50 protein-coding genes, 1 tRNA gene and 2 pseudogenes (2 of these 53 cut by a window edge) are annotated in these 56,695 nt (G+C 59.9%); 27 read left to right on the top strand and 26 right to left on the bottom strand.

The features are described 5' to 3' along the window. A protein-coding gene (locus tag CVE41_RS01665) for a DUF488 domain-containing protein (protein WP_198507692.1) crosses the window boundary here: on the top strand, window positions 1-529 show its 3' portion. It extends 137 nt beyond the left edge of the window; the window shows 529 of its 666 coding nt (coding positions 138-666); its start codon lies off the left edge, out of view; it ends in the stop codon at window positions 527-529. 241 nt (window positions 530-770) lie between these two features. On the opposite strand, the gene CVE41_RS01660 is transcribed toward CVE41_RS01665, so the two are convergent. The 4 genes from CVE41_RS01660 to CVE41_RS01645 form a co-directional block, all read right to left on the bottom strand. After that, window positions 771-1,172: a hypothetical protein gene (locus CVE41_RS01660; protein WP_100261317.1), complete on the bottom strand. Its 402-nt coding sequence runs from the start codon at window positions 1,170-1,172 to the stop codon at window positions 771-773. Between the two features lie 59 nt (window positions 1,173-1,231). After that, a complete protein-coding gene (locus CVE41_RS01655) occupies window positions 1,232-1,966 on the bottom strand; it encodes a uroporphyrinogen-III synthase (RefSeq protein ID WP_157799354.1) in 735 nt (244 codons plus the stop codon). Further along, window positions 1,959-2,900: a DMT family transporter gene (locus CVE41_RS01650; protein WP_100259110.1), complete on the bottom strand. Its 942-nt coding sequence runs from the start codon at window positions 2,898-2,900 to the stop codon at window positions 1,959-1,961. Before CVE41_RS01650 ends, CVE41_RS01655 begins: the two co-directional genes overlap by 8 nt. Window positions 2,901-2,962: 62 nt before the next feature. Continuing rightward, window positions 2,963-3,967: a rod shape-determining protein gene (locus CVE41_RS01645; protein WP_269800177.1), complete on the bottom strand. Its 1,005-nt coding sequence runs from the start codon at window positions 3,965-3,967 to the stop codon at window positions 2,963-2,965. A 272-nt stretch (window positions 3,968-4,239) separates the two neighbouring features. Between CVE41_RS01645 and rnk the strand changes: the two genes are divergently transcribed. Together rnk and CVE41_RS01635 are read left to right on the top strand one after the other, a co-directional pair. After that, entirely contained in the window at window positions 4,240-4,662 is a 423-nt protein-coding gene (gene rnk / locus CVE41_RS01640) for a nucleoside diphosphate kinase regulator (RefSeq protein ID WP_100259108.1), read from the top strand. Window positions 4,663-4,709: 47 nt separating this feature from the next. After that, entirely contained in the window at window positions 4,710-5,483 is a 774-nt protein-coding gene (locus CVE41_RS01635) for a Crp/Fnr family transcriptional regulator (protein WP_100259107.1), read from the top strand. A 52-nt stretch (window positions 5,484-5,535) separates the two neighbouring features. Here the strand turns inward: CVE41_RS01635 and CVE41_RS15000 are convergent, their stop codons facing one another. From CVE41_RS15000 to CVE41_RS01620, 3 genes are read right to left on the bottom strand one after another with little or no spacing between them, the layout of a single operon-like run. Next, window positions 5,536-5,766: a DUF1971 domain-containing protein gene (locus CVE41_RS15000; protein WP_408633966.1), complete on the bottom strand. Its 231-nt coding sequence runs from the start codon at window positions 5,764-5,766 to the stop codon at window positions 5,536-5,538. A 50-nt stretch (window positions 5,767-5,816) separates the two neighbouring features. Continuing rightward, window positions 5,817-6,275, bottom strand: coding sequence for a hypothetical protein (locus CVE41_RS01625; protein WP_100259105.1), 459 nt, complete (start codon window positions 6,273-6,275; stop codon window positions 5,817-5,819). Then, on the bottom strand, window positions 6,268-6,747 hold the full coding sequence (locus CVE41_RS01620) for a group III truncated hemoglobin (RefSeq protein ID WP_100259104.1): 480 nt from the start codon (window positions 6,745-6,747) through the stop codon (window positions 6,268-6,270). The genes CVE41_RS01625 and CVE41_RS01620 overlap by 8 nt, the downstream gene beginning before the upstream one ends. An 81-nt stretch (window positions 6,748-6,828) precedes the next feature. Here CVE41_RS01620 and CVE41_RS01615 point away from each other — a divergent pair, with 81 nt between their 5' ends. Then, on the top strand, window positions 6,829-7,257 hold the full coding sequence (locus CVE41_RS01615; RefSeq protein ID WP_100259103.1) for an RrF2 family transcriptional regulator: 429 nt from the start codon (window positions 6,829-6,831) through the stop codon (window positions 7,255-7,257). On the opposite strand, the gene CVE41_RS01610 is transcribed toward CVE41_RS01615, so the two are convergent. Both CVE41_RS01610 and CVE41_RS01605 read right to left on the bottom strand, forming a co-directional pair. After that, window positions 7,254-7,730 (bottom strand): GNAT family N-acetyltransferase, encoded by a 477-nt coding sequence (locus CVE41_RS01610; protein ID WP_157799353.1) that lies wholly within the window; start codon window positions 7,728-7,730, stop codon window positions 7,254-7,256. The two genes, CVE41_RS01615 and CVE41_RS01610, sit on opposite strands and share 4 nt — an antisense overlap. A gap of 110 nt (window positions 7,731-7,840) precedes the next feature. Continuing rightward, window positions 7,841-8,443, bottom strand: a pseudogene (locus CVE41_RS01605) (helix-turn-helix domain-containing protein); the annotation flags it as partial. Between the two features lie 161 nt (window positions 8,444-8,604). Between CVE41_RS01605 and CVE41_RS01600 the strand changes: the two are divergent. The 3 genes and pseudogenes from CVE41_RS01600 (at window position 8,605) to CVE41_RS14925 (ending at window position 9,785) form a co-directional block, all read left to right on the top strand. Next, a complete protein-coding gene (locus CVE41_RS01600) occupies window positions 8,605-8,988 on the top strand; it encodes a nitroreductase (RefSeq protein WP_100259100.1) in 384 nt (127 codons plus the stop codon). A 1-nt stretch (window position 8,989) separates the two neighbouring features. Then, window positions 8,990-9,430 (top strand): annotated as a pseudogene (locus CVE41_RS14995) (enoyl-CoA hydratase-related protein); the annotation flags it as partial. A gap of 118 nt (window positions 9,431-9,548) precedes the next feature. After that, window positions 9,549-9,785, top strand: a complete 237-nt coding sequence (locus CVE41_RS14925) for an enoyl-CoA hydratase-related protein (protein WP_198507691.1) — start codon at window positions 9,549-9,551, stop codon at window positions 9,783-9,785. Between the two features lie 28 nt (window positions 9,786-9,813). Here CVE41_RS14925 and CVE41_RS01590 read toward each other — a convergent pair whose 3' ends face one another. Together CVE41_RS01590 and CVE41_RS01585 are read right to left on the bottom strand one after the other, a co-directional pair. Beyond that, window positions 9,814-10,239: a DUF2384 domain-containing protein gene (locus CVE41_RS01590; protein ID WP_100259098.1), complete on the bottom strand. Its 426-nt coding sequence runs from the start codon at window positions 10,237-10,239 to the stop codon at window positions 9,814-9,816. Continuing rightward, window positions 10,239-10,406 (bottom strand): MbcA/ParS/Xre antitoxin family protein, encoded by a 168-nt coding sequence (locus tag CVE41_RS01585; RefSeq protein WP_100259097.1) that lies wholly within the window; start codon window positions 10,404-10,406, stop codon window positions 10,239-10,241. The genes CVE41_RS01590 and CVE41_RS01585 overlap by 1 nt, the downstream gene beginning before the upstream one ends. A 1,313-nt stretch (window positions 10,407-11,719) precedes the next feature. On the opposite strand from CVE41_RS01585, the gene CVE41_RS01580 reads away from it, so the two are divergent. From CVE41_RS01580 to CVE41_RS01560, 5 genes are all read left to right on the top strand, one after another. Then, window positions 11,720-12,640 (top strand): hypothetical protein, encoded by a 921-nt coding sequence (locus CVE41_RS01580; protein WP_232725744.1) that lies wholly within the window; start codon window positions 11,720-11,722, stop codon window positions 12,638-12,640. 83 nt (window positions 12,641-12,723) lie between these two features. Then, on the top strand, window positions 12,724-13,170 hold the full coding sequence (locus CVE41_RS01575) for a hypothetical protein (protein ID WP_232725743.1): 447 nt from the start codon (window positions 12,724-12,726) through the stop codon (window positions 13,168-13,170). A 70-nt stretch (window positions 13,171-13,240) separates the two neighbouring features. Beyond that, a complete protein-coding gene (locus tag CVE41_RS01570; protein ID WP_100259094.1) occupies window positions 13,241-14,347 on the top strand; it encodes a DUF11 domain-containing protein in 1,107 nt (368 codons plus the stop codon). Between the two features lie 46 nt (window positions 14,348-14,393). Further along, window positions 14,394-19,577 (top strand): DUF11 domain-containing protein, encoded by a 5,184-nt coding sequence (locus CVE41_RS01565; protein WP_100259093.1) that lies wholly within the window; start codon window positions 14,394-14,396, stop codon window positions 19,575-19,577. Next, a complete protein-coding gene (locus CVE41_RS01560; RefSeq protein WP_232725742.1) occupies window positions 19,574-21,814 on the top strand; it encodes a DUF11 domain-containing protein in 2,241 nt (746 codons plus the stop codon). The genes CVE41_RS01565 and CVE41_RS01560 overlap by 4 nt, the downstream gene beginning before the upstream one ends. 302 nt (window positions 21,815-22,116) lie before the next feature. On the opposite strand, the gene CVE41_RS01555 is transcribed toward CVE41_RS01560, so the two are convergent. Continuing rightward, window positions 22,117-22,554, bottom strand: a complete 438-nt coding sequence (locus tag CVE41_RS01555) for a hypothetical protein (RefSeq protein WP_100259092.1) — start codon at window positions 22,552-22,554, stop codon at window positions 22,117-22,119. 123 nt (window positions 22,555-22,677) lie between these two features. On the opposite strand from CVE41_RS01555, the gene CVE41_RS01550 reads away from it, so the two are divergent. Then, complete coding sequence (locus tag CVE41_RS01550) at window positions 22,678-23,895, top strand: PQQ-dependent sugar dehydrogenase (RefSeq protein WP_198507690.1); 1,218 nt, start codon at window positions 22,678-22,680, stop codon at window positions 23,893-23,895. Between the two features lie 294 nt (window positions 23,896-24,189). Next, complete coding sequence (locus CVE41_RS01545) at window positions 24,190-24,591, top strand: hypothetical protein (protein WP_100259090.1); 402 nt, start codon at window positions 24,190-24,192, stop codon at window positions 24,589-24,591. Between the two features lie 56 nt (window positions 24,592-24,647). Here the strand turns inward: CVE41_RS01545 and CVE41_RS01540 are convergent, their stop codons facing one another. Beyond that, window positions 24,648-25,247 (bottom strand): SDR family oxidoreductase, encoded by a 600-nt coding sequence (locus CVE41_RS01540; RefSeq protein WP_100259089.1) that lies wholly within the window; start codon window positions 25,245-25,247, stop codon window positions 24,648-24,650. A 220-nt stretch (window positions 25,248-25,467) separates the two neighbouring features. On the opposite strand from CVE41_RS01540, the gene CVE41_RS01535 reads away from it, so the two are divergent. Next, window positions 25,468-26,850, top strand: coding sequence for an NAD-dependent succinate-semialdehyde dehydrogenase (locus CVE41_RS01535; RefSeq protein WP_100259088.1), 1,383 nt, complete (start codon window positions 25,468-25,470; stop codon window positions 26,848-26,850). A 29-nt stretch (window positions 26,851-26,879) separates the two neighbouring features. On the opposite strand, the gene CVE41_RS01530 is transcribed toward CVE41_RS01535, so the two are convergent. From CVE41_RS01530 to yghU, 7 genes are all read right to left on the bottom strand, one after another. Continuing rightward, window positions 26,880-28,394 carry a tryptophan halogenase family protein gene (locus tag CVE41_RS01530; RefSeq protein ID WP_100259087.1) on the bottom strand — a complete coding sequence of 505 codons (1,515 nt, stop codon included), beginning with the start codon at window positions 28,392-28,394 and terminating at the stop codon, window positions 26,880-26,882. Between the two features lie 16 nt (window positions 28,395-28,410). Beyond that, window positions 28,411-30,204, bottom strand: a complete 1,794-nt coding sequence (locus tag CVE41_RS01525) for a tetratricopeptide repeat-containing sulfotransferase family protein (RefSeq protein WP_100259086.1) — start codon at window positions 30,202-30,204, stop codon at window positions 28,411-28,413. After that, the gene (locus CVE41_RS01520; RefSeq protein ID WP_100259085.1) at window positions 30,201-30,989 is read right to left on the bottom strand and encodes a hypothetical protein; all 789 of its coding nucleotides are present in this window, start codon (window positions 30,987-30,989) and stop codon (window positions 30,201-30,203) included. Before CVE41_RS01520 ends, CVE41_RS01525 begins: the two co-directional genes overlap by 4 nt. 117 nt (window positions 30,990-31,106) lie before the next feature. Further along, a complete protein-coding gene (locus CVE41_RS01515) occupies window positions 31,107-34,166 on the bottom strand; it encodes a TonB-dependent receptor domain-containing protein (RefSeq protein ID WP_198507689.1) in 3,060 nt (1,019 codons plus the stop codon). Window positions 34,167-34,455: 289 nt separating this feature from the next. Next, window positions 34,456-35,241 carry an enoyl-CoA hydratase-related protein gene (locus CVE41_RS01510; protein WP_100259083.1) on the bottom strand — a complete coding sequence of 262 codons (786 nt, stop codon included), beginning with the start codon at window positions 35,239-35,241 and terminating at the stop codon, window positions 34,456-34,458. A 117-nt stretch (window positions 35,242-35,358) separates the two neighbouring features. Next, window positions 35,359-35,433: transfer RNA gene (locus tag CVE41_RS01505), tRNA-Gln, on the bottom strand. A 48-nt stretch (window positions 35,434-35,481) separates the two neighbouring features. Next, complete coding sequence (gene yghU, locus CVE41_RS01500; protein WP_100259082.1) at window positions 35,482-36,333, bottom strand: glutathione-dependent disulfide-bond oxidoreductase; 852 nt, start codon at window positions 36,331-36,333, stop codon at window positions 35,482-35,484. A 91-nt stretch (window positions 36,334-36,424) separates the two neighbouring features. Between yghU and CVE41_RS01495 the strand changes: the two genes are divergently transcribed. The 3 genes from CVE41_RS01495 (at window position 36,425) to CVE41_RS01485 (ending at window position 41,211) form a co-directional block, all read left to right on the top strand. Next, window positions 36,425-37,429 carry a DNA topoisomerase IB gene (locus tag CVE41_RS01495; protein WP_100261315.1) on the top strand — a complete coding sequence of 335 codons (1,005 nt, stop codon included), beginning with the start codon at window positions 36,425-36,427 and terminating at the stop codon, window positions 37,427-37,429. A gap of 269 nt (window positions 37,430-37,698) precedes the next feature. Further along, entirely contained in the window at window positions 37,699-39,759 is a 2,061-nt protein-coding gene (locus CVE41_RS01490) for an NAD(+) synthase (protein WP_100261314.1), read from the top strand. A gap of 108 nt (window positions 39,760-39,867) precedes the next feature. Then, complete coding sequence (locus CVE41_RS01485; RefSeq protein WP_100259081.1) at window positions 39,868-41,211, top strand: MFS transporter; 1,344 nt, start codon at window positions 39,868-39,870, stop codon at window positions 41,209-41,211. Here CVE41_RS01485 and CVE41_RS01480 read toward each other — a convergent pair whose 3' ends face one another. Next, entirely contained in the window at window positions 41,212-41,805 is a 594-nt protein-coding gene (locus tag CVE41_RS01480) for an FMN-dependent NADH-azoreductase (RefSeq protein WP_100259080.1), read from the bottom strand. A 15-nt stretch (window positions 41,806-41,820) separates the two neighbouring features. After that, window positions 41,821-42,522: a pirin family protein gene (locus tag CVE41_RS01475; protein WP_100259079.1), complete on the bottom strand. Its 702-nt coding sequence runs from the start codon at window positions 42,520-42,522 to the stop codon at window positions 41,821-41,823. Between the two features lie 121 nt (window positions 42,523-42,643). Between CVE41_RS01475 and CVE41_RS01470 the strand changes: the two genes are divergently transcribed. Beyond that, window positions 42,644-43,546: a LysR family transcriptional regulator gene (locus CVE41_RS01470; RefSeq protein WP_100259078.1), complete on the top strand. Its 903-nt coding sequence runs from the start codon at window positions 42,644-42,646 to the stop codon at window positions 43,544-43,546. A 2-nt stretch (window positions 43,547-43,548) separates the two neighbouring features. Here CVE41_RS01470 and CVE41_RS01465 read toward each other — a convergent pair whose 3' ends face one another. The 4 genes from CVE41_RS01465 to CVE41_RS01450 all read right to left on the bottom strand — a co-directional run bounded on the left by CVE41_RS01465 (window position 43,549) and on the right by CVE41_RS01450 (window position 47,552). Beyond that, the gene (locus tag CVE41_RS01465) at window positions 43,549-44,541 is read right to left on the bottom strand and encodes a serine hydrolase domain-containing protein (RefSeq protein WP_232725741.1); all 993 of its coding nucleotides are present in this window, start codon (window positions 44,539-44,541) and stop codon (window positions 43,549-43,551) included. A gap of 133 nt (window positions 44,542-44,674) precedes the next feature. Then, entirely contained in the window at window positions 44,675-45,319 is a 645-nt protein-coding gene (locus tag CVE41_RS01460; protein ID WP_198507688.1) for a helix-turn-helix domain-containing protein, read from the bottom strand. A gap of 164 nt (window positions 45,320-45,483) precedes the next feature. After that, a complete protein-coding gene (locus CVE41_RS01455; RefSeq protein ID WP_100259076.1) occupies window positions 45,484-46,563 on the bottom strand; it encodes a branched-chain amino acid aminotransferase in 1,080 nt (359 codons plus the stop codon). 431 nt (window positions 46,564-46,994) lie between these two features. After that, window positions 46,995-47,552 (bottom strand): hypothetical protein, encoded by a 558-nt coding sequence (locus tag CVE41_RS01450; protein ID WP_100259075.1) that lies wholly within the window; start codon window positions 47,550-47,552, stop codon window positions 46,995-46,997. Between the two features lie 71 nt (window positions 47,553-47,623). Between CVE41_RS01450 and CVE41_RS01445 the strand changes: the two genes are divergently transcribed. The 8 genes from CVE41_RS01445 to CVE41_RS01410 all read left to right on the top strand — a co-directional run. After that, window positions 47,624-48,340 carry a TlyA family RNA methyltransferase gene (locus tag CVE41_RS01445; protein WP_100261312.1) on the top strand — a complete coding sequence of 239 codons (717 nt, stop codon included), beginning with the start codon at window positions 47,624-47,626 and terminating at the stop codon, window positions 48,338-48,340. Window positions 48,341-48,401: 61 nt separating this feature from the next. Then, on the top strand, window positions 48,402-49,934 hold the full coding sequence (locus tag CVE41_RS01440; RefSeq protein ID WP_100259074.1) for an acyl-CoA carboxylase subunit beta: 1,533 nt from the start codon (window positions 48,402-48,404) through the stop codon (window positions 49,932-49,934). Then, a complete protein-coding gene (locus CVE41_RS01435; RefSeq protein ID WP_157799351.1) occupies window positions 49,915-50,292 on the top strand; it encodes a hypothetical protein in 378 nt (125 codons plus the stop codon). Before CVE41_RS01440 ends, CVE41_RS01435 begins: the two co-directional genes overlap by 20 nt. A gap of 152 nt (window positions 50,293-50,444) precedes the next feature. After that, entirely contained in the window at window positions 50,445-52,484 is a 2,040-nt protein-coding gene (locus CVE41_RS01430; protein ID WP_100259072.1) for a S9 family peptidase, read from the top strand. A gap of 79 nt (window positions 52,485-52,563) precedes the next feature. Further along, a complete protein-coding gene (gene mce / locus CVE41_RS01425; protein WP_100259071.1) occupies window positions 52,564-53,013 on the top strand; it encodes a methylmalonyl-CoA epimerase in 450 nt (149 codons plus the stop codon). 23 nt (window positions 53,014-53,036) lie between these two features. Beyond that, a complete protein-coding gene (locus CVE41_RS01420; RefSeq protein ID WP_100259070.1) occupies window positions 53,037-53,648 on the top strand; it encodes a glutathione S-transferase family protein in 612 nt (203 codons plus the stop codon). An 8-nt stretch (window positions 53,649-53,656) separates the two neighbouring features. Beyond that, on the top strand, window positions 53,657-55,813 hold the full coding sequence (gene scpA, locus CVE41_RS01415) for a methylmalonyl-CoA mutase (RefSeq protein ID WP_100259069.1): 2,157 nt from the start codon (window positions 53,657-53,659) through the stop codon (window positions 55,811-55,813). A 342-nt stretch (window positions 55,814-56,155) separates the two neighbouring features. After that, window positions 56,156-56,695, top strand: the 5' portion of a protein-coding gene (locus tag CVE41_RS01410; RefSeq protein ID WP_100259068.1) for a hypothetical protein. 63 nt of this gene lie beyond the right edge of the window; the window shows 540 of its 603 coding nt (coding positions 1-540); its start codon is at window positions 56,156-56,158; the stop codon falls past the right edge of the window.

Raw genomic sequence — 56,695 nt, 5'->3', positions numbered from 1 at the left:
CGATTCCTTCCCCGCGCTGCTCGATGAGCACGACATCGCCTATAGGCACTTCGATAAACTTGGCGGCAGAAGGAAACGGCAAGATGATGTGAATCCGGCGCTGAACGGATACTGGCGCGTCCAGAGCTTCCATAACTACGCCGACTATGCGTTGAGCGGCGAATTCCAGTCGGCGATCGAGAACATCGTTAACTTAGCGGATGACTGTCGGGTGGCGCTGATGTGTTCCGAGGCCGTCTGGTGGCGATGCCATAGGCGTATCATTGCCGATCATCTCATGGCTCGCGGTCATGAAGTTATCCATCTCATGACGCCGAAGCGCAGGGATGAGGCCGAGATGACGGAGGGGGCCATCATTCGCCAATCTGATGAGGTTGTCTATCCAAGCTCGGGTTACATGAGTGAGCTGATCGAGCCCATTCCGCTATGCCGATACGAAAGACTAGCGATCCGCGAAAATGAACTTCGTGCGCTTCGCGCGGATCAGGCTAGTCGTTCGAGCAGCTCTCCAGACGAAACAACCTCGTAAAGATTTCGGTCTATCTGTCGGATCGCGTCACCATCGGAAGTCCTCCATCTGATGGCGCCCAGACTGCGACGCTCGCCACGCTTGGATTGCGAAATGGCGATGTGACGATACTGGATGACTTCGACCGATCTGTCCGCACTACCGAGACAGGAGATATGGGCCATTGTTTCTTCGATGAAGTCGGCTTCGGCGGGTGTTGAAGCAGTTGGGAGCTGACTTGCCGGCTTGCTTCGCTCGATCGTCACTGAACCTGCGCATCCGGAAGTGAGTCGATATCTTCCATCGTCATCCCCGATGAAAGATCGGTGTCATTGCCGCGGGTCCTCGCGGTCAGACCGTCGATCGGTATTGTGACGTATCGATCCGGATTGCTATCCTCGATTTCGATGAGGAGTGCCGTCGCATTGCCTTCGGCATCTTTCGTTACAGCTTCCACGTCACCCAATTCGGTTCCGTCGGCGGCCAGGATTTCGGCAACGAGCAATTGCCGCTCAGTCAGGCCGAGTGCCACGGGTGTATCGCCAGACTCTCTTGCGCTCTGTTCGGCCTGTTCCTCGATACGGTCTTCGACCTGATCCTCTTGGCTGTCGCAGGCGGAAAGGGCGAGGGAGGATCCGATTAGAAGGGGGGCGAACTTGATCATGTCGATCTCCAAGACTGTCTATCAATCCTGCGAACGAACGCGGCTGCTCCTCCGTTCCATCACGTGTTGCCAATCAGATTGAGCATTGCAGCTTCGTCAGGCCTTGCTGCGACGCGGATATCGATCCCTTCCATTCCCAGGAAGTGAGCAGCAGCTGCATCGGAGATGCAATAGACGACGCCATCAAACCGCCTTGGAAACCGATCAAGGCAGCACCTCACGACGCGACCCGCGCGTGGCGAGTGGATCATAATTCCGCTAATCCGCTCCAGACCTGGGAGGTATGCGAGGAGATCCGCAACAGTGTTTTCACGCGTCTCGTAGACTGCCATCCGTATGGCGCGATACTCCCTTCGATCCAGATTACCTGTCAGGTCCCCAGCCGGTCGTCGTGCTGAAAGATGCAGAAGTCGGCTACCCGGGGGAAGAGACTGAACAATCAGCCGCTCCAAATCGGAGACGTCGCCATCCGCAGAAACGACTCTAGTATATCCTGCCAGCGCGGCACTCTGCGCTGTTCTGTTGCCAACAGCGAAAACCGGAATATCGAGAAGTGCCGGGCAGATAGAATGATGGCGCACACCATTTACCGATGTGAACACGATCGCATCGGGCTGCTCGTCCAATGTTTTCGCTGGGAGACCGTCGGCGCGCAGAGCGGGCAAAGCCAGCGCATCGAACCCTAACTGCCGCAGGGCACCCGCAGTCTTTTCGTTGTCCGGCGACGTGCGGGTGACCCAAATCCTCGGCCGGAACGCGGGATCCTTCGTGTTTGTCGGGGAACGATCACTCACTTTCATCTCGTCGTTCGATATTGTCTGTCTTCGAAGAAACGACAGCTCCCGCCAGCGGCTTGCTACCCCTGCCAGCGAGAAGAATGCCGCCAACAATCAGCGCCATTCCGATCGCATGGAAGCTTCGCAGATGTTCGCCCAGGAAGACGATTGCAAGACCTGCGCCCATGATCGGCATTATGTTCATATACATGCCGGTTCCTGCCGACCCGATGAGTTCCACGCCCCTGTTGAAGAAGAGGTAGGCAAGGATAGACGGAAAAATCGAAACATATCCGATCGCCAGCAGGCTTTCCTTCTGCAAAACGATATATCGGTCGGAACTGAGTTCCAGCGCATAGAACGGCGCGATCCCGACTATGCCGACGACCAAGGTCACTGCGAAAAGGCTAAGAGGATGGATTGCCGGGCGATGACGTAGCATTACTGCGTAGATCGCCCACAGGCACAGTGCGAGACCGATGACGAGGTCGCCTTCGTTGAAATTCAGGGTGCCCAGAATACCAAGGTTTCCGCGAGCGATGATCCAGAGCACACCGGCCAGCGCGATGGCGGCGCCGACGATCTGGCGCAGCGCCGTGCTGTCCCCCATGAAGATCGCGCCAAGAAACAGAATGAGGGCAGGCTGGCCCGACTGCAGCAACATGGCGTTGAGCGCGGTGGTCTCCTGCAATCCGGTGTAAAGCAGCGTGTTGAAGGCACCAATGCCGAGAGCGCCAAGCACAAGCAGCATTTTCCAGTTCGCCCGAAAGACAGGAGCATCCCGCCGCAAATGGCCCCATGCGAATGGCAGAATGATAGCCAGGGCAATCGTCCATCTCCAGAACGCCAGGGCGACGGGAGGGACTAGTTCGCGCGCCGCACGCGCAACGATTGCGTTACCAGCCCAGAACAGAGCGGTGAAGGTAAGGAGCACGTAGGCGCGCGACCACATGCTTCCAAAAAAGCGAGAACTGTTCTGCAAGAGTAACCCAGTCGAAACACTGCCGCCGAGAGTTAGGCAGCGCGCTCCTCCAATAACTGCATCAGGCCGCGCGAAACACAACCGGAAGGATCGTTGGCGATGGTGACCGGAACACCGCACTCCGCGGTGATCGCTTCAGCCAGGAACTCTGCGCAGATCCCGCCGCCCGTGGCGACAACGCGCTCGCTCAGCAGGTCGGCGGCAAGATCGGGAGATATCTCACCCACCACCAGCCGGGCGGCATCAGCGAAACGACCGAAGTGTCGCTTCAACACGGGATGGAACTCGGAAACCGGCAAGGTCAACGTTCCTGGAAGACCATTGTGCAGTGATCGGCCTCTGATTTCCACTTCCGCGTCCTCGGCACAATCTTGAGCGAGATGCTTCTTCAACGTCTCGGCGGTGATTTTGCCTATGAGAAAGTGATGCCTCAGATGAAGGTGTTCGGTAATCGCCTCGTCGAGGCCGAGACCGCCCAAACGCACGGAGCGCGAACGGCATTGTCCGTCGATCGAGAAGACCGCAACCTCGGTCGTTCCGGCGCCGCATTCGACGACCATGGACGCGCGCGCTTCGCGGACGGGAAGTTCTGCCCCGATAGCCGCTGCAAAAGGCTCGCGCACCAGTTCGATCCTCCCGAAGCCGGCATCGTCCGCGGCAGCGAGCAATGCATTTGCTTCCGCCTTCGTGGCATCCGCCGGAATACCGATCATGGCTGGAAGACGTCCCCTGCGCTTCTTGCCAACCACAGAAGATAATCCATGCGCAAGCAATGCGGCGGCGGCTTCCATATCCTGCAGCACACCGCGAGCAAGAGGACGGCGGACCACATGGGTTCCGGGAACCCGATCGACCATCGCCAAAACATCCCGACCCGCTGCAATCAGTTTCATCTGACCGGCCGTCTTCTCGTAATAGCACAGGGATGGTTCGTCGAAGACCACGCCTTCGCCTCGCACCATGATACGCATGTTGGCGGTGCCGAGATCGATAGCGAGATCCGGTCCGCGCCTGAATCCGAAAGAATGAAAGTTCATCATTTCCTTTCGATAGGCCTTCCGGAGTCGAAAGTCTCGAAATAGTCGATGAGGCGATTGGTCTTATGTCATTTGACTAAACCGAAACTCGCGCCCACATGTATCTCATGGTCTTCTCGCAGCACTTCGACCGACATTTCGTGCACGCAGGTCAGCTGCCCGCACGGGCGCTCGCCTCGTCTCGACGGCCGTGATCCGGTCCGGGACGAGGCTCCCGGACGATCGACAGCCCTGCCGCGATCCTCTTGCGGCTCTCTAGCGAGTTACGAAAAATGACCATCACTCAAAACGGCGAAAAGCCGATGATTCATGTTATCGATTCCGAAGCCGACGCGCTCTACGAACTGGCGATGTCCATCGAGGAGCGCAGTCCCGATGTAGCGGGAAAGCTCTGCGAGGAACTGGACCGCGCTGATGTGGTGGCAGCCGAAGACTTGCCTCCAGACGTTGTGACCATGGATTCGGAGGTCGAATTCGTCGATGAGCGATCAGGCGGCCGGCGCAAGGTTCAACTGGTATGGCCGCGCGATGCGAACATGGACGAGAACCGTCTCTCCGTGCTGACCCTCGTGGGCGCCGGTCTCATCGGAATGCGAGCAGGGTCAGCGATCGACTGGCCCGATCGTTCTGGTAGAGAACGCTGCCTGCGAATCGTCGATGTGCGACAGCCGCTCACGACTTATCGGGTGGCTTAGGTCCGCCCCGCGCGTTGCGGATATCTCAATTGCAGAGTGATCACAGTATGGCGAATATCTCGGAAAGATCACCGGACGAAGCCGTATTGGTTCTGCCAGAAACCGCAGAGCAGCGAAAGGACCTTAATTTCTGTCAGGCCTGTTCCGTTCGGAACCGGGCGATCTGTGCCGACCTTGATGATCATGAGGTTGAGCTTCTTAACGGGATCGGGCGCAGAAGGCACCTAGACCCGGGCGAAACGCTTCTATGGGAAGGCGAAGAGGCAATATTTGTCGCAAACGTCGTTTCAGGCGTAATGAAACTTTCGACCCAGACGAGCGATGGTCGCGAACAGATTCTCGGATTGGCCTATCCGTCGGATTTTATCGGTCGGCCGTTCACTGAGACCTCTCCATACAGCGTGGAGGCCCTTGGGGAAGCCGTCGTCTGCATCTTCCGGCGGCTGGACTTCGAGCGCTTTGTGCACGAACATGCTCGCCTTGAGCACAAGTTGCTAGAACGCACTTTAAGCGAACTCGATAAAACCAGACGCTGGATGCTGCTTCTCGGACGCTTTAACGCGGAAGAAAGACTCGCGACATTACTCCTTGAGGTGGCCTCTAGAAACACTTTGCCTATCGACGGTAATGCAGGCCAATTCGATGACGAACAGTTTGAACTACCCATGTCCCGCCAGCAGATTGCGGATGTTCTAGGCCTCACTATCGAGACGGTCAGCCGACAATTTACCAAATTCCGCGACGAAGGCGTGATCATGATATCGGGTCGCAGAACAATAACCATTTTGCGCCGAGATGTGCTCGAAGCTCTCGCGACGTAATTTATCGGTTCATGCTTCCTATGGGCGAAAGACTGAAACCCTCGAAGCCTTTTTAATGATAAAAGGTCACTTTGAATTGCGCATCGGCCGATAGTCGAACGAAGTGCGATAACGCCGGTTCGATAATCAAGCTTTCTCCGGCTCTGACGGCGGTTGTCGATGAGGCTGGTCCGGTAGTGTGAAACTCGACCAAGCCCTTGCCAACGCAAAGTCGGCCCCAGACGCCTGACTTTAGTCTGTGTTCGGAGGTCAGTTTGTCCGGAACAGTTTCTGCTGAAAACATCGGACTTTCGGCGTATTTGACCACATTCGGTGGGAGCTCGACTGGCTGTGTCACGCGCCGGGTCCAACCGCTAGGACGATGATCAAAATGCCGATCCCGAACAGAGAGACTGTTGCCGGTACAACGAGAACCTGCGCAAACACCGCCTTGCGATCCATCGGGCCGGTCCAGGTTGGAAGCTTTCCACCGCAATCGAGGGGTGAAGTCTGTTCACGCCCCGCTTGACGCGCACCCAGGCGTGCGACCCCGAAATATAATGCCGTGTACAGGACGGAAATCACGATCGCGAAGCGCGCCGCCGTACTGCCTCCCGTCGCCAAGAATATCGCGAAGAAGAATATGCCGTAGCATGAGAGCATGATCTGCCAGACCCGGGCTGGGAGCTGAAAGCCCGCATTCGCGGGAGCTACTGGTGCAACCGAGAGCGGCTGCAGAATGCCGTCGAGAGCCTCGACTTCGTTTGCCGGATGGACCTCGCGCTCCGCGAGTAAGGTGTGCTGTTCAAACATGGGGGAGGTTCCTTCCTGCAGTTGACCCCGAGATTCCGGACTTTCCGATCGTAATGCCTGTCAGGAGACTGTCAGCAATTGCGCGGGCTCGGTCGGCAACCAGTCTGATCGGCTCTGGCTTGCTCGAGAGCGTGCGGAGCGTTGCGTAGAAGAGGTCTAGCCAACGGCTGAAATGGTGCTCTTCCAGACCAGTAATCTCGATGTGCTTGCGCATGGGATTGCCTGCGAACTCACCGCTGTTGAACAACACGGAGCGCCAGAAGGACTTCATGCGCTCAAGATGCGTGGGCCACTCCGAAATACGGTCCGCGAAAATGGGGCCAAGCAGGTCGTCCTCGCGAATGCGTCCGTAGAACTCGTCCACCAGTTGCGACACGAACTGCTCGGTGACGCCGAGCAATTCAGCGTGAGCGCGCTTCGCTGCTCGTGCATCGAGCACATCTGCGCGAGAAACATTGACGTTTGCGGTCATCTCGTGAACCTTAAAACAGGTATATAATATACCTCTTATATCCCGTGTTGTGGGAAAAGCAATATCTGATATACCGCTTTTATGCAGTTGAACCTTCGAACCGACTATGCGCTGCGGATGCTTATGGCGCTTGCCGCCAAAGACGATGTGGTCTCGATCGACTGGATCGCTGAGCACTATGGGATATCGCGCAACCACCTGGCCAAGGTGGCACAGGACCTTGCAGCCGCAGGATTCGTAGAAACCTTGCGGGGCAGGAGCGGTGGCCTGCGGCTCGCCCGGCAGGCTTCGCAAATCAATGTAGGCGAGGTTGTCCGGTCATTGGAAAATACGAACGGTTTTGTCGCCTGTATGGGAGGCAAGGAAGGCTGCGCCATCGATGGCGTATGTGGACTCAAGCCCGCCTTGGCGGGCGCGCTGGAGGCCTTTCTTTCACACCTCGATCAGTTTCATCTGGGACAGATTACAGGATCAAAGTCGCAAATCATGCAGAGGCTCGCTCCAGTCTAGGTGAGATCGCAGACCATATAGCTACTGGCTCCACCATATCCGACCAGCGCTTTGCCGATGTCCTCGTCGGCTATAATCATAAACTCATGCTTTGCCCAAAAATCCTGAGAGCGATTGACCGCCACCAGTGTAACCCGGTCATAATCGTGCTTGCGGGCAAGCCGCTTCGCGTGATCAACCGCCTCACTTGCAAGGCCTTGACCGCGCATACCCAAGTCTATCGAGATATCATGAATGTAGAGCACATCCGCATTGTCAGGCAGTGCGCCTAGCAGTGTGTCCAGTGGCACCGGGTGGCCGAAAGTAGCGGGGTGACAAATGATGTATCCAACGGTCTCCCCGTCTTGCTCGAGAACACAGCATCCTCCTGCGAAAAGTTCGAGCCGCTCTCGAAACACCGCCTCGTCTTCAGGATGATCGGGATGGCACTTGTCCGCGATGGCAAGCACGCGCGGGAGATCGTCCGCAACCATCTCTCGCCATCTGTGGGCTGTGCTGGCTGTATGCATTTTGGTTTATTCGCTCTCTATCTTTTGCGATCGCTCTTCGCCCATCGCTCTCATCCGTTTCGCCAGATCAGCATCTAGCCGCTTTGCCGCATCGAATAGGTAACAACGCCCCTTTCGAACAGATCGACTTCGATCTGCTGGTCGCTGGGAGGATATGCGCGTTGGTCGCAGCCTGTTCGCGGGCAGATCCTGCAGGATGCCCCAATCTCGGTGGCTACTCCAGCTGAGATCAGGTCGATATTGTCGGCGTATATGAACTCACTGGCATGCTCGACCTCGCAACCGAGCGCGACAGCATAACGGCGCGGATTCCGATCAAATCCTCCGGACGCCTTATTCAGCCCCTTTGCCATGGAAACATAACGGACACCATCGGGCGTCTCGGCCAGCTGGACCTGCACTCGATCGGGAATGGCCACGGCTTCATGGACGATCCATAGCGGGCAGGCACCGCCAAATCGCGCAAACTGCAGTCTGGTGGCGCTCTGACGCTTGGTGATGTTACCCGCCATATCAACGCGGCAGAAGAATACAGGCACGCCTCGGGAGCCCTCGCGCTGCAATGTCGAAAGGCGATGACAAACCTGCTCGAAACTCGCCCGATAGAGCAGCGTCAATCTGTCCACGTCGTGGCGTTCGGCGCGGGCTGCCTGCCTGAAATGCTCGTATGGCAACACCCAGCCGTGGCGTGTCCATGTCCTGACCGGGAAGACGAAAGCTGATCTTACGAAGGCGGTATCCGCACGCGCCGCCGAGTCTCCCATGGGCGAGGAGTCCGACGTGCCGATCTATCCCAAGTGAACCCTGGCGCACCCGGCGGTTCGAATGCGGAGAGCGCATGTACGAAGCGCTCGGAATATCGCGTGAAGACAAGCACGCGAGGATGATGCAGAGTGCGAAGAACCTGTCGTTCTTCGACGCCCCTGTGGGACTGATCGTGACTCTGGATCGCAGCCTGGGGAAGTTGCAAATCCTTGATTGCGGCATTTTCGTGCAGACCCTTATGCTGCTGGCACAGGAGCGCGGGCTGGCCACATGTCCCCAGGCGGCCTGGTCGATGTGGTCGGGCACGATCCGCAAGGTGCTCGATCTACCCGAAACGGAGATGGTGCTGATGGGCATGGCTCTCGGCTACCCCGATACCTCCGAGGTCGCGGCCGATATTCCCATGCCGCGTATTGCACCGGAAGAATTTGCGACCTTCCACGGCTTCGAGAACTGACGTGGGCTTTCACGATATCGAAACAGCGCGCGATGGCCGGATCTTCACTGTCACGATAAATCGGCCGGAGAAGCACAACGCGGTGTCACCGCGAACCAACGCGGAGATGGCCGAAGCGTTCGACGAGTTCGCAAATGACGATAGTTTGTGGGTCGCGATCCTCACCGGGGCGGGCGACAAGGCCTTCTGTTCGGAAGGCGATATCGGGGTAATGGTCGATTCCGAGACCGAAGCCGACTACCCGGTCCCTGCATCGGGCTACGGCGGCCTGACCAACCGTCATGACTGTTTCATACCGATCATCGCTGCTGTGAACGGTTTTGCCTTCGGAGGCGGCTTCGAAATGGTTCTGGCTGCTGACCTCGCAATCGCAGCCGAGGGCACGAAGTTCGGACTTCCGGAACCCAAGATCGGGACCGCGGCAGTCGCGGGCGGTATGCATCGCCTGGTAAGGCAATTGGGTTGGAAGCCGGCCATGAAATCCTGCTTACCTGCGACCCGATCGACGCTGAGAAGGCGCTGTCTCTTGGTCTCCTCAACAGCATCGTTCCCGATCGGAAGTGCTCACCGAAGCGCGCAGGCTTGCCGACAAGATAGTGGCGTGCGCACCTCTCGCGATCCAGGGGAGGAAGCAGTCGGCAATGCTTGGGCTTCAGCATCGCGGCATCGCGGCTGCGATGCAGGCTCAGACCGATGGCGAGTACGATATCCTCGAAGCCATGTTCAGAAGGAGTGATATCAAGGAGGGTCTGCGGGCATTCCTCGAGAAACGAAATCCAAACTTCGAAGGACGCTAAGCAGGCTGCTCCTCCATTTCGCTTCGATCTACCGGCCGTAAAGGAAAGGGTTATCTAATCTGTAGCGTTCGCTCAGCAAGTCCCGAACGACATCTTCCAGATCCTTCCGATTTCCGCTCGCCATCAGCGACATCGCGGACCTGCCTCGAAATAGCGGAGCTCGATTTGGCGCCCGCACCCAACATTTCGATTGATCATGGTTGAGCAGGATCACCAGCGAGGCGTATATTGAGAGGACACAGCAGATGCCTTCCAGCACGTCTTCAGGTAGCGAAACGTCATCGTCGGCTCGAGCACGTTCCATCCAATCCTGCAGGACATTTTCGTCGTCGACTCCAAGAAGCAAGCATTGCTCCGGAACGGTCATGTCCCAATCCGCTGCGATATTGCCGAAAGCATGAAGGCAAGCGCTATCTCGGTTCGAACATTCCGACCGAACGGTGCGCTTGCCCATCAGATGTGAACCCCGGCCTCAATCGCTCCGATCATATCGATCACGTACGCAAGGCCTTCGTCCGATTGCTCGGCACGTTCGAGAGGTGTTTGGCCCTCCAGCCACGGATGGATCTTGTGCATGAAGAGGATGGTGCTCAAAAGGTCGTCGGCGCATACGCGCGCCATATTGTGCGCAGGAGCGGGACACTTCGCTGCCGCACATATCACCCTAACGCCAGTGTGCACTGTTGGACGCACTTCTGATGCTGCCAGTGAAATCGCCCTCAAATGGAATGATGTTACTGATCGTCAGGGGGAAATCGTACCAGACTACGGTTTCCAACAAGGGGAGCGCGAGGTTGCCAGTACAGGCAGTGAGGTCGGTGAATTCACGGTAGCTCATTAGGTGTGAGGGCTACGGAACAGTATACCTCACACCCGCTTTCCGATCCGGCCCTCTCTCCTAGTTATGGGTATCTATCAGATTTCCCGCCGACCTGGTTCATCACTAGTAATTAGGACCTGGCGCGAAGCGGTACAGCCAACTTTGGTCAGGATTTGGTTAAGCAGAGATTCTACGCTCTTTCTTATGCATTCTGGGCCTACATGCCTAAAATTCGTAAGACCGAAGAGGCCAACTCGATGATGGCTGTATTTTTGGCCAGTTAGCTGACGAGATCGGCGCGCCCAAGATAGGCTTACGGGGAGCGTTGTTCGCCCATCATCATCGACGAATGACGTAAAGCTGGCAGACCAATCCCAAAACCTGCCGTTCCGCAAACGGCCCAATCCTTGCCGTTGCAGGGGAGGGTGCGAGCATTCACCGGCTGCACCGAAGAACGGTTCGGCGCTCCAGATTAACGATTCAACGAAAATGCCAGAGGATGGGGGTACCAATGGGGGTATTTCTTAGGCGTTCGCCAGAATTAATAAATAGAAACAAGCGGATAAGTGTTCACTATATGTTCCTCCTCCGCTACCAGATTAGTGAGCGCATGGGTTAACATGTGCCCCGGTGCTCGGCATGAAGCACTTATCCCGAAAAGTTGCTGGCTCGAAAGCCCATTTGGTAGTGTCAGCGCGTGGGCTTGAAGTCTAAAAGATCGGCCGGTTGCGTTTTTCACGAAAACGTTGCTTTCTCGTTTCGTGCGAGAACTTCCCAAAATGGAAAAAAACAGGCAATATTGCGAGGTTAGTCTCGACCGTTCCAGAACCCAGTCGCTGCAAAAAACACGCTCTCGACTGCATCATTCATTTTCGGTTTCTACTAAGATCACGGTGAAACCTCATTTCGTGCCTTAGCGCTGTTTGCATACGCTAAAAGCGCGCTTGCATTAACCATTTCCGGACCCGCAACACTATCAGCTATCCGCAGAAATCAGCGATTTCCGGCAATTCGCTTACACCTTGGTAACCTTTACCGCCTAATCGCGGTAAGTATGAACACGCATACAATCATTAGGAATCTCGCTACCGGTTCAGCGGTCGCGCTTTGTGCATTGGCTTCCCCAGCTCTCGCCGCGGGGGTCGATGCCGGTACGCTGATCGAGAACACGGCTACCGCGACATTCGACGCAGGCGACGGGCCCCAAACCATCGAGTCGAACACGGTGGTCGTGCGCGTCGACGAACTGCTCGACGTCACCGTCACCTCGCTGGATGCAGGTGCGGTCGGCGCGACGCCCGGCGAGGTTGTGCTCACGTTCGAGGTGACCAACACCGGTAATGGGCCCGAAGCGTTCACGCTAACCCCGAACACCGCCGTTGCCGGAAACGACTTCGAGGTGCTCGTCGAAAGCATCGCCGTGGATACCAATGGAAACGGAGTCTACGATCCGGGTGTCGACGAAATTCTGACAGCGCCTCAAACTGTTGACGCGCTTGCCGCTGACGAGGCCGTCACGGTATTCGTGATCGTCACGGTACCGGACAGCGTTACGGACGGCCAGCAGACCAATGTGGAGCTGGCTGCAGAAGCCGTAACTGGCACTGGCGCGCCGGGCGACACCTTCGCAGGCCAGGGTGTCGATGGCGGCGACGCCATAGTCGGTACGACCGGGGCAACTGCAAAAGCCACAGGAACTATCCAGGTAGGCCTGACTGCCGTCGACCTGACGAAATCCGCTACCATCGTCGATCCTTTCGGCGGGGAGAGCGCGGTTCCCGGATCCATCGTGACCTTCACGATTGTTGCCGAGGTTTCCGGTAGCGGCTCGGTCAACGATCTGGTTGTCGCGGACATCATCCCGGCCGGCACCACCTATGTCACGGGAACGCTTGCCCTTGATGGCACCCCGCTCACCGATGCCGCGGGCGACGATGCGGGGGAGGCTTCGGACACCGATGGAATTTCAGTCGATCTCGGATCGGTCACTGCCCCTGCCACGCAGTCCATCTCTTTCAATGTTTCCATAGATTAATTCTAGGATTGGAATATAAGAACATGAATACGCTAATAAAAATGGTCGCAAGCGTATCCATTCTTGCTTTTGCTCCTACCCAGGTGTTGGCGCAAGAAGATACGCTTACGGAAGCGCCTTCTCCGACGGGCTCGGTCAAGCTCTCCGGCGATGTGATGGCCGTGAAGGTCATCGCCGACGACACCGGGGCGGAACGCACAGAGCTCGTCAAGCCGGACCTCATCGTGCCTGGCGACAGGCTCGTCTTCGGTACGGATTACGCGAACGAGGGCTCCGAAGCGGTGTCCGACTTCGTCGTAACCAATCCGCTTCCCTCGGCAGTCCGCCTTGCTTCGGATGCCGACGCAGGACTGACGGTTTCCGTGGACGATGGCACTAGTTGGGGCACGCTCTCCAGTCTGAGCGTCACCGAGGACGACGGCTCTGTCCGTTCCGCTACCCACGCCGATGTAACGCATGTCCGCTGGACAATCGCGTCGATCGCGCCGGGCGCCAGCGGTCGGCTCGAATATCCCGCCATCATCCGCTGAGAAGCGAAGGATAGCCGCCAAGTCTCGCGGGCGGTGTGATTAGCGCGGGACAAACGCAGAGGAACCTTCAATGAAACCAACATCCCAGTTGCTGGGTGCGGTGAGCTCGGCTGCGCTCATCGCACTTTCCAGCGCTCCGGCAATGGCCCAAGGGACCACCGCCGGAAGTTCGATCACCAACAATGTGACGGTCGATTACCGGGTCGGCGGGGTCGACCAAGTGGCCGTGACCGATAGCGATACGTTCACAGTCGACCGCAAGATCGACGTGAACGTCAATTTCACCGGCGCGACGCCCGTTTCCGTGTCGCCTGGCGAAGAAAACGTCGCTCTGGCATTCGACGTCACCAATCTGTCGAACGCCACCGTCGACCTCGATCTGACGGCTGTCCTGACTGCAGGCACCGGCGCCAACATCGAGAACTTCGAAATCTACCTCGATGACAACGGCAACGGTGTACTCGATGCCGATGAACTTGCCGCAGGTCCGATCAATTACCTCGACGAAGTTCTCGCAGACGATGGAACCGGGGACGAAACGATCGCAGTTCTGGTCGTCGCCGATATCACGCTTGATGCCGTCAATACCGACACATTCGACGTCGCCCTTGTGGCGGATGCGCATGAAAGCGGGACTATTGGTAGCCTGGGTGCGAATATCGACGCGACCGCCGGCGCGAATACCGCGGGCATCGACACCGTACTGGCCGACGGTAACGGTGGTACCGGCGAGGAAATCGACAATGACGGCGCGTTTTCCGACGAAGGCACCTTTGCGGTGTCCGGTGCGAATGTCACTGTCGTCAAGTCGAGCAGCATCATCAGCGACCCGGTAAACGGTACGACCAATCCGAAAGCCATCCCGGGCGCGACAATCCAGTACTGCATCGCCGTCTCCAACGCGACGGGCAGCGCCACCGCGACCAATATCGCCGTGACCGACGATCTGCCCTTCGATGTGACCTACCTGTCGGCCTTCGGCATCTTCGTCGACGGGACGGCAACGGTCGACAGCTCGGGCGCAGAACCGGTAGCGACCTGCAACGCCGATGGATCGGCGGGTGGGACCTACGGCGCGGGGACCGGCGATGCTGGTGAAAACCAGGTGCTCGGCAATCTGAGCGACATCGCAGCAGGCGCGACGCGTTCGCTCTACTTCCGCGTGACAATCAACTAACCACGCCGGAAGCAAACCTTTGCGTTTCACCCCCTCCTTTGGGCAGATGGCAGCAGTACTCCTCGCGGTACTGCTGCCTTTGGTCCTGCTCGCGGAGGGGGTATTCGCACAGGTCGTGGCAGAACCTGCCCGGACCATTTCCAACACCGCAACCGCAAGCTGGCAATTCGCTGGCCGGGAACGGGAAACGACGTCCAACACCGTGACGTTCGACGTTGCTGCACCGGCTCCCGAGATCCGGACTTTCCGTCCCGTTCCAGGGGGAAGCTTCGATCTCGATTTCCAGGTGCCTGTCTGCGCCGCTTCGAGCGAACAGAGGCCGTTTTCCGGGAATTCGGTTACGAGCGGCGGAAGGGATAACAGAGACCAATTGGAGGCCGACGAAACGAGTATCATACGCGTCGGCCAGCCGCTGCTATTCGATGTCGTCGCGCGATCGGCGAACCGCGATCCTGCAGCGATCGATATCCTCGATGTCGTCATAACCTCGTCCAGCGGCGATCGCGAAGAGCTGACCATTTACGAGACGGGGCCGGATACCGGTGTATTTGTCGGGCGGATCGGCACGGTTCGTATTGCACCCGCACCAACTCGCGACGATTGCCGCCTCAGCCTTGCGGACGGCAGCACCATCGAAATCACCGCTTTCACGCCCGGCGGTGACGCAACGCTCGCCAGCACCACCGTTGACGTGCTGGCCGATCCGTTCGGCGTGGTTTTCGACAGTGAAACAGGCGAGCCCGTCGATGGTGCTCGCGTGACGCTGATCGACGATGTCACCGGACTTCCGGCAACGGTATTTGCCGAAGATGGCGTGACCCCGTGGCCCTCCACGGTCATATCCGGCCAGCCGGTAACCGATGGCGCCGGCAATGTCGTTGAGCTGGGGCCGGGCCAGTACTGGTTCCCGCTGACCTTCCTCGGACGCTATCGCATCGAGATCGTGCCGCCCGAGCCCTATTCCGCTCCTTCGGCTGTATCGCCCGAAGATCTCGCACGCCTTACGCGTCCCGACGGCGGCAACTTCCTTATCAGCGGTTCTTCGTATGGTGCGCCTTTCGCACTCGATACTCCCGTACCGGTACAGGTCGACATCCCTCTCGACAGGCCCAGCCTCGAGATCGGTTTGACCAAGACCGCGTCGCGTCAGCGCGTGGTGCCCGGCGATGTCGTGTTCTACACGGTTACGGCTCGCAATGCCGACCCGAGCCGCGTGAAGCGCGCTGTCGTCCTGACCGACACGCCTTCGCCGGAGCTGAGGCTTCGCCCTGACACGATCCGCATCGACGGCGATGAGGCTGCCGACCGAGCCACCATCGCGCCCGATGGCAGCAAGCTGACGATCGCGTTGGGCGATATTGCCGGTGGTGCAACCCGCCGGGTCACCTATGCCATGACCGTGCGCCCCGATGCAGCACCGGGCCGTGCGCTGAACGATGCGCTCGCGATCGATTCGCTCGGCCGCGCTGCGCGGGCAAGCGCCGCAATCGACATCGAACGCGAAACCATCGCCGACCGCCTGACCATCATCGGGCGCATCACGGCCGGTCCATGTACCCGGCTCGAAGATCTGGACGATCCCCGCCCGGGTATCCCCGGCGTGCGCGTCATGATGGAAGACGGCAGCTATGCGATAACCGATGCCGACGGCCGCTATCATTTCGAAGGTGTCGTGCCGGGCACGCACGTCGTGCAGGTGTCGCAGATGACGCTGCCCAAAGGCGCGGAGCTCGTCGACTGCCATAGTGACACTCGCAATGCCGGGAGCGCGAATTCTCGCTTCGTCATTGGGCAGGGCGGCAGTCTCCAGGTCGCAGATTTCCACGCGATCGTCCCCGAAGGTGCCTTGGAGGACGTCGCCAAATTCGCGGAAACACGACCGGAAGGCGCAGGCGCGCGCGCGAGCGAGGCCATCGCATCCGATACGGTATTGGAAACGGACGCCGACGAACTGGTACAGCAGGGTGTCCTCCTGCCGGTCGCGAATGCAACCAGCGCGCCGAAAAGGCTCGCACCCAACACCGATTGGATCGCCCTGGGTGACGGAGAAGACGGTTTTCTGACGCCGGCTGTCGATGCCAATCCGCGCGCTCCCGCTATTCGCGTTGCCGTGCGACACCGCCGTGGACAGACGATCAATCTCAAGATTGACGGCGAACCGGTAAATCCCCTCGCCTTCGACGGCACGCTTACTCCCGAGAGGGGCGGTTTCGCCGTCAGTACCTGGCGCGGCGTCCCGCTTCTCAATGAGAAATCCGTCCTGACCGCTGAGGTGGTCAATTCGTTCGGCGAGCCGACGAAAGCGTTCACCCGCGAAGTCTTCTTCACCACCACGCCGACCCGGGTCGAGCTGGTTCCCGAGCTTTCCAATCTGGTTGCCGATGGACGCACTCGGCCGGTGGTCGCCATTCGCGTTCTCGACCGCAACGACAAGCCCCTGCGCGAGGGGGTTTCCGGCAATTTCCAGTTGAGCGCTCCGTACGAAAGCGCCGAACAGCTCGATCGCCAGCAGCTCAACCAGCTCACCGGCCTTGCGCCCAGTTCTGCGCGCTGGACCGTCACCGGCACCGACGGCATCGCTCTCATCGAACTCGCTCCGACAATGGTGAGCGGGTCGCTGCAACTCGATTTCGTTTTCGACGACGGCGAGATCGCGCGTCGCCAGGAAGTGGAAGCATGGATCGAACCCGGCGATATCGAATGGACGGTGATCGGCTTGGTAGAAGGTACGGTCGGGGCGCGTTCCGTCGCCGATAACATGGAACGCACCGGTCGCTTCGACAGCGACCTCGGCGACGATGCCCGCGTTGCGCTTTATGCCAAGGGCCGGGTGCTCGGAAAATATCTTGTCACTCTGGCTTACGACAGTGCCAAGCAGCGCGAAGACCAGCGCGTGTTGGGGACTATCGATCCGCAGGCCTATTACACCGTTTTCGCCGACGGTTCGCTCCGCCGGTTCGATGCCGCCAGCCGCGAAAAGCTCTATGTCCGCATCGAGACTTCGACTTTTTACGCGCTCTACGGTGATTTCGAGACCGGTTTCGATCAAACCAGGCTGGCACGCTACAATCGCACCGCCACCGGCGTGAAGGGCGAGGCGCGTTTTGGGCAGGTCAAGGCGCAGGGCTTTGCCGCAGAGATTTCCAGTCGCCTGCAGCGCGAGGAAATTCAAGGGCAGGGCATCTCCGGACCGTACCAGCTCGGTAGCCGCAAGATCCTCGCCAACAGCGAGCGGGTGACCATCGAAACGCGCGACCGTTTCCGTTCCGAGCTGATCGTGTCGTCGCAAACGCTGACGCGCTTTATCGATTACGACATCGACCTGCTGTCCGGGACGATCAGTTTCGCGCGACCCGTTTTGAGCCGCGACGAAAACCTCAATCCGCAATTCATTGTCGTCGAATACGAGACGGATGGCCTGGGCGAGGCGGAACTCAATGCAGGTGTCCGCGCCGATTGGAGCACCGATGACGGCGATGTCCGCTTCGGCGCGACAGTCATCAGCGACAAGGGCGACGGAGCCCGCACCGAGATCGGGGCTGTCGATCTGCGCGCACGGATCGGGAACTCCACCGAAGTTCGCGGCGAGATCGCCGTAAGCCGCAGCGAAGGAAACACCGCCACCGGTTGGCTCGTCGAGGCCCAGCACCAGACCAAGAATATCGATCTGCTCGCTTACGCCCGCCAGCTCGACGCCGACTACGGCATAGGCCAGCAGAACGGGGCCGAGCTTGGCCGCCGCAAGGTCGGCGTGGATGGGCGCGTGCTGCTGGCCGAACACCTCAGCATTCTCGGAAGCGTCTGGCAGGACAACAGCCTCACCGACGACACTCGCCGCCGGGCCGCCCAGACCCAGCTCAATCTGACTCGCCAGAACACGGACTTCCGCCTGGGCCTTTCGCACTTCAACGACCGGCTCGGTGATGGTTCGACCAACAGCTCGACGCTGCTGGAAGGCGGTGTCACCCAGCGGCTGCTGAACAACAAGCTCGAACTGAGCGCCGCCAGCGCAATCGCGCTCGACGATGCGGAAAGCGTCGACTTGCCCGCGCGCCACCGCCTCGGTGTGCGTTATGCGATCACGCCGGATGTCCGCTTGGTGGGGACTTACGAGAATGCCGATGGCGATAACGTCAGCGCCCGCCAGCTGCGCGGCGGCATCGAATTTACGCCGTGGCGGGGTGGCCAGATCGTGACGACGCTGGGCCAGGAAACCATCAACGAGTTCGGCAATCGCACCTTCGCCGCCTACGGGCTTTCCCAAAGTTTGCAGATCAGCAAGGAATTGACGCTCGATGCGACGATCGACGGTAATCGCACTCTCGGCGGTTCGCCCGATACTGCCGATGTCATCAATTCGGCACAACCTGTCGCCAGTGGCGGCCAGCTGACCGGCAACGCCTTGTTCGAAGACTTTACGGCGCTGACAGTGGGTGCTGCCTGGCGCAAGGATCGCTGGAGCGTCACCGCTCGCGGCGAGTACCGGGATGGTGAAGAAGCAGACCGCGCCGGAGCCACTTTCGGGGCAATCCGCCAGTTGGGTGAAGGCAGCATCGTCGGCTCGGGCGCCACGTGGACACGCGCCGAGACCGCAGGCGGCGCCACGACCGAGGTCGTCGACGCGGGCATCGCGTTTGCGCATCGCCCTGCCGCCTCGGAAGTGGCGATGCTGGGCAAGCTCGAATACCGCAGCGACCGGGTAACGGGCGCGATCGCGGGCCAGGCCGGAGCGGCCGGCCGGACAGCGCTTACCGTCGACGGCGATGCCATTTCGCGACGCCTGGTCGCCAGCTGGTCCACCAACTGGTCACCGCGCGGCACCGACCTTGACGAAGGCGGCATGGAGCACGAGACGCGCCGCGACGAATACACCCTGTTTCTCGGCGGCCGATACAATTTCGACCGGTTCGAAGGCGCAGAGTTTTCGGGGACGACCCTGCTTGCAGGAGCTGGTGCGCGTTTCGGCATCACTGATCGTTTCGAAATCGGTGCCACCGCAACAGTCCGGGCAAACCTTGATGATGAAGTTTACAGCTTCTCCTATGGTCCCCAAGTCGGGTTCACCCCGGCGGACGACGTGTTGCTTACGGTTGGCTACAATATCGACGGCTTTCGCGACGCCGATTTCTCCGCCGCGCGCAACTCCGAGCAGGGTCTCTACGCTGCCGTTCGGATAAAATTCGACGCCAACACCCTCAGCGGCCTCGGCCTTGGGAGGGACGCGCGATGAGCACCGGCAAATCCGTCTCGGTAAACACACTGTTTACCATGTCTGCCTATGTCGAAGACATGGTTTGCGCAGCCGCGAAATATTACCGCAAGATCGCCATGGCTTGGCTGGCATTTGTTCTCGCAATTCTCATGCCAGCGGTCGCGAGTGCACAAGATGAGACCGTGGATTGGGCGAATGCAAACGCGGTTTCGCTGACATCCTTTCCAAGCGGCACCACGGTCGCTGGCTCGGACGGCACGACTGCAACGGTAGACTGGGGCGTGACGCTGAACGGAACGGGCTCGTTCACACCTGCGTTTGCGACCGATTTCGTCAGCTATTTCGGGGGACAGATCGGGAATGGCCAATCACCATTGTTCGTCGGCTTCAACAACGCGTCGTACGATCCGGGTGACAAGGTAACCGTCACCATCACGCTCAGCCGCGCGGTCGGCAACCTGCGGTTCTCTTTGGACGATATCGACGCCGGCAATTACGTTGATGCGATCGAAGTCTACTACGACGACGACACTGCGGGCGTGATGTCCAACGCTGCGAGCAACCCCGCTTTCTGGTCCATCGGCAGCTCCGTCGCGCGCACCAATGACGCAACCGTCAATGGCTGGCGCGGCGTCGGAGGATCGGACCAGTTTGCAAGCGACGGCACCATCTCGTTCGCATTCGGCGAGCAGGCGGTGCGCCGAATTCGCGTCGTCTACTACAGTTACACGGGGACGGGTGATCCGGGGAACCAGTATCTCGGCCTCTCCGACCTGACCTACCAGGGACCCGGAGCAGACCTTTCGCTTAGCAAGGCGCTCGTGGGATCGCCTCCTGTCCAGGGCGGGACGGCCACCTGGCGGCTGACGGTTTCGAACAGCGTCACTTCGACCCAAACGCCAACGGGTATCGTCGTGCGCGACACTCTGCCGGCGGGCTTCAGTTTCGTATCCTCGAGCGGAACGGGGAGCTTCAACTCCGCGACAGGCGACTGGTCGGTCGGTTCGCTGGCGCCGGGCAACAGTGTCAGTTTGACGATCACGGGCACTGTCTCATCGGCCCCAGGCTCCACGATAACCAATACAGCGCAGATAACGGCTAGCAGCGCCAACGATCCGGATTCGACTGTGAACAACGGCGTGACCACCGAAGACGACTACGCTTCTTTCAGCTTCGTCGTGCAGAGCGGCAATCCGCCTGGCATCCCACCGACACTCTCGTGTCCTGCGGGAAGTTCGGTTTTCGACTGGGATCGCATAACCACATGGACGCCGGGAAGCGTCGACAATTCCTACGCGTTCTCAGCCTTCGGGAATGTCAGGTTCCAGCTGACCAACAATGGAACCTACATCAATAATGCTGCATTCGGAGGGCAATCTCCTACCGTTGCCAATGTATTTACCGGCGGATTGCAGCCAGCGCAAAACAGCCTCACGGTCTTGGCCGATCAGCCGAACCGCAGTGGTGTCGTGCAGGTGACCATCACGCTACCCCGCGCATTCAGCGGCGTGCAGTTCTCGATTTACGACGTCGATTTCGCATCGGGCCAGTTTACCGATCGTGTTCAGGTCACGGGCAGAAATTCTGGCATTACAGTCGATCCGATCCTTACCAACGGTAACGTCAACACGGTATCCGGCAACACCGCGACCGGAACCGGCGCGTCGAATTCGGATCAGGCGCTCGGCAACGTTGTCGTGACTTTTGATCAGGCGGTGGACACGATCGTCCTGACCTACGGCAATGCAGCCAGCGCCCCGGTCGATCCCGGGCAACAGGGCATTGGTCTGCACGACATTACGGTCTGCAATCCTTCCACGACCCTGTCGGTGACGAAAGTCAGCTCGGTGATTTCAGACCCGATCAACGATGTTTCGAACCCGAAGGCTATCCCCGGCGCGATAATCGAATATCTGATCACGGTGTCGAATACCGGTGGCGTAGCGACCGATGCCAACAGCGTGGTTGTAACCGACGACGGCCCCGCGGATGCAAAAATGTGTCTTGTCTCCAGGACTGGCGGACCGGTGATCTTCGGCGCAGGCAGTTCGAACGTCAGCTATACCTTCAGCAGTCTGGCGTCGGCCACGGATAGCATCGCATTTTCAAACGATAATGCCGCGACATTCGCCTATACCCCGACCGCCGACGCGGACGGATGCGACCAGGCAATTACCGATTTCCGCGTTGTGCCCAGCGGGGCTTTCTCCGGCGGTGGGAGCTTTACAATCAGGGTTCGCTATAAAGTTGATTAGTAAATTGAGCTTAGTGCAAATGCAGCTCTTGGTGGGAGCAGTCTGGGATCCCTCATCAGCAGCCCTTCGAAAAAAGCCATTGGAGAACGGCAAGCGAAAAGCTGCAATCTTCGATGAAACTAACGCTGTGCAGCCCTGATACAAAAAATGGTAAAACTTAGGTCGAGACACGAAAGGGCTCGGCGCTGGGGGTATCCATGGGGCTATTGGTAGGAAGCACCTCGGAACATCCTATAGGTTTCTGAGAGTTACTTGAGATATTCGTGTCCCTCCTCCGCTACCGGGACCTTGTCCTTTTTCGGTTAGCCGGTGTTATCGGCGCGCTGCGGGACGATCTTCGAAAAAATCCATCCTCCGATTCCTCCGGCAATGACCTGTCCCAGAAAGCCTGCTGTCGAGCGCGCGCCGCTGATGGGGATCGTCTGGAACTGCATCCACATGAGGCCCAATGCCGTCGCAATCGCCGCGGCGCCTGCGACCGGATAGGCCACGCGGGCCAGGCCCGGCAGGAAGCGTCTGACCACTGATGCGATGAGGAAGCCCAGCAGGAATGTGATCAATACGATCACGAAATAGAGATACATGTTCGACACGTCGAAAGCCGTCATGTTCAGCCGTTCCGAAAGGCTGATGGGCACATCGTGCGCATTCATCACGAACTGGGAATTGACGATCACGCCCAGCACGTAGGTGCCCAGTGTCGCCGCTATCAGAGCGACAATCCAACGTAGTATCGTCATCAGTGGTCTTCCCATCTGTGTGAAACTCCTGATGCTACGCTACCGGCAGCAAGTCCAGAGGATGAGGTGGACAAAGCCTGCCAAGGGCTGAATACCTTGCCGTGCACTGCAAGAGGATTCCCGATGCGCCGCTTTCCGACACTGCTGGCTATGACTGCCGGGCTGTTATTGACCGCGTGTTCGAACCAGGGCGCGTCGGATGCGGGCGAGAAGACCAGCCAGCTTGCCGGGCGCGTAGACGCCGGTGCTATCGACTACGAAATTCAGACGGTCGCCGATGGCCTCGATCACCCCTGGTCACTCGCATTTCTGCCCGATGGCAATATGCTGGTGACGGAGCGCAAGGGAAAGCTTCTGCTGGTCGGAGCGGATGGAACAAAGCGAACGATTCGCGACTTCAACGACAACGGCGATTTTGCCGATGTCCATCACGGCGATGGCATACAGGCTGGCCTGTTCGATGTGGTTCTGCATCCCGATTTCGCCGCGAACCGCCTCGTATACGTTTCCTTCGCCGGAAAGGTAGGAGACGGCAAAAACACGCTATTCCTGATGCGCTTTCGATATGACGCCGGTGAATTGACGAATGGCGAGCAACTCTTCGCTGCGTCACCCGCCCGCATTCAGGGTAACCACTACGGCGCGCGTTTCATTTTTCTGCCAGATGGCACCTTGCTGATGCCGGTAGGAGACGCCTTCCATTACCGCGAAAAAGCGCAGGAACTCGATAATCATTTTGGCAAGATTGTCCGCCTTAATGATGATGGCAGCGTCCCGGCGGATAACCCCTTTGTGGGCCGGGAAGGCGCGCTGCCGGAAATCTGGTCCTACGGTCATCGCAACCCGCAAGGGATCATTCTCGCCCAGGACGGCCGCGTGCTGGAAAACGAGCATGGCCCCGCTGGGGGCGACGAAATCAACCACATCAACCGCGGCGCGAACTACGGCTGGCCGACCGTGACTTACGCGCTTGATTATTCGGGCGGTCGGGTCTCGCCCTTCGAAGCGTTGGAGGGGACCGAGCAATCTCTAGTCCATTTCACGCCTTCCATCGCGCCATCGGGCTTCGCGCAATACGGTGGCGAGGCGTTTCCCGATTGGAAGGGCGACCTCTTCCTCTCCGCTCTTGCGCTCCGCCATGTGCGGCATGTGAGCATGAATGCCGACGGATCGCTCGGAGAGCAGAGTGAATTGTTCGGCGAGCTCGATGTCCGTTTCAGGGACGTGCGATCAGGGCCCGACGGTTACCTCTACCTGCTGACCGAAGAACCGGAATCAGGAAGCCGGATCCTGCGCGTGGCGCCCAAAGGCAGCGGAGCCGAAAAGCAGCGGGCGAAATAGCCAGCGGTGGTCCGGGTGGCGCGCGAGCCAGACCCTATTGTCGGCTCCCTAGTCCGCTATCTGGTACCTCGTGTCTCTCCTCCGCGAAAATTCCTGCAATGACGATAAAAGGCGACGCAAACCCGACTTGTGCTTGCGATGATCAGGGCGTTCATGCGTCCAATATGTGAGAATGTGCTCTCACCGTTCTATTTTTCTTCATGGAGATCAACGACTAACGCGCCGCTTCAGAATGAATTATGGGCCGATGTCGCGCGATGGTAGGTTAGTTTCTCATTTGAGGGGGAAATCACAGTGAAGAAGCTCATTGCCATTTGCAGCATCGCGGCTCTTGCAGCTTGCGGAAGCCCTGAACCAGCCGAAGAAGGCGTAGTGGTCGAGGACGCCGAAGCTCCAGCAGAAATCATGTCGCTCAATGAGACCAGCTGGACGTTTGTCATGGATGGTCAGGAAATTATTGAGTCCATCGACGCAGACGGGAATTACATTGCCAATGCAGGCGATGAGCATTTCGATCATGGCACATACGTCATGGTTGACGGCATGCAGTGCTTCACGAGCGCAATGGACGACGATGGACAGGTTTGCTGGTCCACACCGGCTCAGGTCGCGGTGGGCGAGAGTATGGATATAACCAGCGACCAAGGTGAAAGCCTGACCGTCACACGAGTGGCATATGAACCGCTGACCATGTGACAGGGTCAGTTGGGTAGAGCGGGCCCACTTCGCTGCGAAGGGCCCCGCTCTTTCGCTCAGCCGACGCTTTCCATCCTGTAGGCCTTGTTACGCAAGGCGTCGTCGCTGACCGCACGGGCCAGCACTGCCGCTACATCCCCGCGTGCTGCCGTTCCTTCTGGATCGACATCGTCGCCGAGCTTCACATCCCGATCGCCGTCATCGTCGGTGAGTGCGACCGGCCGGACGATCGAATATTCGAGGCCCGATGCCTGCAGATGCTCGTCTGCGTCATGCTTTGCCTTCAGGTAGTGGAACAGGTCGGAGTCCGGGTCCGGAGCGTCCGCCCCGATAGAGCTCAGCATCACGAAGCGCTGTACATTGGCTGCCTTGGCATGATCGATGAGGGCGATTGCGCCATCTCTATCAACCTTGTCGGTCATTTCCTCGCTCGTATCGCCGCCCGAGCCGGCCGCGAAGACCACTGCATCGACGCCTGCGCAAATATCGTCGTCCAACTGCGTCAGATCGGCCTCACGCGTCGCTACACCGTCGGGCAGCTTCGAAATATCGGAGGAGGCGCGATGCATCGCAATCGGTTCGTGGCCGGCCTCCATCAGCTGTCGGGTTAAACGGAGTCCGGTGTTGCCGGTGGAGCCAGCGATGAGGATTTTCATGATGTGCCTGCGTTCTGGAAAATTGGATTTGAAGGGCTGAGGTTTGGGTTCTGAACGCAGCCGGGCACCGTTCGTTTCAAAGAGCTTTGTCAGCCGCGATGGCTGACAGCCAAGATGGGCGTGTCGGAACACGCCAGTCCCGGCGCCGTTGGCCACGTGAAGTCCAACCTTGCGAGCGACGAGCCACCATCGCTTGCCCAACCTCCAGAGAGAATCCTCCATGAGCACGATCCAGACCAAGAACCCCGCGACCGGGGAAAACCTGCAGACCTATGACTTGATGAGCCAGAGCGAAGCTTTCGGTATCGTCGAGGCTGCGCATGAAGCTTTCCTGGATTGGCGCAAGAAGACCCACGAGGAGCGCGCACCATACCTGCGCAAGATTGCCGAGGTCCTGAGGGATAACGCCGACAAGTTTTCGGACCTCATGACCCGCGAGATGGGCAAGCTCTACAAGGACGGAAAGACCGAGATCGAGATTTGCGCCCGCATCTGCGAATATACCGCAGACAACGGTCCCGATGCGCTTGCCGATGAAGAGCGCAAGCACAGCGGCGGCAAGAAACGCGGCATCGTCACCTATTCTCCGATCGGTGTCATCTACAGCGTGCAGCCGTGGAATTTCCCGGTTTACCAGCCCATGCGGGTCCTCGCCGCCAATATCATGGCTGGCAATGCCGTGATCCTCAAACATGCGTCGATCTGTACCGGCAGCGGCCTGTTGTTGCGTGACCTGTGTCTCGAAGCCGGGCTGCCCAAGGGCCTGTTCGATGTGATCCTTGTCGACCACGATGTTTCGGACAAGATCATCGAAAACGATCTTATCCGGGGAGTGACCATGACTGGAAGCGATGGCGCGGGCAGCCATATCGGCGAATTGGCCGCAAAGAACCTCAAGAAGACGGTTCTCGAACTCGGTTCGAACGACGCTTATATTGTGCTCGAAGATGCCGACATCGATCTTGCCGTGAAGACCTGCGTCCAAGGCAGGCTCTACAACAATGGCGAAACCTGCGTGTCTGCCAAGCGGTTCGTCGTGACCGACGCGGTCTACGACGAATTCGTATCGGCATTTGTCGAGCGCATGAAATCGGTCAAGATGGGCGATCCCTTCGACGAGGACACCCAGCTCGGCCCGGTGTCGGGCGAGGAACAGTTCGACACGCTCGTCGAACAGGTCGGCAAAAGCGTCGAGGGCGGGGCGACCCTGCTATGCGGCGGCGAACCGGATAAGGACCGGCAAGGATACTATTACCCAGCCACCGTCCTGGTCGACTGCCAACCGGGTACGCCAGCCTATGACGACGAACTCTTCGGCCCGGTAGCGTCCATCATTCGCGCGAAAGACGACGAAGACGCGATGCGGATCGCCAACGACAGCCGCTATGGACTCGGCGGCGGTATTTTCACCAAGGACGAAGACAAGGCGATCAAATTGGCCCGAGATCACTTCGACACCGGAATGGTCCGCATCAACTCCTTCGGGGCTGCTGATCCGAACATGCCGTTCGGCGGAGTGAAGGATTCAGGCTACGGCCGCGAACACGGCGGCTTCGGCATGAAGGAATTCGTCAACGCCAAGGCAATTTTCCTGCCTTCCTGATCTGGCACCTGACCAACCGTGGCCGGGACCTATGACGGGGTCCCGGCCATGCGGGCCAGGAACTGGCGATGATCGGGCAGCCCTTCGGCGCTCTTGCGCAGGGAAGAGGCGATGTGCGCGATCCGGTCCGCGATTGGCTGGGGTTGCGCCCGCGCGGTGGCGGGATGTGGCTGGTCGGGTTCAAGGTTCTGGCCCAGCAAAAGCGATGTCCACGAACTGAGCTGGAAGAGATGTCCGCCATCGATGGCAAGACTTCCGTGAGGCCGCCATAGATCAAGGATCGTCGAGAGGGCTTCGGGTAGCTCCATCGTCCGGCAATGACGCCAGAACTCGGAATCATCGCGCTGCGTCACCGCATAGTGCGCGATCACGAAGTCCCGGACCTGCTCCCATTCCTGTTGCGTCTGAGTGTTGAAGCGGTCGCGCAGGAGGGGGTCGATGGCCTTGGTCGGGAAAAGCTCGACCAGTCTTTCGAGGCTGGCCTGGACCAGATGGATGCTCGTCGACTCCAGCGGCTCGAGGAAGCCCGCTGCGAGACCTATACCAACGACGTTTCCCGACCACGCATTCTTGCGCCTTCCCGTCTTGAATCGGATCAGGCGGGGATCGCCGCGCAATGCCCCGGAAACCGTGGACAGAAGGCGATCTCGCGCCTCGTCATCGCTCGAAAACGCGCTGGAATAGACATGACCATTCCCGGTCCTGCTTTGGAGCGGGATTCGCCATTGCCAGCCAACGGAATGGGCCGTGGCGCGAGTAATTGGCGAAAGCGCTGCGCCTTCGTTTTCGGTCTGCACGACCACTGCGCGGTCTGCTGGCAGCCAGTGGCTCCAGTCATCGAAAGGCACCTCCATGGCTTCGCCAAGCACAAGGCTGCGGAAACCGGAGCAGTCGATAAAGAAATCGGCTTCGAGCATTGCGCCGCCATCGAGGCTGACGCCTGTAACGTCTCCGGTTTCCGGGTCCCGGTGGATCGCAACGATCTGCCCTTCGGTACGTTTCACACCGCGATCTTCGGCGATCTTGCGCAGATATCTACCGTAGCTGAGGGAATCGAAATGATAGGCGTGGGGAAGGAGGCGCGAGAGTTCGCTGCCCGGACGCTGGTCTATGGCGAAGCGATCCAGGTCTGCTGCCGCCCGGCCGAGGAAAAGCTCCTGCCATTGCGGGTAATCCTTCCCGCCGGCCTGCTTGCCCAGAAGCCACCAATGATGGAGGCGAACCATTGCGTCGAGTTCTTGGCCCACATGGCCGAATGCGTGGAGGTATCGATCGCCTGGGGCGCCCCAGTTCTCGAACTCGATACCCACCTTGAAGGTTGCGTCCGTAGCCTTGACGAACTCCACCTCGTCGATCCCGGCCAAGCGATTGAATTCGCGAATGGGCGGGATCGTTGCCTCACCAACACCCACCGTGCCTACCGCTTCGCTTTCGACGAGTTCGATAGCCACGGTATCTGAGAGCGCGCGCGACAGATAGGCCGCCGCCATCCAACCAGCCGAGCCTCCGCCGACGATCAATATCTTGCGTACAGGGTCGGTCATTGCGCTTCCCGCTGTCTCAGCTTGTGGCCAGCTCGCCAAGGGCTTCGGAGAGGGGGCCAAGGTGCGCTTCGTAATCCTTCCATGCCCCGATCCCCTTGCGGTTCAAAGGCTTGCGCACCTGTTCGGAGCTGGCCGTTGCCACCGCGTCTGACGATTGGTGGAAGGCGAGCATGGCCTCGTAATACGAAACGCCGAGAAACTCAGATACTTCGAGCAGCACTTCCTGTGGATGATCGACAAGGCTCTCATATTCGACCAGCTTGATCCTGTCGGGAAAAAGCTCGCGAAGGCTATCGGTGAAATTCGCGTAGGTGCGATAGAAACGGGCAATGCCTTCCATCTCGCTGGAAGCCGCGTGGCCACGCGCGAAAAGCGTGCGATAGTTCGACCAGCAGCAATCCTTAGGATCGCGCCGGATGTCGATAATTTTTGCCTCTGGCAGCATGCGCAGGATCAATGGCAGGTGCCGCCAGTTCATATGCATCTTGTCGATGACGATACCGGCCTTGCTGCGCATCATCTCGCGGGCCCGGTTTCGGTACCATGTTCCCATCGAGCCAAGCGCCGTTTCGTTGAGGCCGGCCACCGTGTCCGGTAGCGCGTCGCGACCTTGCGTCAGCATCATTCTCTGAACCATGTGGGACACGATCTGAAGCTCTCCCAGAGGTTCGATTGCGTCGTGCTGGGCAAGCATACGTTCGAGCAGGGTCGATCCCGCACGTGGCATCCCGACAATAAACAGGGGGAGGGGAGAGGTCTTCTCGTCTGCGCTGGTCGAAACCGATCCGATTGACGCTGCGTGGTCGAGATGCCGCTGCATCAAATGCGCGAATTCATCGGCGTCGAATGGCTCGGCTTGCTGACGGATCCGATTGCCCGCTTCGAAATGAGCGAAGGCTTCGTCGAAATTCTTCCGGGCGTGATGCCCCAGGGCGAGGGCAAAGTGGAAATTGACCTCTTGTTCCCCTTTGAAGCTGCCAGCCGCGAGCCGTTCCGACAGAAACGCGATATCGGCGTCAGACAGCGTCTCGGGAGCGAGGTCGGCCAGGCTCCACCACGAGCGCGCGTGATCGGGATCGAGTTCGAGCGCCTTGCGATAGGCGTCCTTCGCGTCGTCGCTCCGTCCGACGAAGCGCAGCGCGTCGGCATGATCGGCGCGGAAATCCGGCGTTTTGGGCCTGAGGTCGATCAGGTCCTGCGTCACCTTCACGCAGCCTTCGAAATCTCCGGCGGCATTCAGTAGGCGATTTTGAAGCGTCAGGAGGCCTATGTCGTCCGGAGCCGCAGCAATGAGCGGTTTCATCACCCGGCGTGCCTCGGCCAACTGGTCGGAAAGCATCAAGCCGTTGACCAGCAGTACGCTGGCATGGGCAAAGCGCGGAGCACGATCGAGCACCATTTTCAACATGGGGATCGCCTTGTCGTGCAGTCCGATGCCCAGCGCGCTTTCTGCCGAAAGCACTATCGCGGCAAGGTCGCCTGGAAAATCCTTGAGATGCTTTGCGGATAGTTCGCTCGCCGCAGGAAAATCGCCGTCGTTTAGGGCTTTGGCAGCCTGGGCCAGCAACGGATAACGGCGGGCCTCGTCGATTGCGAGAAGCTCCGCCTTTGCCGCAAGATCGGCTTCGCCTCTCGCGCGGTGGGCAGCTGCGGCAAGACGGAGCGCCCGGGGCTCGCGCCCGTCCTTGCGCAAGATGACTTGCGCCTGTTTCAGTGCGAGCGAGGGATCGGACTGTAGCAAGGCAGCGCCGTGGGCGAGGGCTTCGTCGAGCGAACCACCGACGGTTTCGACAGGCCGGCCGCCGCTCATTCCGCGTAGCCCAGGATCGGGCGAAGGCGCGGCGATACAAGATCGACGATATCGCGCTGTGCCTGGGGGAGCGTGTCGGGAATAGTGACGCCGCGCATGGTCAGGTTCTGGCGGGCAGTACCGCTCTGTTCCGGATCGGCACCGATGCGCACCCGCTCGCGCCAATCGTCGGGCATGGCAATGCCGCAGGCCTCGAGAAGCTTGGCGAAATAGGTTTCGCTTTCATCGCTATCGAGGTTCTTCACCGCATCGCGCAGTTCCTCGAACCGGACGAGGTATTCGCCCGTGCCCAGCCATGCGACCGCGTTGAAGAGGAACGTCTCGTGAAGGCCGGGGCTCTGTCGTGGAAGGCCGAAGATCACGACATTCATCAGTTCTTCGGCCGTCAGTGGTGCCCTCTTGAGGATGTCGAGATCGCCGGAGAATTCGTCCGACAGCATGAAGCGGGCCATGGCGAGAACCCAGTCGTAAGGATCGCGGACCAACAGGATGCGACGTGCCCCGCCGGTGGTCGCCGCCGAGATATCGGCGAAAAACAAGTGTCCCCAGCTCAGCTTGGCAGGCGGGCCGTCAAAGGCTGCCACGTGGCGCTTGAGATTGGCGAACTGGATGAAGTCCGCGTTGTACTGGTGTTCCACCGGTACGAACATGCGGATGATGTTGCGCAGCAAGTGGCTGCCGGACTTCGGAAGGCTGTTCAAGAATACCGGCTTATCGAGCGGCGTCTGCGGAAATTCCGCATTCCGTTCGTCCAGATTGTCCGGCTTGACGTGAATGGTTTGCATGCCAGTCGGATTTAGGGTGCAGGCGCAAAGTGCAAGGCTGGCGAAGATTTTGGCCGCGCAAAAGAAAAGGGGCGATGCCTCCCGGCACCGCCCCCGATCCTTGGCTAAGCGAAACGCTTAGAAGTTGATGCCTGCGCGAACGAACACACGACGGCCGAGCCAGTCGTACTGCGAAACGAACGGCGAAGCGCCACCGATGGTGGTGATGCCGGACACTTCGGGCGGACGCGTATCGAAGATGTTCGAAACACCGGCGGTGATTTCGAAACGATCCGCGAATTCCTTCGTCAGCGAGAGGTTGTGGTAGAAGACAGCTTCCGTGGTCGGACGCACACAGTACGTGCCGAGGTACACGAATTCAGCGAATTCGCTGGTCTCGGGGCTACGGCAGAGGTTGCCGAAGTCTTCGATGTAGTCTTCTTCACTCGACGATGCACCGACGATGTCGAGGCCGTAGAGCAGGCCCCAGCCCTTGTAGTCATAGCTGAGGTTGATGTCCGCCGTGAACTTGGGATCGCCGACTTCACCGTTGAAGTCTTCGAACTCGCCCAGACGTGAGACCGTATCTTCCAGCTGATAAGTTGCCTGAGCAAGCAGCTGGACACGACCTGCTTCACCGAAATCGTGGCTTGCACGGACAGTGAAGTCGATACCGCGGTTCAGCTGTTCATCGACGTTGATGAACTTGCGGAAAATGTTGCGGATGTTGGTCGGGTCACCGTCCTGTCCACGTTCGAAGAGATCACAGAACGGGCTGTTCGGGAAATCTTCGGAATCGTAGCAGTTGCGGAGGATCGACGTTGCGGTGAGCTGTGCGATCTCGTCCTTCACCTTGATATCGAAGTAATCGATGGTGATGGCGAGGTCGCTGTTCGAACCGATGTACGGCGTCAGGATCGTGCTGGCCGTGATAGCCCGCGACGATTCCGATTCCAGAACGCCAACACCACCGGAGGTGAAGACGCTGGCCTGGATACCTGCACCGGTACGGTCATCAGCCAGACCTTCGGACGCGCAGTTGTCTGCGATACGTTGCGTAATCGCACCTTCGGCGAGGTTCTGGCCCCAGTTAACGCAAGGGTCGACCGTCTGGCGAGCGCCGCTGACCTGGTCGGCCAGGAACAGTTCGAACAATGCCGGAGCGCGGTAAGACGTGCCGTAGGTAGCACGGAAGCGCAGCCAGTCGTTGACCTGCCAGTTGCCCATCAGCTTGTAGGTAACGTTGCCGTTATCCTTGTCCGAGAAACCGTCGGTGCCACGAACCGAATTGACGTTCGTAATACGAGCCGACGCCGACAGGACGAGGTCCTGTACCAGCGGACGGTCGCGCAAGAGCGGAACTTCGATTTCGGCGAAGGCTTCGGTCGTTTCACGATAGCCGACGGTGTTGCCGGACGAGAACGGGTTGGCGAAGCCATTGTCGACGAACGGACGCTCGTAATCCGGATCGTCTTCCGACAGCGTCGGATCGAAATCGGGGTTCGGAGCATAGGTGATGTGACCCGGAAGGTCGTTGATGTCGTCACGGCGGTAGACGGCACCGGCTGCGAAACCGAGCCAGCCTGCGGGCAGTTCGAACACCTGGCCCGAAACCGAAGCTTCTACGAAGACCTGTTCATACAGGGTATTACCGACTTCCGTTTCCGTGAAGTAGGCTTCTTCTTCGGCGGTGAAATCACCGGCCATGATGCGCGGGTCGACCCAGTTGACCTGGAGGCACTGGCGATTGCTGATCGGCGTAACGAGACCCGCACAACCTGCACCGAAGGCGCGGTTGGTCTGCTGGTCGATAACGTCCTGCAGGATCTGGTCAATTGCGTAATCACCATCCGAACGGCTGTACTGACCGTGGATGTCGAAACCGATACGGTCGCTGATATCGCCCGTCAGGCCGAGAACACCGCGGTAATAATCGACGGTGATCTCGTTGTCGTAATTATCCAGGATACCGGTCGGCGACAGGAACTGGAAGTTGCCGTTCCAGCCCGGGAACGGATCGTCCGGATCGCCTTCGTCATACTGCTGCGTGTAGCCGAAGTTGTAGAACTGGCTGTAGCTGTCCACGTAGGTGCGACGCTGGTTGAAGAGACCTTCACCGTAAAGGCGAATTGTGTCGGTGATGTCGAACGACCCTTCGACGTAAGCGGTATAACGCTCGGTCTCGGGGATGACGGACGACTTCTGTTCGAACGGGTGGTAGCCGTTCGTCAGGCCCTGAGAAATCGGATCCCACTTCGAGACCGGATACCAGCCGTCGGGCGACGAGATGTCGAAATCACCGGTGATCGGTCCTGGACGAGCAAGGTACTGACCCAGATTGTCGTTGCCGTAGCTGAACTGCATGAGCGTAGACGGCGCGTTCGTCTGCGGGACATTGCTGGCGTAATATGCCCAAACGTGACCCCAAGTCGTGCTGCTACAGGCGAGATCGCCCGTACGCGGATCGATCAGGTCGACGCGCTCGTCACCGTCTTCGGTGCGGAACAGGTAGTCGTAGTCGCAACCGAGATAGTCGCGATCCTGACGCTCGAGTTCTTCCTGGCGATAGTATTCACCGGCGAACATGATGTGGCCGCGGTCGAATTCCTTACCCCAGGCAGCAGAGACCTGGTAGATTTCGCCGCCGCTTTCGAACGGCAGGGTGACCGAACCGTCGAGTTCGAGACCGTCGGTCGAGCGCTTGGTCAGCAGGTTGACCACCCCGGCCACAGCGTCCGAACCGTAGATCGACGATGCGCCGTCCTTCAGGATTTCCACCGACTGGATGATCGAGGAAGGGAGGACGTTGAGGTCGAACGAGGAGACGCCGCCGCGCGTACCGGCCGGGCCTGCACGACGCGAGTTGAGGAGAACGAGGGTACGTTCAGCACCGAGGCCGCGAAGCGAGACCGTTTCAGCACCCTGACCACCGTTCGAAACGGAGTTGGCCGAGATTGCCGAAGTGATCTGCGAAGAGCCGTTCGCAATCGGCGAGTTTTGGACGATCTCGGCGACGTCGGTCGCGCCGGTGCGGCGCGCGATGTCGGGATCGATGATCTGGAGGGGCGAAGAGCTGGTCGCTTCGCTGCGACGGATACGCGAACCCGTAACGAGGATGGTCGTACCCTCGGGGACTTCCTGACCTTCTTCCAGGATTACGACTTCTTCGTCTTCCTGTGCGTCAGCGTCCTGGGCCACGGCCGGCGAAGCCAGGGTCACGGCGAGTGCCGCCAGGCCGGAGCCTGCCAGCAGGCGCGTAGCCTTCGGCGTCGCACCGTAAATGCGAGTATTTATATGTTCAAAACCCCCTAAGCAAACCGGATTTTTCCGGCGTTAGCGATTCCCAAAGATTGCACCGCCCGGGTAGGCAGCGCAGGCGTAACTGCACGCACTTCTGCTGAAGATCGGTTGGAAGACAATCAACGAGCTTGGCTTTTGCCCATTTTCCTTAGGCCTTGTGGACTTTACGCCACAAGGATGGGGTCGATCAGCTGCCTTTGAATTCAGCTTTGCGCTTCTGGAGGAAAGCCATGGCACCTTCGACGGCGTCCTGAGTGCTGCCCGCGATCCGTTGCCCGTTGGCTTCTGCTGCCAGCGTCGCGGGGAAATCTGCCTGCAGGCCATCCCGCAACGTGCGCTTCATTTGGCCGAGCGCCACGGTCGGGCCGTTTGCAAGCTTCTGGACAAGAGCGGTTGCCTCGCTTTCCAGAACCTCGTCTTCAACGCATTTGTAGATCAGCCCGATCCGTTCGGCTTCTTCGCCGTGGATTTTCTCGCCAAGCATCATCATGCGGGTGGCTTGGGCAGTGCCGATCAGGCGAGGCAGCATCCAGCTGGAACCGCCGTCGGGCACCAAGCCGATATTGACGAAAGCCTGAAGGAAATAGCCGCTCTTTCCTGCCAGTACGAAGTCCGCCGCCAGGGCTATCGAGCAGCCGACACCGGCTGCAGGGCCCTGAACCATCGAAACAACCGGCACAGGAAGCCCGGCGAGTGCCTGCACCATCGGATTATAATGCCGGCTGAGCGAGGCAAACGCGCGATCGCCGCCGCTGACGGACATCTCCGCATTCGCCGCAAGGTCGGCGCCAGAACAAAAGGCACGACCTTCTCCGCGCATAAGGACTGCACGGGCATTGCCGATGTCGCGGATGGCGGTGAAGATTTCGTCTGCCATCTGTGGCGGACAGGCATTGAGGCGGTCCGGGCGGTTGAGCGTGATGGTAAGAACGGGCCCGTCGCGTTCGGCCTTGATCATTTCGAAATCGCTCATGGGTCCTCTTTCTCCTGTCCCTTGTGTGTGACCCGTTTGGTCAAAAGGGTGCGCGATTGCAACCTAGTTCACGCGGGTGCGCGCACGAGGATCGGGAGCGGGAGAATATGAAGAGAGTGGCTGGGGTGGCAGGGATCGAACCTGCGAATGCCGGTACCAAAAACCGGTGCCTTACCACTTGGCTACACCCCAGCAGGCGGGCGCTCCTATAGCGCGCCCGCCGTCAATGTGAAGGGGGGATTAGAGCTTCTTGCCTTCAAAATCGGCTGCCGAGTGGCGCTCAAGCAATTGCGTGTCTTCATCGCCCCATGCCTTGTTGACGATCCTGCCGCGCTTGACCGCGGGGCGTTCGGCGATCTGCTTGGCCCACCGCGCCACGTTCTCGTACTCGTGGATCGAAAGGAAGGTCCTGGCCTCGTTGTAGATCGTGCCTTCGACAAAAGGTGCCATCCACGGCCAGGCCGCAATGTCGGCGACCGTGTAATCCTTGCCGCTCAGGTACTCGCTGTCCGCGAGCCGTTTGTCGGCGACATCGAACAGGCGCTTGGTTTCCATGGCGTAGCGGTTGATAGGGTATTCGAATTTCTCGGGCGCATAGGCGTAGAAATGGCCGAAGCCGCCACCGATGAACGGCGCGCTGCCGATCTGCCAGAATAGCCAGCTGAGCACCTCTGCGCGAGTGTGGTCGGTCGGCAGGAATGCCCCGAACTTTTCCGCCAGGTGCATAAGGATCGCGCCGCTTTCGAAAATGCGAACGGGTGTGTCGCCGCTGCGATCGAGCAGCGCGGGGATCTTGCTGTTGGGGTTTACGTCGACAAAGCCACTCGTGAACTGCACGCCGTCCCCTATGTTGACGGTATAGGCATCGTATTCTGCGCCCGAATGTCCGGCCTCCAGCAGTTCTTCCAGCATTACGGTCGCTTTCACCCCGTTCGGCGTGGCTAGCGAGTAGAGCTGGAAGTCGTGCTCTCCAACGGGCAGATCCTTTTCCTCGCGCGCACCTGCGGTCGGGGCGTTGATGCTGGCGAAACGGCCGCCGTTCTCGGCGTCGTGGGTCCAGACTGCGGGCGGGGTGTAGGTCGCATCGGCCATATAAATCTCCTTGCTGGTCGGGCTAGTCCACCGTTCCATTCGTCGCAAGGTGGGGAACCGCTACGGGGCTGCCACGGTTCTTCCCTTCGCCATGACGAAGCTCATCTATGTAGACGACAGCCTGCCAGGCATCACCCGCAAGGGCGCGGGCAAGGGTTGGGCGTATTACGATCCGAAGGGCGAACTCATCCGCGACCCCAAGGAGAAGGAACGGCTAAACGCGGTTGCCTTGCCGCCTGCATATAGCGACGCCTGGTTCTGCCCGGCACCTAACGGGCATATCCTTGCAACCGGCATCGATGCCAAGGGACGCAAGCAATACCGTTATCATCCGGATTTTCGCGCCGCACGCGAAGGCGAGAAGTTCGATGCGTGTATTGCATTCGGCGCGCTGCTCCCGCTTGTGCGCAAACGGGTCGAAGAAGATTTGCGTGGCCGCAAGCTGACGCGCGAGCGTGCCGTAGCCAGCGTGGTGCGTCTGCTCGATCTCGGAGCGGTTCGCGTAGGCAATGAGGGGTACGCCGAACGCAACAAGAGTTTTGGAGCCACGACGCTGAGGCGACGACATGCGGAAGTCACGGGGAAGACCCTGCGGCTGAGCTATCGCGGCAAGTCTGGCCAGCAGCGAGAAATCACCCTGACCGACGGCAGCCTGGCCCGGCTGGTGCGCAAGATGCAGGATTTGCCCGGCCAGAATGTCTTCAAATACGTCGACGAGGACGGCGAGGTGAATCCGGTCGGTTCGAGCGACGTGAATGCCTATCTCGAAGAGGCAATGGGTGAACGGTTCACGGCGAAGAATTTTCGCACCTGGCACGCGAGCGTGCTGGCATTCGAGTGCCTGCGTGAAGGCGAGGGAAGGCTACCGATCAAGGAATTGCTCGATTGCGTTGCGCAAAAGCTCGGCAACACACCCGCTGTGACCCGCAAGAGCTACATCCATCCCGCCGTGATCGATCTGGTCGATCGTCAGGAAGAATGGCGGGCTTCGCTGAAGCTGCCTCGCGCCACTCAGTGGCTGACGCGGGACGAACGCGCGCTTCTGGAACTATTGCAGGATGCCCCCGACGTTGCGGAACTACTTGCCGCGGCTTGATCCTTGCGCGAATTATCTTTTCGGGATAATCGCAAGCAATGCATAAAGCAGGGCAGAAACTCAAAGCGTGGCGGCAGGCTCAAAAACCTCCCCTGTCGGCAGAAGAGTTTGCGTCCCGTCACGGCTTCAAGACGCAGACTGTGTTCGGCTGGGAAAGCAAGGGCCGTATCGCCCGCGCACAGGCCCAGCGGACCCTCTCCGAACTCGGCATTTGCGAGCCTGCGGACTGGATCGAGCCTGCCGAAAACCAACAGAAAGAAACGCGACCCATGGCCAGCGGCGACACGCATCCCTTTTTCGATCTGCACACCCACGGGTTCGTGCGCGTCGCAACCGCCACGCCGAAGGTGCGCACCGCGGACATCGCCTATAATGCCCAAGGCATAATCGAGCAGGCGGAGAAGGCGCATGAACAGGGCGTCGATCTCCTGCTCTACCCGGAACTGAGCCTGTCCTCCTACGCGCTCGACGACCTGCATTTGCAGACCGCCCTTCTGGAAGCGGTCGAACGGCATCTTTCCGAAATTCTCGAGCGGTCGCGCACGCTGACACCGGTGCTTGTCATCGGCGCCCCGCTGCGGCGGAACGGGCGGATCTACAATTGCGCCATCACCATCGCCAAGGGGCGTATCCTCGGTGTGGTGCCTAAAAGCTACCTCCCGAATTATCGCGAATTCTACGAAAAACGCTGGTTCAGCCATGGCCGCGATTGTGTCGGGCTAGACATCGATGTGCTGGGCGAAACCGTGCCGTTCGGGACGGACATCATATTCGACGCGCAAGACCTCGCCGGTTTCACCTTCGGGATCGAGATTTGCGAGGATTTCTGGTCGCCCAACCCGCCCGGCACGCTTGCAGCCCTGGCCGGTGCCACGATCCTGCTCAACCTGTCCGCATCCAACATCACGATCGGCAAGTCGGACGAGCGGCACATGCTCACGCGCGCCAGTTCTTCACGTTACGTCTGCGCCTATGCCTATTCCGCCAGCGGCTATGGCGAAAGCACCACCGACCTTTCCTGGGACGGGCAGGGCATGATCTACGAGCTTGGCGACCTGCTGATCGAAAGCGTGCGTTTCGATCATGAACCCGAATTGTGCGTCACGGATGTCGACACGCGCCGCATCCTTGCGGAGCGCATGCGGATGCAGACCTGGGGCGACGCAGCGGATGCAGCGGGACGGCCTGAAGACTGGTACCGCAAGGTCGGGTTCGAGCACGGCGCAACGCCAATGGACAGAGGGCTGGTTCGCCCGATACGCCGTTTCCCCTTCGTCCCGAACCGGCAGGAGAAGCTGGACGAGGATTGCTACGAGGCTTTCAATATCCAGGTCGATGCCCTGATGCGCCGGATCGAAGCAACGCGTCCCAAGTGCCTTGTCATCGGCATCTCGGGTGGACTCGACAGCACCCATGCCTTGCTGGTCGCCGCAAAGGCGATGGACCGGTTGGGTCGGCCCCGGACCGATATCCGCGGCTACACAATGCCCGGCTTTGCAACGTCGGAGGGGACCAAGTCCAATGCCTGGAAGCTTATGAAGGCGTTTGGCATCACGGCGGAAGAAATCGACATCAAGCCGACCGCCACCATGATGCTCGAAAATATCGGACACGCCTTTGCCGACGGACATCCGGTTTACGACACCACCTTCGAGAATGTTCAGGCCGGTCTGCGGACGGACTATCTCTTCCGTTTGTCGGGGCAGCATGGCGGCTGGGTAATCGGGACCGGTGACCTGTCGGAGCTGGCGCTTGGCTGGTGCACGTACGGCGTGGGCGACCAGATGAGCCATTACGGTGTGAATTCCGGCGTTCCCAAAACGCTGATCCAGTATCTCATTCGCTGGACCACCACGACGCACCAGTTCGACGATCATGTCGACGAGGTGCTTCTGGATATTCTCGACACCGAGATCAGCCCCGAACTGGTTCCTGCGGGAGAGGATGGCACGATCCAGAGCACCCAATCGATCATCGGCCCTTACGAACTGAACGATTTTTTCCTGCACCACGTTATTCGCTGGGGACAAAGCCCGAGCCATGTCGCGTTCCTTGCATGGCACGCATGGAAGGACGCGGAGGCTGGGCAATGGCCGATCGATTTTCCCGAAGAGGCCAAGAACGAATACGACCTCGCCACCATCGCCAAATGGCTGGAAAATTTCGTGAAACGCTTTTTCGGTTTCAGCCAGTTCAAGCGCAGCGCCATGCCCAATGGGCCCAAGGTCAGCGCCGGTGGCGCTCTGTCTCCCCGCGGCGACTGGCGTGCACCCAGCGATGCCGTAGCGGATCTGTGGCTCGAAGATTTGAAGCGAAACGTGCCCGGCTGATCTTGCGACATCGGTTGCAATAGGGCAGCAACCGTCATTCGGATCGAAGGGACGCGATCGGCCATAGGCGAAAAGCCAGCCATCACTCATGCTTATGGGGGCTTCGCAATGGCATCTGCCGCGTCCGAAAATTCTTTGATCCTCGAAAACAGCCAGCGCTTGCGGCTATTCACCCTTTTCATTCTTTACGTCGGGCAAGGCATGCCGATCGGGCTGTTCTGGTTCGCGGTACCAGCGTGGATGGCAGTAAACGGAGCGCCAGCGGCCGACGTCGGCTCTGTGGCCGCGCTGACTGCGCTCCCGTGGTCGCTGAAGCTGGTCAATGGTTTCATCATGGATCGGTATACGTTCCTGCCCATGGGACGCCGTCGGGCATGGATCCTCGGCGCTCAGCTGGTCATGATCGCTTGCCTGGTGATTGCGGCCGCTATCGACCCCTCCGTAACCGACGTTGCGATACTGGGAGCGATCGGCTTTGCTTTGAATTTGGCAACGACCTTCCAGGATGTGGCGGTCGATGGCCTCGCGGTCGATATTATGACCGAGGACGAACGCGCTCGAGGGTCGGGCATGATGTTTGGTGGTCAGGCGATCGGCATTGCCGCTGCCACGGCCATCTGCGGCTTCGTGATAGAAGACTTCGGCGCGCCGACCGCATTCCTGATAGTTGCTGCTCTTATCCTTGCGCTGTGTGCCTACATCGCCTCTTTCAAGGAGCGCGTCGGTGAGAGGTCGATGCCCTGGAGCAGTGGGCAGGCACACGAAAGAAATCTCAAGATCCAGCTCGATGCCTGGTGGCCTATCCTGAAATCCACTTTCAATTCGATGAGAAAATCCTCGAGCCTCCTATGGCTGCCCTGCCTGTTCGGACGCGGCGTCCTGTACGGCAGCTTTGCCGGAGCCACCCCCTTGATCGGAGCCAATTACGTGGGCTGGGACACGTCCGAAATATCCAGCCTTACCGCAACGGCCGGTTTGCTGGCCGGGGTCTTGTGCATGACGCTGGGTGGTTGGCTTGGCGACAAGTACGGTGCCAAGCGGATCGGCATCATGTGGGTCGCATCCGGCATTGCGATGTGCATGATCATGTACACAGGGGTCGAGCACTGGAGCAACTCGGCCGTCTTCATGGCGTTCGTCTATTTCTGGATCCCGCTCGATATGCTGATCACGGTCGCACTCCTGCCGATCTCGATGCGTCTGTGCGATCCTACGGTCGCGGCAACGCAATTCACGATCTACATGGCGGTTTCGAATTTCGGGATTTCGTTCGGGGCATTCATGCTGGGCAAAACGGACGCCCTGGGCGGCCTGCCTTCGATCTTCATCGTCGTGGGTGCAGGCTTGTCGATCGCACTGTTGCTGCTGCTGACGGCCAAATACCCGCGCCGCCCCGAATATTACGAGATTCAGAAGCGGCGCGAGATAATGGCGGCTCATAAGCCGGCGTGATCAGGCGGCGAGGCGTGCGGCCTCTTCGTGGGCTTCGGCGATTTTCTCTTCGCCGCCTTCACCCATGATCCCGTCGGCGGCGACCATTTCGATATCGTTGATGCCGAGGAAGCCGAGGAAGAACTTCAGCCACGGGCTCATGAAGTCCATTTCGCTGCCGATCGGCGTGCCACCCGACGCGATCGCGATGTACGCCTTCTTGCCGGTCAGGAGACCTTCGGGGCCGTTGGCAGTGTACTGGAATGTCGTCCCGGCGCGGGCAACGAGGTCAGCCCATGCCTTGACAGTGGCGGGCACGGAAAAATTGTAGACGGGGACGCTGAAGACGATGGTGTCGGCGCCTTTCAGCTCCTCGATCAACTCGTCGGCCACCTTTGCCAGTTCATGCTGCTCGGGCGAACGCTCGGCATAGGGGGAAAGGTTCGCGGCAAAACGCTCTGCGTCGATGAAGGGGATGTCGTTCTTGGCGAGGTCACGAATGATAACCTTCGTGTCCTGCTTGGCCGACAGCTTCTCGACAAGCTTGCTGCCAAGGCTGCGCGATACGCTTTCGCCGTCACGAATGCTGGCGGTGATGTGAAGGATGGTGTTCATGTGTCTGTCTCCTGATCAGGCCGCGTCGACGAGGACGAGTTCGCTGTCCTCGAGGGCGGTAATGGTAATGCTGGCTTCCTTGGTGATCGCGATGCCGTCACGGGCATTCGCCTCGATATCGCCGATGCGGATGCTTCCGGTCGCGGGCACCAGATAAAGATGCCGCTCGGCAGCTGAGGGCGTGTAGGTCACGCTTTCGCCTGCCTTGATCGTCGCGCCCAGGACGCGGGCATCGGTGCGGATCGGCAGCGCATCGTCGTCATTCGCAGCGCCGCTTGCGAGGGGCACGAACTGTCCGGCGCGGTCGCCCTTGGGGAACTTGCGCGCACCCCAGCCGGGTTCACCGCCGCGCTGTGACGGGACGATCCAGATCTGGAAGAGGGTGGTTTCCTCGTCTTCGAGATTGAATTCGGAATGCTGGACACCGTTGCCGGCGCTCATCACCTGCACGTCTCCCGCTTCGGTCCGGCCTTCGTTGCCCATGCTGTCGCGGTGGGTAATCGCGCCGCTGCGGACATAGGTGATGATCTCCATGTCGCGGTGGGGATGGGTGGGAAAGCCGCTCTTCGGAGCGATCTTGTCGTCGTTCCAGACGCGCAGCGCGCCCCAGTTCACACGGGCGGGATCATGGTAACCGGCAAAGGAAAAGTGGTGATGCGCATCGAGCCAGCCGTGGTTGGCTGCGCCGAGGCTTTCATAGGGTCGTAACTCGATCATGGGTCTAAATCCCTTCTCGGTAAGTGTCGTTGGACCAAGAGATAGGACTTGAAGGTTGTTCCGATAACTGGGATAAAATGCGCCAAGATGTTCAACATTTCCGAACGGTGGTGCGAATAGGATGAAGCTTGGAGAACCAAGCCTCGACCAGCTGCGTATCTTCCTTGCCGTGGCGGAGGAGGGCAGTTTCGGCGCGGCGGCGCGAAAGATGGGGCGCGCAGTCTCGGCAGTAAGTTACGGCATTGCGCAGATGGAAATGCAGTTGGGCGTCACGCTTTTTTCGCGAGAGGGTTCGCGCAGACCGGTCCTGACCGAAGAGGGACGCGGCTTGCTGGCGGAAGCCAAGGCGGTGGCGGACGGCATCGACACATTGCTTGCCAAGACCCAGAGCCTCCATGCAGGCCTCGAGAGCGAGATTTCGCTGGTCGTCGATGTGATGCTGCCGGGCGAAGTCACGGCCAGCGTGTTGCGCGAATTTCGCAAGATGTATCCGAACGTGGCGCTTCGCCTTCAGGTCGAGGCATTGGGAGCTGTGGAAGCCTGCCTGCTTGGCGGCGGGGCACATCTGGCGATCGGCGGACCGCTGATGGCGGATCATGCGGAACTCGACCGTCAGGCAATCGGAGCTGTCGAGCTGGTCCCCGTCGCCGCACCCGATCATCCGCTATCCCGTGCAGGCATTCTACCGGGCGAGAGCCGAAAGCACCTGCAACTGGTGCTGTCGGATCGCTCGCCGCTTTCGGAAGGAAGAGAGTTTTCCGTCCTGTCGCCGCTGAACTGGCGTTTGGCGGACCTCGGGGCGAAGCATGCGCTGCTCAAGGAAGGAATCGGGTGGGGTAATATGCCGCGCCACACGGTTGCCGGAGACATTTCTGACGGACGGCTTTGCCTCCTCGATCTGCCCGAAAAGCCGGGCGCGAATTACACGCTAAGCGCGCTCTGGCGACGCAACGCGCCTCCCGGACCGGCCACGAGCTGGCTAATCGATGCATTCGGTGACCGGTTGGGGGAATGCCCTGGTTAGGCCTATCGCGTCACCTGCATGGCGAAGGGAAGCAATTGCTCCTCGAAGAGGCGATCGGATTCCGAATGCGCATCTCGCCGTCCGAAATCCACTTTGGTGATAACGGCGACCACGCCGGCTTCGGGAACGACAATGACCTTGTTCCCACCGTTACCGCTCATCTGGCCTGCACGGTAATTCGAGTCACTGACCGAGTAGTCTCGGAGCCACCACAGGTAACCGTATTCGAAACCTTCCTGTTCGGCGACATCGGCCTTTGGGCTGAGTGATTGTGCAACCCACTCGGCAGGAAGGATTTGTTTGCCGCCGAATTTTCCCTGCGAAACGTAGAGGCGACCCAGTTTTTCAAGTGAGCGGCTCGATAGGCCGAGACCACCACCGCCCATCGCGAGGCCGAGCGGCGTGAACTGCCATTCGGCCTGCTCGATTCCGAGCGGCTCGAACAAGCGTTCGGCGGCATAATCTTCCAGTTGCTGACCGGTGGCATTTTCCACCATCTGACCGAGCGTCACCACGCCTGCCGTACAATAGGCGAATGACCGACCATACGGGCTATCTTCCGGCTTGGGCGTCCACGCGGGAAAGCCGCGGATCGGCAGATCGAGGTAAAAGCCTACCCAATCCTCGATCAGATACATTCGCTCCTCGTTTCCGCGGGAGTACGGAATGGAATCGTCGCATTCGAGTGGGCCGCTCATCGTTACGAGATCCTCTGCAGTCATGGCAGATTTTCGTACATCCTGATTGTCGTAATCGTGCGCGATGTAGTCGGCGACCCGCGCTTTCTCGGACGATATCTTGCCATCCGCGATTGCTGCTCCAAGCAACATGCCTGTGACGGTCTTGGTAACCGATCGCGTGTTCCGCAGCGCATCGGGTTCGCCATCGAAATAATGTTCGTAAACAACCTCGCCGTCCTTGCTCAGGACGACACTGGTGAGGTTGCCGAATTCACCGGCCTCGATGCGTTCTGTCAGGGCCTGTTCTTGAGACACGCCATTGTGCTCCTTTGCAAAAGTGGCTGGGGCGGCGAATATTAGCGACAAGGTGCAGGTGAGGGATGCGGCCCATCGTGTGTTGCTCATATAGAGCACTTACGGGAGCCGGCATCGTCGGTCTTGTGGAATTCTAACCTGGCATTGATTTTTTACGCCAGGCGCCAGGTGTGGAATTGGCGAGCTGCCGGAACCGGGCACTCATGTGGGCCTGATCGCAAAAACCGAATTCCGCAGCGATGTCGGCCAATGGTTCGCTCGATTGTGACAGGGCGCGGCCACATAGTTCGACTTGGCGCGCTGCGGCCAGCATCGAGGCCGTGATGCCAAAACGGGAGCGGAATGCGCGGGGCAAATGATTGGGATGTACGCCGGCAATCCGGGCCAGTCCCTCCATCGTAAGCAACCACGGTTCCTGCGAATCCATTATTGCCTCGTACGCCCGCTCGATCGACGCAGGCACGCCAGCGAGATCGTTCGGTTTTTTCTCGCGAAACAGTCGTGCCAGAAGGTCAACGGCATCTTCAACGGCAAGCGAGTTGGCATGTTCGAGCGAGGCCGCAAGGCGCGTGCAATGCTGGAGTATTTTTGGATCCAGTGCGTGCAGCGCTCTATCTTCAGCCAGATCATCGGTCACCAGGTCGACGGTCATGAAGCTCCCGCGGCCACCGACGAAGTGGTCCCGGTGCCAGATGCCAGGAGGATTGAGCACGGCCACCGGCCGGGCGATGAAATTATTCTCGCCGGTCACACTGGTGACGTAGGCGCCCCTGGTCACGAACACGACATGTGCATGGGAGTGTCCATGCGGTGCAACCGCTTCGGGCGGAGCGTCAGCCTCGTGCAACTGTACGCGACCGTTACCGATCTCGCGCCTCAGGAGCTGGCGTCCCCAATAGCCGCTTTTCTCGTTCCTCAGCGGAAGACGAGACGGATCGTTGTTCAGAGCTTCATCGTCCAGCCGTGTGTGTCGCTGACCGTGCCCTTCTGTATGCCCACCAGTTTTTCGCGGATCTTGTTCGTGATCTGCCCCGTTCCGCCGCTGCCGATCTGGAATTCGCCATCGGGTCCCAGGACCGTGCCGACCGGGGTGACGACGGCGGCTGTGCCGCAGGCCATCGTCTCCAGCAGCCTGCCGGTAGTCGCGTCCGCGCGCCACTGGTCGATGCTGTAAGGCTCTTCGCGAACGTTGAGGCCCTCTTCGCGCAGGAGCGCAATCAGGCTGTCGCGGGTGATGCCGGGAAGGATCGTGCCGGTCAGCGGCGGCGTGATCACGCTGCCGTCGTCGAACACGAAGAACAAGTTCATGCCGCCCAGTTCTTCGACCCATTTCTTTTCGACCGCATCGAGGAAGACGACCTGGTCGCAGCCATGTTCGATCCCTTCGGCTTGGGGAACGAGGCTGGAAGCGTAATTGCCGCCGGTCTTCGCCGCGCCCGTACCGCCAGGGGCCGCGCGCGTGTAGTTGCGGCTGACCCAGATTTTCACGGCCTTCGCACCGCCCTTGAAGTAGCCGCCGACGGGCGAGGCGATGAGGATGTACTTGTACTGCCGCGCGGGACGCACACCGAGGAAGGCCTCGGAGGCGAACATGAAGGGGCGCAAGTACAGCGCACCGTCGGGAATGGTGGGTACCCAGTCGCGATCCTTGGCCACGAGCTGGCGGATCGATTCCAGGAACAGTTCTACCGGCAATTCCGGCATCGCCATGCGCCGCGCGCTAGCATTGAAGCGGCGTGCGTTCTGTTCGGGCCGGAACAGGGCAAGGCTGTCGTCGCCCTGCTTGTACGCTTTCATCCCCTCGAAAATTTCCTGCGCGTAATGCAGCACAGCCGCCGCCGGATCGAGGCTGATCGGCTGGCGCGGGCCGAGCGTCGCCTGATGCCATCCACCCTTGTCCGCATCATAGTCGATCACGACCATGTGATCGGTAAACAGCTTGCCGAAACCGGGGTCCAGAAGAGCCTGCTGGCGGGTCTCGCCGGGGACGGGGGCGGGATGGGGAATGTGCGCGAAATCCATGACGCGCGGTTAGTGTGAAGGGCGCTTGGACGCAAGTATCCAGGCCTTCAAATGAGAAGGGCGACCCTCGCCCGTTGGAGGATCGCCCTTCGCATGGTCAGCGGTCGGAAGCGCCGCTCACGTAGCCTTACTCGGCAGGAATGTTACCGAATATGCTCCGTAGGGATCTTCACCGACCTCGCTACTGAACCATGAGACATCGGATCACCTCCTTTCAAGCTTGTGAGCTAGACCGCCGTTTCACCGGTGGCCAAGACCGCGTGCGCCGCTGATCTTGCTTACAATTTGTTGCGGATAAGAGGTGAAAACAAGGCTTGTAAAAAAGTTATCCCACGTCAGAATTGGCGTTTGTGGCTCGGGACGAATCCCGGGCCATTTTCGTTCTCTCGGGCAGGCTGTTCCTACGGAGACAGACCGAGGTCCGAATCAGCCTAACGGCAATCCTCGATAACGCGCGTCACTTCCGACCATGCCGGAAGGTATAGCGGTTGCGAATTACTTGTTTCCACAGCGAATCGTCCGCGTGTGAGGGCCATGGCATCGAGCAGCGGGTCGCTTGCTTGCACGTCGGCTGCGAGCGAGGAGGTGCTGTCGCCTTGCCGTGTCGAAAGCGTGCGCGTGGTCGTCTCCGTGCGAATGGTCATGGCCGGATTGGTGCTGCTGCCTGCCTGGAAGCGGATCAACGCGACGCCGGCGCTGCCACGCATGCAGCTGAGGGCGAAGAGCGGGCCTCCGCTGCGGCCGGAAAAGCGCGCGATCGTTCCGCCACTGACCGTTCCGTATGACCAATCGCCTGCGGTTTGCGGGGCATCGATCCAGTTTTCAGTGATAGGAGCCTGTGCCACCGGCGTGGGTGTCGGCGTTGGCGACGGAGTGCTGACGGGGGCTGGGCTCGGAGCGGGAGTAGGTTCCGGCGCGGGCGGGATGCAGGCGGCAAGGCCGATGGTCAGCGCACAGGCGGCGGCAAATTGTCCGTAGATCGGTTTCATACCGCTCCAATGCGCGCTAACGGCCTTGGTTTCAAACGGAGTTTGCTGTGGCGAAGAAACGTCTCGACCAAATGCTTGTGGATCGCGGTCTGGTGGAAAGCCGGACGCGCGCGCAGGCGCTGGTCATGGCGGGGCTGGTGTTCTCGGGCGAGCAGAAGCTTGCCAAGCCGGGTCAGCAATTACGCGAAGACGTCCCGCTCGAGGTCAGAGGGCGCGACCACCCCTGGGTGAGCAGGGGCGGAATCAAGCTGGCGCATGCGATCGAACATTTCGGTCTCGATCCTGCCGGCGTGACCGCAATGGATATCGGCAGTTCCACCGGCGGCTTCACCGACGTGCTGCTTCAGGGCGGGGCGCAGCACGTGTTCGCTGTCGATAGCGGCACCAACCAGCTTGCGTGGAAACTGCGGCAGGACGAGCGGGTGACTGTGCTGGAACAGACCAGCGCCCGCATACTGACGCCCGAAGTGATCGACCGGCCCGTCACCTGGGTCGTTTGCGATGCGAGCTTCATCGGGCTCGCCAAGGTACTCGAACGCCCGCTCGAACTCGCCGAGCGCGATTGCCGCCTTGTCGCCTTGATCAAACCGCAATTCGAGGTCGGGCGCGAGGAGGTCGGCAAGAAAGGCGTGGTCAGCGATCCGGCGCTTCATGCCCGCGTTTGCGACGAGGTGCGCGACTGGGTCGAAGGACTGGGTTTCGAGGTGCAGGGCATTGTGGAAAGCCCGATCACGGGGCCGGAAGGCAATGTCGAATTCCTGATAAGCGCCCACAGGACCCAAGCCTGACATTGACGCTTCGCCACTGCGCGCTCTAGGCGCTTCGCCGAGAGATTTTCACGGAGAGAGCATGTCCGCCAATATCGCCGAAATGGAACGCCGCCGCGAAGCCGCCCGCATGGGTGGCGGGCAGAAGCGGATCGACGCGCAGCACGCCAAGGGCAAGCTGACCGCGCGCGAGCGGCTCGACGTGCTGCTGGACGAGGGCAGTTTCGAGGAGCTCGACCGCTACGTCGAACACGACTGCGTCGATTTCGGGATGGACCAGCAACGCATCCCTGGTGACGGCGTGGTCACCGGTAGCGGCACGATCAACGGCCGCCTCGTCTATGTATTTTCCCAGGATTTCACCGTCTTCGGGGGCTCTCTTTCCAAGCGGCATGCAGAGAAGATCTGCAAGGTGATGGACACCGCCATGAAGGTCGGCGCGCCGGTGATCGGCCTCAACGATTCCGGCGGCGCGCGCATCCAGGAAGGCGTGGCCTCACTCGGCGGTTATGCCGAGGTGTTCCAGCGCAACGTGCTTGCATCGGGCGTCGTGCCGCAGATCAGCCTCATCATGGGTCCGTGTGCGGGCGGCGCAGTTTACTCGCCTGCGATGACCGACTTCATCTTCATGGTCGAGGATTCGAGCTACATGTTCGTTACCGGCCCCGACGTGGTGAAGACGGTGACCAACGAGGTCGTCACGCAGGAGGAACTGGGCGGGGCGAAAACGCACACCACCAAGACATCCGTCGCCGACAACAGCTTCGAGAACGACATCGAGACGCTGCTCGCGACGCGCGATTTCTTCGATTACCTCCCGCTGTCGAACCGCGAGGAAGTGCCCGAGCGCCCGACCTCGGACGCATGGGACCGCGAAGAGCCGAGCCTCGACACGCTGATCCCCGACAACGCCAATCAGCCCTATGACATGCATGAAGTCATCAGGAAGACGCTGGACGAGGGCGATTTCTTCGAAGTCCAGCCGAACCATGCCGCCAACATCATCTGCGGCTTCGGCCGGGTGGAAGGGCGCACGGTGGGCGTGGTGGCGAACCAGCCGATGGTGCTTGCCGGCGTGCTCGACATCAATTCGTCCAAGAAGGCCGCGCGCTTCGTGCGGTTCTGCGACGCCTTCGAAATCCCGATCCTGACCTTCGTCGATGTGCCCGGCTTCCTCCCCGGCACGGCGCAGGAGCACAATGGCATCATCAAGCACGGCGCGAAGCTTCTGTTCGCCTATGCCGAGGCGACCGTGCCCAAGATCACCGTGATCACCCGCAAGGCCTATGGCGGCGCTTATGACGTGATGGCGTCCAAGCACCTGCGCGGCGACCTCAACTACGCTTGGCCGACCGCCGAAATCGCCGTGATGGGCGCGAAGGGTGCAGTGGAGATCATCTTCCGCCAGGACCGCGACGATCCGGACAAGATCGCCGAGAAAACGAAGGAATACGAAGACCGCTTCGCCAACCCCTTCGTAGCAGCCCAGCGCGGCTATATCGACGAGGTGATCTACCCCCACTCGACACGGAAGAGGATTGCGCTGGGGCTAAGGAAGCTGCGCACGAAGCAGCTCGAGAACCCGTGGAAGAAGCATGACAACATTCCGCTCTAGTGTCCTTTCGGCATCTCTGCTCCTCCTCATTTCATGTGGAGCAAGCGAGACACCGATAGACTTGCCGGACCTTACGGATGCGCAGAAGGCTGAGCGCATGCAGTTGTGCATGGGACAGATTGGAGATTGGAGAGAATTGGGTGTTTGGGTTCATGGCGGTTCTGAGCCAGCGGTGAATCGAGATGCGTGGGAAGATCTCTCGAGCGATGACCAGCAAAATATTGCCGATATTGCAGCCTGTATTCAGGCTTCAGGCGATTGGGCCCCACAGGAAGTGCAAATTGTGAGCGAAGGTTTCAAAGTGCCAATTGAGAAGTTGCAGTCGCGAAACACTCTTTTTTACGAAAAATTTCAATAGAAGCTCGCCCGCCTCCACCATATCCGCATCGCCACGCCCCTAGTCGACTGATCTCTGTCGTCTATCGAGGCTCGAGCCGCCACAGGGCGTGTTACCTAGACAACACAGTTCAGCCCGGTTAATCTCCCTGTCATTGAGAGGAGACTGACTTCATGAAGAAGATTTCCCTAGCCGCCGCTGCGCTTGCAGGTTCGGCGTTGATGACGGGCGTCGGCCATGCCGAGCATCACGCCCTTTCCGAATACGAGCTGATCGACCGCGACGAATTGTTCGGCAACCCGGTCGCCAGCCAGGGCCGCATCAGTCCGGACGGCGAGTGGGTCAGCTGGATCGCACCCGACGAAGGCGTCATGAACGTGTGGGTCGCACCTGCCAGCGATCCGTCGAACGGCAAGGTGGTGACCGACGACCGCCATCGCGGCATTTCCAATCACCAGTGGACCGTCGACAGCCAGTACGTCTTGTTCGTGAAGGACAATGACGGCGACGAGAACTTCCACGTCTACGCCGCCGATCCCGAAACCGGCGAGACGCGCGACCTCACCCCGCTGCCAGACGGCATCCGCGCGCAGCTGATGGGCGCCAGCCGCGACCGGCCCGGCGTGATCCTGGTCGGCACGAACGAGCGTAACCCGCAGCTCACCGATCTCTACGAGTACGATATCGAAACGGGCAAGCGCACGCTGGTCGCGGAAAACCCCGGCTATGCGGCATGGGTCACCGACAACACCTACAAGCCGCGGATGGCGCTGGCCCCGCAGCCGGACGGCGGAATGAAGGCGGTCTATCTCAACGAGGACATGACGCCGGGCGAAGTCTTCGCCGACATTCCCAGCGAGGACATGCTCAACACCAATATCGTCGGCTTCTCGCGCGATAACAACACGGTCTACATGATCGACAGCCGCGAACGGAACCTCGCGGCAGGCTTCGCCATCGACCTGACGACTGGCGAGCGTTCGCTTCTGATCGAACCGGACAAGGCCGATCTGAGCGGCGTTCTCGTCGATAACGAGACTTACGAGCCGATCGCCTATTCGACGAATTACCTGCAGGAAGAATGGAAGGCGCTCAACGACGAGGCGGCGAAGGAATTGCAGTTCCTCTCCGCGAACCTCGACGGCGAATACCAGATCCTGTCGCGGACCGAGGACGACGGAAAGTGGATCGTCTGGGCGGGCTCTGCCGAGGCTCCGGGCCAGTATCATGTTTATGACCGGACTGCGCAAACGCTGACGCCGTGGTTCGTGACGCGTCCCGACCTCGCCGATGCCCCGCTGCAGCCGATGCATCCGCTGGAGCTGAAGTCTTCGGACGGCAAGACGCTTGTGTCCTACCTCACCCTGCCCCCGGGCAGCGATCCCGATGGCGACGGGCGTCCGGACCAAGCGGTTCCGATGCTGCTGTGGGTCCATGGCGGTCCGTGGGCGCGCGACAGCTATGGCTACAACACCGTCCACCAGTGGATGGCCAATCGCGGCTATGCGGTGCTGAGCGTAAATTACCGCGGCTCGACCGGCTTCGGTAAGGACTTCACCAATGCCGCCGTCGGCGAGTTTGCCGGCAAGATGCACACCGACCTCATCGACGCGGTCGACTGGGCGATTGCGGAGGGCATTGCGCAGGAAGACAAGGTCGCGATCGGCGGCGGCAGCTACGGCGGCTATGCCACCTTGACCGGCGTTGCCTTCACGCCAGACCGCTTCGCCTGCGGTGTCGACATCGTCGGCCCGTCGAGCCTCGTCACCCTGATCGAAAGCTTCCCAGAATACTGGAAGCCGTTCCTTGCCGGGACCTGGTATCGCTATGTCGGCGATCCTGCCGATCCCGAACAGCGCAAGGATTTGCTCGCCCGCTCGGCCATCAGCCGGATCGACGACATTCGCGTCCCCCTGCTCGTGGGTCAGGGCGGCAACGATCCGCGTGTGACCAAGCAGGAAGCCGATAATCTGGTAGAGGCCATGCAGGCCAAGAACCTGCCCGTCACCTACATTAACTATCCCGATGAAGGGCACGGCTTCCAGAAACCGGAAAACCGGCTGAGCTTCTTCGCCGCGATGGAAGGCTTCCTCGGCACCTGCCTCGGCGGGCGCACGCAGCCCATCGGCGACAGCTTCGAAGGCAGTTCGGCGGAAATCCTCGCCGGTGCCGAATATGTCGAAGGACTGGGAGATGTCGAAAGCGGCGGTTGATTGCTGCCTGCCGACGTTCCAAAGAAGCGGCGCGCTCCTGTTTGCAGGGGCGCGCCGTTTCTGTTCTGGAGGATGACGCATGAAGCTCGGCCGTCTCAATCACATCGGTGTCGCGACGCCGTCGATCGAGGAATCGATCCGGTATTACCGCGATGTCATGGGCGCGACGCGCTTTCACAAGCCGTTCGATTTGGAAGCACAGGGCGTGAAGGTCTGCTTCGTCGACACTCCGGGCGAAAACGGCACCAACGGAACGCAGATCGAACTGATCGAGCCGCTGGGCGAAGACAGCCCCATCGCCAAGTTCCTCGAGAAGAACCCTTCCGGCGCGCAGCACCACGTCTGCTACGAGGTCGAGGATATCGAGGAAGCCCGCAAGTGGTTCGAAGATATGGGCAAGCGCATCCTTGGCCCCACGCGCCTCGGCGCACACGGCACGCCGATCTTCTTCCTCCACCCCAAGGACATGATGGGCCAGCTGACCGAAATCATGGAAACGCCGAAAGATAACGCGCACTGGTCGAACTGACCGGCGCGGGAGAGAGGACCGCAATGCTATTCTACGACAGCCCGAACCCGGCGCCCAATCCGCGCCGCGTGCGCATCTTTGCGGCGGAGAAGGGCATCGAGCTTCCGATGCAGGAAGTCTCGATCCCCAAGCGCGAACAGAAGGCGCCCGATTACGTCGCCAAGAACCCGCGCGGGCAGACCCCGATCCTCGAGCTGGATGACGGCACCGTGATTGCCGAAAGCGTGGCGATCATGCGTTATCTCGAGGCTTTGCATCCCGAACCGCCGCTCTTCGGTACAACGCCGCTCGCAGTTGCCGAGATCGAGATGTGGAGCCGACGCGTCGAGATGATCCTCATGCCTGCGGTTGCGGCGGTATGGGTCCACACTCACCCGTTCACCGCCGCGCTCCCAGGTCGCAATGCCGAGTGGGGCGAGGCAAACCGTCCGCGCGTCGCCGATGCTTTCCGCTTCTTCGACCAGTCGCTGGCAAACCGCGACTTCCTCGCCGGATCTGCTTATACCGCAGCCGATATCCTCCTGATGACGACAGCTGATTTCGCCGAGTTCGTCGGCTGCGGTATGCCCGAGGATTGCGAAAACCTGCGCGGCTGGCACGAACGCGTGTCGGCCCGCCCGAGTGCAAAAGCCTGAGTGCGAAAATGACCGACAAACCGACATACGACGACTGGAAGCCCCTTGCCGACAAGGAGGTGAAGGGCCGCGACCTGACCTGGCACACGCCCGAGGGCATCGCCGTGAAGCCGCTCTACACGTCCGAGGACACCGCCGATCTCGACCCCGGCGTGCCGGGCATCGCGCCGTTCACGCGCGGGCCCTATGCCTCGATGTACACCGGCCGCCCGTGGACAATCCGCCAGTATGCGGGCTTCTCGACCGCCGAGGAATCGAACGCCTTCTATCGCCGCAACCTCGCGGCGGGCCAGAAGGGCCTGAGCGTCGCCTTCGACCTCGCCACCCATCGCGGCTATGACAGCGACCATTCGCGCGTTGTCGGCGATGTCGGCAAGGCGGGGGTCGCGATCGACACCGTGCGCGACATGGAAATCCTGTTCGACCAGATCCCGCTCGACACCATGAGCGTTTCCATGACGATGAACGGCGCGGTGATCCCCGTGCTGGCGTTCTACATCGTCGCGGCAGAGCGGCAGGGCGTTTCGCAGGACAAGCTCGCCGGGACCATCCAGAACGACATCCTCAAGGAGTTCATGGTCCGCAACACCTATATCTACCCGCCCGAACCGAGCATGCGGATCGTCTCCGACATCATCGCATATACCTCGGCCAACATGCCGAAATTCAACAGTATTTCGATTTCCGGCTATCACATGCACGAGGCCGGGGCGACGGCCGTGCAGGAACTCGCCTTCACCATTGCCGACGGCAAGGAATACGCCAAGCGCGCGATGGAAGCGGGCCTCGATATCGATGCCTTCGCGCCGCGCCTGTCCTTCTTCTGGGGCATCGGCATGAACTTCTTCATGGAGATCGCCAAGATGCGCGCCGCGCGTGCATTGTGGCACGATGTCATGACCGATCTGGGCGCGCAGAACCCCAAGTCGAAGATGCTGCGCACGCACTGCCAGACTTCGGGTGTCTCGTTGCAGGAGCAGGACCCCTACAACAACGTCATCCGCACCACGATCGAGGCAATGGCGGCGGTGCTGGGCGGAACGCAGTCGCTCCACACCAACGCGCTGGACGAGGCGATCGCCCTGCCGACCGACTTCTCCGCCCGCATCGCGCGCAATACGCAGCTGGTGATCCAGGAGGAGACCGGCATCACCAATGTCGCCGATCCCCTAGGTGGCAGCTATTACATCGAAAGCCTCACCGCCGCGCTGGTGGAGCAGGCCAAGGCCATGCTCGACGAGGTCGAGGCGGCCGGCGGCATGACCGAATATGTCGCCAGCGGCAAACCCAAGGCGCAGATCGAGAAGGCGGCCGCAGCAAAGCAGGCCAGCGTCGACCGGGGCGAGACCGTGATTGTCGGCGTGAACAAGTATCGCCGCGAGCACGAGGACGACATCGACACGCTCGACATCGACAACCACGCCGTGCGCCAGAGCCAGATCGCGCGGCTCGAACAGGTCCGCGCAGGGCGTGACGAATTCGCCTGCAAGGCCGCGCTCGACGCGCTGGCTCGCGGGGCTGCGCAGCGTGAGGGCAACCTCCTTGCGCTCGCGGTCGAGGCGGCGCGCCACGATGCGACGCTGGGCGAAATCAGCCAGGCGATGGAAGACGCGTACGGGCGATACGATACGCTGCCGCAACCGGTGCGCGGCGTGTTCGCCGCCGCTTACGAGAACGACAGCCGCTATGACCAGGTGGTTGAAGGCGTGAAGGCGGTCGAGCGGCGGCTCGGCCACAAGCCCAGGCTGATGGTCGCCAAGATGGGGCAGGACGGCCATGACCGCGGCGCTAACGTGATCGCCAGTGCCTTTGCCGACATGGGCTTCGACGTGCTGAGCGGTCCGCTCTTCCAGACGCCGCAAGAAACCCGCGACATGGCGCTCGAAAACAATGTCGATGCCATCGGCGCCAGTAGCCTCGCGGCAGGCCACAAGACCCTGATTCCCGAACTCATCGGCCTGCTGAAAGACGCAGGCCGCGGCGACATCAAGGTCATTGCCGGCGGCGTGATCCCGCAGAAGGACTACGACTTCCTGCGCGATGCAGGCGTGCAGGGGATCTACGGCCCGGGCAGCAATGTGGTCGAATGCGCGGCGGACGTGTTGCGCCTGCTCGGCCACAACATGCCGCCTGCGGGGGAGGATCTGGACGAGGCGGTGGAATGACCATCGGTCAACTAGTCGGGATTTTACTAGGTATGGGTGTGGTCGGCGCCCTTTTTGCGGGGCTCATTCGCATCTATCTGGCATTCACGCTTACGGCCCCCCTCACGTATTGCGAGAATGTCTCAGAAGTTTTCAGTACTGCCGGGCGGTGCGGCAATCCTTCGGCTTTGTTCTGGATTGCCTCCTCGGCTGTTTTCTTAAGCGTCTGCGCTTGGCTTGTCTTACAAGCGCTCCGAAGTTGATGAGATTGACCCAAACCTACCCAGCCTGAAAGCCCGTAATGGAAAGGCTCTGAAAGGAGCTTCAGTATGAAGCCGATAAGCACCACTAAAGGAATTGACCATGAACTGGACGCCCCTGTCGGCAATCGCAGCAGTGCTCTTGTCGTCGAGCAGTGTGGCCTCGCACGGTCACGAACTTGCTGAGCCCCAAGGCATCCAGCTCCAGGCAATGGCGATTGAACAGGCTGTCGCCGAGTTCATCGAGATCTGCGTAAAACCCGAATGGGATTTAACGGCAATGAGGTCGGCAATCTCGTCGTCAGACCTCGCTTATATGGAGGAGGGATTTGACCCTCCGAAGTGGACCAGCGCTCGCTGGGAATCCGAAAGCACCTATGTCGGGCTCGAACTAGAAATTCCGCAGGGCAGGGGTCCCATTCCCTTTCCCATGTCGCAGTGCACAGTGTCCACCGGTAGCACCCAAAAGGTGACACGAGACGAAGTGAATGCGCTTCTTCTCGTTCGACTAGGGGCGCTGACCGATGCGAAGATTTCCGAGGTAGAAAGAGGCTTCATGCTGGAATGGGATTCCCCTGACGGCGAAACCAAGCGGCGAGTGACGTCCGGAATCTGGAATGACCCGACGCATGAACTAACCTTT

The sequence above is a fragment of the Qipengyuania seohaensis genome, assembly GCF_002795865.1.
Classification (GTDB): domain Bacteria; phylum Pseudomonadota; class Alphaproteobacteria; order Sphingomonadales; family Sphingomonadaceae; genus Qipengyuania; species Qipengyuania seohaensis.
Note: the sequence above shows the minus strand (reverse complement) of the source record. Positions and strands in the feature narration are given on the sequence as shown.

What these genes read in the sequence shown, in the direction of transcription:
- CVE41_RS01570 (WP_100259094.1), top strand. Translation starts at nt 13,241, where the DNA reads ATGAAACCAACATCCCAGTTGCTGGGTGCGGTGAGCTCGGCTGCGCTC.
- CVE41_RS01620 (WP_100259104.1), bottom strand. Translation starts at nt 6,747, where the DNA reads ATGACCGCAAACGTCAATGTTTCTCGCGCAGATGTGCTCGATGCACGA.
- CVE41_RS01535 (WP_100259088.1), top strand. Translation starts at nt 25,468, where the DNA reads ATGAGCACGATCCAGACCAAGAACCCCGCGACCGGGGAAAACCTGCAG.
- CVE41_RS01560 (WP_232725742.1), top strand. Translation starts at nt 19,574, where the DNA reads ATGAGCACCGGCAAATCCGTCTCGGTAAACACACTGTTTACCATGTCT.
- CVE41_RS01420 (WP_100259070.1), top strand. Translation starts at nt 53,037, where the DNA reads ATGCTATTCTACGACAGCCCGAACCCGGCGCCCAATCCGCGCCGCGTG.
- CVE41_RS01610 (WP_157799353.1), bottom strand. Translation starts at nt 7,730, where the DNA reads ATGGTTGCGGACGATCTCCCGCGCGTGCTTGCCATCGCGGACAAGTGC.
- CVE41_RS01520 (WP_100259085.1), bottom strand. Translation starts at nt 30,989, where the DNA reads ATGCAAACCATTCACGTCAAGCCGGACAATCTGGACGAACGGAATGCG.
- CVE41_RS01525 (WP_100259086.1), bottom strand. Translation starts at nt 30,204, where the DNA reads ATGAGCGGCGGCCGGCCTGTCGAAACCGTCGGTGGTTCGCTCGACGAA.
- CVE41_RS01540 (WP_100259089.1), bottom strand. Translation starts at nt 25,247, where the DNA reads ATGAAAATCCTCATCGCTGGCTCCACCGGCAACACCGGACTCCGTTTA.
- CVE41_RS01530 (WP_100259087.1), bottom strand. Translation starts at nt 28,394, where the DNA reads ATGACCGACCCTGTACGCAAGATATTGATCGTCGGCGGAGGCTCGGCT.
- CVE41_RS01600 (WP_100259100.1), top strand. Translation starts at nt 8,605, where the DNA reads ATGTACGAAGCGCTCGGAATATCGCGTGAAGACAAGCACGCGAGGATG.
- CVE41_RS01590 (WP_100259098.1), bottom strand. Translation starts at nt 10,239, where the DNA reads ATGGGCAAGCGCACCGTTCGGTCGGAATGTTCGAACCGAGATAGCGCT.
- CVE41_RS01660 (WP_100261317.1), bottom strand. Translation starts at nt 1,172, where the DNA reads ATGATCAAGTTCGCCCCCCTTCTAATCGGATCCTCCCTCGCCCTTTCC.
- CVE41_RS01470 (WP_100259078.1), top strand. Translation starts at nt 42,644, where the DNA reads ATGAAGCTTGGAGAACCAAGCCTCGACCAGCTGCGTATCTTCCTTGCC.
- CVE41_RS01635 (WP_100259107.1), top strand. Translation starts at nt 4,710, where the DNA reads ATGGCGAATATCTCGGAAAGATCACCGGACGAAGCCGTATTGGTTCTG.
- CVE41_RS01645 (WP_269800177.1), bottom strand. Translation starts at nt 3,967, where the DNA reads ATGAACTTTCATTCTTTCGGATTCAGGCGCGGACCGGATCTCGCTATC.
- scpA (WP_100259069.1), top strand. Translation starts at nt 53,657, where the DNA reads ATGACCGACAAACCGACATACGACGACTGGAAGCCCCTTGCCGACAAG.
- CVE41_RS01650 (WP_100259110.1), bottom strand. Translation starts at nt 2,900, where the DNA reads ATGTGGTCGCGCGCCTACGTGCTCCTTACCTTCACCGCTCTGTTCTGG.
- rnk (WP_100259108.1), top strand. Translation starts at nt 4,240, where the DNA reads ATGACCATCACTCAAAACGGCGAAAAGCCGATGATTCATGTTATCGAT.
- CVE41_RS01450 (WP_100259075.1), bottom strand. Translation starts at nt 47,552, where the DNA reads ATGAAACCGATCTACGGACAATTTGCCGCCGCCTGTGCGCTGACCATC.
- CVE41_RS01615 (WP_100259103.1), top strand. Translation starts at nt 6,829, where the DNA reads ATGCAGTTGAACCTTCGAACCGACTATGCGCTGCGGATGCTTATGGCG.
- CVE41_RS01430 (WP_100259072.1), top strand. Translation starts at nt 50,445, where the DNA reads ATGAAGAAGATTTCCCTAGCCGCCGCTGCGCTTGCAGGTTCGGCGTTG.
- CVE41_RS01625 (WP_100259105.1), bottom strand. Translation starts at nt 6,275, where the DNA reads ATGTTTGAACAGCACACCTTACTCGCGGAGCGCGAGGTCCATCCGGCA.
- CVE41_RS01490 (WP_100261314.1), top strand. Translation starts at nt 37,699, where the DNA reads ATGGCCAGCGGCGACACGCATCCCTTTTTCGATCTGCACACCCACGGG.
- CVE41_RS01435 (WP_157799351.1), top strand. Translation starts at nt 49,915, where the DNA reads ATGACAACATTCCGCTCTAGTGTCCTTTCGGCATCTCTGCTCCTCCTC.
- CVE41_RS01480 (WP_100259080.1), bottom strand. Translation starts at nt 41,805, where the DNA reads ATGAACACCATCCTTCACATCACCGCCAGCATTCGTGACGGCGAAAGC.
- CVE41_RS01445 (WP_100261312.1), top strand. Translation starts at nt 47,624, where the DNA reads ATGCTTGTGGATCGCGGTCTGGTGGAAAGCCGGACGCGCGCGCAGGCG.
- CVE41_RS15000 (WP_408633966.1), bottom strand. Translation starts at nt 5,766, where the DNA reads ATGTTTTCAGCAGAAACTGTTCCGGACAAACTGACCTCCGAACACAGA.
- CVE41_RS01495 (WP_100261315.1), top strand. Translation starts at nt 36,425, where the DNA reads ATGACGAAGCTCATCTATGTAGACGACAGCCTGCCAGGCATCACCCGC.
- CVE41_RS01585 (WP_100259097.1), bottom strand. Translation starts at nt 10,406, where the DNA reads ATGGCGCGCGTATGCGCCGACGACCTTTTGAGCACCATCCTCTTCATG.
- yghU (WP_100259082.1), bottom strand. Translation starts at nt 36,333, where the DNA reads ATGGCCGATGCGACCTACACCCCGCCCGCAGTCTGGACCCACGACGCC.
- CVE41_RS01565 (WP_100259093.1), top strand. Translation starts at nt 14,394, where the DNA reads ATGGCAGCAGTACTCCTCGCGGTACTGCTGCCTTTGGTCCTGCTCGCG.
- mce (WP_100259071.1), top strand. Translation starts at nt 52,564, where the DNA reads ATGAAGCTCGGCCGTCTCAATCACATCGGTGTCGCGACGCCGTCGATC.
- CVE41_RS01475 (WP_100259079.1), bottom strand. Translation starts at nt 42,522, where the DNA reads ATGATCGAGTTACGACCCTATGAAAGCCTCGGCGCAGCCAACCACGGC.
- CVE41_RS01455 (WP_100259076.1), bottom strand. Translation starts at nt 46,563, where the DNA reads ATGGATTTCGCGCACATTCCCCATCCCGCCCCCGTCCCCGGCGAGACC.
- CVE41_RS01555 (WP_100259092.1), bottom strand. Translation starts at nt 22,554, where the DNA reads ATGACGATACTACGTTGGATTGTCGCTCTGATAGCGGCGACACTGGGC.
- CVE41_RS01485 (WP_100259081.1), top strand. Translation starts at nt 39,868, where the DNA reads ATGGCATCTGCCGCGTCCGAAAATTCTTTGATCCTCGAAAACAGCCAG.
- CVE41_RS01550 (WP_198507690.1), top strand. Translation starts at nt 22,678, where the DNA reads ATGCGCCGCTTTCCGACACTGCTGGCTATGACTGCCGGGCTGTTATTG.
- CVE41_RS01440 (WP_100259074.1), top strand. Translation starts at nt 48,402, where the DNA reads ATGTCCGCCAATATCGCCGAAATGGAACGCCGCCGCGAAGCCGCCCGC.
- CVE41_RS01510 (WP_100259083.1), bottom strand. Translation starts at nt 35,241, where the DNA reads ATGAGCGATTTCGAAATGATCAAGGCCGAACGCGACGGGCCCGTTCTT.